General features: G+C 64.8%; 52 protein-coding genes (2 of these 52 only partly in view). 14 read left to right on the top strand and 38 right to left on the bottom strand.

Annotation, left to right across the window (positions count from 1 at the left end; genetic code table 11):
* Positions 1–1,139: the 5' portion of an NCS2 family permease gene (locus AC1C2N_RS04200; protein WP_483405755.1), read on the bottom strand. 298 nt of this gene lie to the left of the window's left edge; 1,139 of the gene's 1,437 nt are visible here — the first part of the coding sequence; the start codon lies at positions 1,137–1,139; its stop codon lies off the left edge, out of view.
* 192 nt (positions 1,140–1,331) lie between these two features.
* On the opposite strand from AC1C2N_RS04200, the gene AC1C2N_RS04195 reads away from it, so the two are divergent.
* Complete coding sequence (locus AC1C2N_RS04195; RefSeq protein ID WP_495432986.1) at positions 1,332–2,609, top strand: uracil-xanthine permease family protein; 1,278 nt, start codon at positions 1,332–1,334, stop codon at positions 2,607–2,609.
* Between the two features lie 93 nt (positions 2,610–2,702).
* On the opposite strand, the gene AC1C2N_RS04190 is transcribed toward AC1C2N_RS04195, so the two are convergent.
* The 4 genes from AC1C2N_RS04190 to AC1C2N_RS04175 form a co-directional block, all read right to left on the bottom strand.
* Complete coding sequence (locus tag AC1C2N_RS04190; RefSeq protein ID WP_495432985.1) at positions 2,703–3,035, bottom strand: peptidase; 333 nt, start codon at positions 3,033–3,035, stop codon at positions 2,703–2,705.
* Positions 3,032–4,207 (bottom strand): inorganic phosphate transporter, encoded by a 1,176-nt coding sequence (locus AC1C2N_RS04185; RefSeq protein ID WP_483405906.1) that lies wholly within the window; start codon positions 4,205–4,207, stop codon positions 3,032–3,034. Before AC1C2N_RS04185 ends, AC1C2N_RS04190 begins: the two co-directional genes overlap by 4 nt.
* A gap of 156 nt (positions 4,208–4,363) precedes the next feature.
* Complete coding sequence (locus tag AC1C2N_RS04180) at positions 4,364–6,274, bottom strand: DUF2207 domain-containing protein (protein ID WP_495432984.1); 1,911 nt, start codon at positions 6,272–6,274, stop codon at positions 4,364–4,366.
* 75 nt (positions 6,275–6,349) lie between these two features.
* Complete coding sequence (locus AC1C2N_RS04175) at positions 6,350–7,189, bottom strand: aldo/keto reductase (RefSeq protein ID WP_483405751.1); 840 nt, start codon at positions 7,187–7,189, stop codon at positions 6,350–6,352.
* Positions 7,190–7,231: 42 nt separating this feature from the next.
* Between AC1C2N_RS04175 and AC1C2N_RS04170 the strand changes: the two genes are divergently transcribed.
* Complete coding sequence (locus AC1C2N_RS04170; RefSeq protein ID WP_495432983.1) at positions 7,232–9,361, top strand: S9 family peptidase; 2,130 nt, start codon at positions 7,232–7,234, stop codon at positions 9,359–9,361.
* Between the two features lie 100 nt (positions 9,362–9,461).
* Here the strand turns inward: AC1C2N_RS04170 and AC1C2N_RS04165 are convergent, their stop codons facing one another.
* The gene (locus AC1C2N_RS04165; protein WP_483405749.1) at positions 9,462–10,490 is read right to left on the bottom strand and encodes a 6-phosphofructokinase; all 1,029 of its coding nucleotides are present in this window, start codon (positions 10,488–10,490) and stop codon (positions 9,462–9,464) included.
* A gap of 152 nt (positions 10,491–10,642) precedes the next feature.
* On the opposite strand from AC1C2N_RS04165, the gene AC1C2N_RS04160 reads away from it, so the two are divergent.
* Entirely contained in the window at positions 10,643–10,912 is a 270-nt protein-coding gene (locus AC1C2N_RS04160; RefSeq protein WP_495432982.1) for a mycoredoxin, read from the top strand.
* A gap of 98 nt (positions 10,913–11,010) precedes the next feature.
* Positions 11,011–11,322 carry a hypothetical protein gene (locus tag AC1C2N_RS04155; protein WP_483405747.1) on the top strand — a complete coding sequence of 104 codons (312 nt, stop codon included), beginning with the start codon at positions 11,011–11,013 and terminating at the stop codon, positions 11,320–11,322.
* Positions 11,323–11,356: 34 nt separating this feature from the next.
* Here AC1C2N_RS04155 and AC1C2N_RS04150 read toward each other — a convergent pair whose 3' ends face one another.
* The 4 genes from AC1C2N_RS04150 to AC1C2N_RS04135 form a co-directional block, all read right to left on the bottom strand.
* Complete coding sequence (locus tag AC1C2N_RS04150; protein WP_483405746.1) at positions 11,357–11,731, bottom strand: DUF6804 family protein; 375 nt, start codon at positions 11,729–11,731, stop codon at positions 11,357–11,359.
* Between the two features lie 2 nt (positions 11,732–11,733).
* Entirely contained in the window at positions 11,734–13,920 is a 2,187-nt protein-coding gene (locus tag AC1C2N_RS04145; RefSeq protein ID WP_495432981.1) for a DEAD/DEAH box helicase, read from the bottom strand.
* Positions 13,921–14,068: 148 nt separating this feature from the next.
* Positions 14,069–16,297 (bottom strand): heavy metal translocating P-type ATPase, encoded by a 2,229-nt coding sequence (locus tag AC1C2N_RS04140; RefSeq protein WP_495432980.1) that lies wholly within the window; start codon positions 16,295–16,297, stop codon positions 14,069–14,071.
* Positions 16,298–16,328: 31 nt separating this feature from the next.
* Positions 16,329–17,288 carry a helix-turn-helix transcriptional regulator gene (locus AC1C2N_RS04135; protein ID WP_495432979.1) on the bottom strand — a complete coding sequence of 320 codons (960 nt, stop codon included), beginning with the start codon at positions 17,286–17,288 and terminating at the stop codon, positions 16,329–16,331.
* Positions 17,289–17,350: 62 nt separating this feature from the next.
* Here AC1C2N_RS04135 and AC1C2N_RS04130 point away from each other — a divergent pair, with 62 nt between their 5' ends.
* Both AC1C2N_RS04130 and AC1C2N_RS04125 read left to right on the top strand, forming a co-directional pair.
* Entirely contained in the window at positions 17,351–18,400 is a 1,050-nt protein-coding gene (locus AC1C2N_RS04130) for an ATP-binding cassette domain-containing protein (RefSeq protein WP_495432978.1), read from the top strand.
* Positions 18,397–19,185, top strand: coding sequence for an ABC transporter permease (locus tag AC1C2N_RS04125; RefSeq protein ID WP_495432977.1), 789 nt, complete (start codon positions 18,397–18,399; stop codon positions 19,183–19,185). Before AC1C2N_RS04130 ends, AC1C2N_RS04125 begins: the two co-directional genes overlap by 4 nt.
* A gap of 61 nt (positions 19,186–19,246) precedes the next feature.
* Here the strand turns inward: AC1C2N_RS04125 and AC1C2N_RS04120 are convergent, their stop codons facing one another.
* The 5 genes from AC1C2N_RS04120 to AC1C2N_RS04100 form a co-directional block, all read right to left on the bottom strand.
* Entirely contained in the window at positions 19,247–20,107 is an 861-nt protein-coding gene (locus AC1C2N_RS04120; RefSeq protein ID WP_495432976.1) for an aldehyde dehydrogenase family protein, read from the bottom strand.
* Entirely contained in the window at positions 20,104–21,657 is a 1,554-nt protein-coding gene (locus tag AC1C2N_RS04115; RefSeq protein WP_495432975.1) for an aldehyde dehydrogenase family protein, read from the bottom strand. Before AC1C2N_RS04115 ends, AC1C2N_RS04120 begins: the two co-directional genes overlap by 4 nt.
* Before the next feature lie 9 nt (positions 21,658–21,666).
* Positions 21,667–22,677: a deoxyribose-phosphate aldolase gene (deoC, locus tag AC1C2N_RS04110; protein WP_483405738.1), complete on the bottom strand. Its 1,011-nt coding sequence runs from the start codon at positions 22,675–22,677 to the stop codon at positions 21,667–21,669.
* Positions 22,678–22,763: 86 nt separating this feature from the next.
* The gene (locus AC1C2N_RS04105; RefSeq protein ID WP_495432974.1) at positions 22,764–23,720 is read right to left on the bottom strand and encodes a sugar-binding transcriptional regulator; all 957 of its coding nucleotides are present in this window, start codon (positions 23,718–23,720) and stop codon (positions 22,764–22,766) included.
* A gap of 215 nt (positions 23,721–23,935) precedes the next feature.
* Positions 23,936–25,141, bottom strand: a complete 1,206-nt coding sequence (locus AC1C2N_RS04100) for an MFS transporter (RefSeq protein WP_495433078.1) — start codon at positions 25,139–25,141, stop codon at positions 23,936–23,938.
* A gap of 66 nt (positions 25,142–25,207) precedes the next feature.
* On the opposite strand from AC1C2N_RS04100, the gene AC1C2N_RS04095 reads away from it, so the two are divergent.
* A complete protein-coding gene (locus AC1C2N_RS04095) occupies positions 25,208–25,885 on the top strand; it encodes a maleylpyruvate isomerase family mycothiol-dependent enzyme (protein WP_495432973.1) in 678 nt (225 codons plus the stop codon).
* 32 nt (positions 25,886–25,917) lie between these two features.
* On the opposite strand, the gene AC1C2N_RS04090 is transcribed toward AC1C2N_RS04095, so the two are convergent.
* The 4 genes from AC1C2N_RS04090 to truB form a co-directional block, all read right to left on the bottom strand.
* Entirely contained in the window at positions 25,918–26,847 is a 930-nt protein-coding gene (locus AC1C2N_RS04090) for a bifunctional riboflavin kinase/FAD synthetase (protein ID WP_495433077.1), read from the bottom strand.
* Positions 26,844–27,308 (bottom strand): hypothetical protein, encoded by a 465-nt coding sequence (locus tag AC1C2N_RS04085; RefSeq protein WP_495432972.1) that lies wholly within the window; start codon positions 27,306–27,308, stop codon positions 26,844–26,846. Before AC1C2N_RS04085 ends, AC1C2N_RS04090 begins: the two co-directional genes overlap by 4 nt.
* A 67-nt stretch (positions 27,309–27,375) precedes the next feature.
* The gene (locus AC1C2N_RS04080) at positions 27,376–27,744 is read right to left on the bottom strand and encodes a hypothetical protein (RefSeq protein WP_483405734.1); all 369 of its coding nucleotides are present in this window, start codon (positions 27,742–27,744) and stop codon (positions 27,376–27,378) included.
* Positions 27,741–28,781, bottom strand: a complete 1,041-nt coding sequence (gene truB, locus AC1C2N_RS04075) for a tRNA pseudouridine(55) synthase TruB (RefSeq protein ID WP_495433076.1) — start codon at positions 28,779–28,781, stop codon at positions 27,741–27,743. Before truB ends, AC1C2N_RS04080 begins: the two co-directional genes overlap by 4 nt.
* Before the next feature lie 31 nt (positions 28,782–28,812).
* Here truB and AC1C2N_RS04070 point away from each other — a divergent pair, with 31 nt between their 5' ends.
* Positions 28,813–29,862: a ketopantoate reductase family protein gene (locus AC1C2N_RS04070; RefSeq protein ID WP_495432971.1), complete on the top strand. Its 1,050-nt coding sequence runs from the start codon at positions 28,813–28,815 to the stop codon at positions 29,860–29,862.
* A gap of 6 nt (positions 29,863–29,868) precedes the next feature.
* Here the strand turns inward: AC1C2N_RS04070 and AC1C2N_RS04065 are convergent, their stop codons facing one another.
* Entirely contained in the window at positions 29,869–30,543 is a 675-nt protein-coding gene (locus tag AC1C2N_RS04065) for a nucleoside/nucleotide kinase family protein (protein ID WP_495432970.1), read from the bottom strand.
* A 137-nt stretch (positions 30,544–30,680) separates the two neighbouring features.
* On the opposite strand from AC1C2N_RS04065, the gene AC1C2N_RS04060 reads away from it, so the two are divergent.
* Complete coding sequence (locus AC1C2N_RS04060; RefSeq protein ID WP_483405902.1) at positions 30,681–31,553, top strand: HhH-GPD family protein; 873 nt, start codon at positions 30,681–30,683, stop codon at positions 31,551–31,553.
* A gap of 44 nt (positions 31,554–31,597) precedes the next feature.
* Here AC1C2N_RS04060 and rbfA read toward each other — a convergent pair whose 3' ends face one another.
* From rbfA to AC1C2N_RS04035, 5 genes are all read right to left on the bottom strand, one after another.
* Entirely contained in the window at positions 31,598–32,035 is a 438-nt protein-coding gene (rbfA, locus tag AC1C2N_RS04055) for a 30S ribosome-binding factor RbfA (RefSeq protein ID WP_108390532.1), read from the bottom strand.
* Positions 32,036–32,133: 98 nt separating this feature from the next.
* On the bottom strand, positions 32,134–34,965 hold the full coding sequence (gene infB / locus AC1C2N_RS04050) for a translation initiation factor IF-2 (protein WP_495432968.1): 2,832 nt from the start codon (positions 34,963–34,965) through the stop codon (positions 32,134–32,136).
* Between the two features lie 83 nt (positions 34,966–35,048).
* Positions 35,049–35,309, bottom strand: coding sequence for a YlxR family protein (locus AC1C2N_RS04045; RefSeq protein ID WP_108390530.1), 261 nt, complete (start codon positions 35,307–35,309; stop codon positions 35,049–35,051).
* A 107-nt stretch (positions 35,310–35,416) separates the two neighbouring features.
* On the bottom strand, positions 35,417–36,403 hold the full coding sequence (nusA, locus tag AC1C2N_RS04040) for a transcription termination factor NusA (RefSeq protein WP_483405730.1): 987 nt from the start codon (positions 36,401–36,403) through the stop codon (positions 35,417–35,419).
* Between the two features lie 178 nt (positions 36,404–36,581).
* Entirely contained in the window at positions 36,582–37,271 is a 690-nt protein-coding gene (locus tag AC1C2N_RS04035) for a hypothetical protein (protein WP_495432967.1), read from the bottom strand.
* 186 nt (positions 37,272–37,457) lie between these two features.
* Here AC1C2N_RS04035 and AC1C2N_RS04030 point away from each other — a divergent pair, with 186 nt between their 5' ends.
* Positions 37,458–38,930, top strand: a complete 1,473-nt coding sequence (locus AC1C2N_RS04030; protein ID WP_483405901.1) for an alanine/glycine:cation symporter family protein — start codon at positions 37,458–37,460, stop codon at positions 38,928–38,930.
* A 63-nt stretch (positions 38,931–38,993) separates the two neighbouring features.
* Here the strand turns inward: AC1C2N_RS04030 and AC1C2N_RS04025 are convergent, their stop codons facing one another.
* The 5 genes from AC1C2N_RS04025 to AC1C2N_RS04005 form a co-directional block, all read right to left on the bottom strand.
* Positions 38,994–40,784, bottom strand: a complete 1,791-nt coding sequence (locus AC1C2N_RS04025; RefSeq protein ID WP_483405728.1) for a proline--tRNA ligase — start codon at positions 40,782–40,784, stop codon at positions 38,994–38,996.
* Between the two features lie 112 nt (positions 40,785–40,896).
* Complete coding sequence (gene ispG / locus AC1C2N_RS04020; protein ID WP_483405727.1) at positions 40,897–42,051, bottom strand: flavodoxin-dependent (E)-4-hydroxy-3-methylbut-2-enyl-diphosphate synthase; 1,155 nt, start codon at positions 42,049–42,051, stop codon at positions 40,897–40,899.
* Positions 42,052–42,117: 66 nt separating this feature from the next.
* Positions 42,118–42,759, bottom strand: a complete 642-nt coding sequence (locus AC1C2N_RS04015; RefSeq protein ID WP_495432966.1) for a CoA transferase subunit B — start codon at positions 42,757–42,759, stop codon at positions 42,118–42,120.
* Positions 42,760–42,761: 2 nt separating this feature from the next.
* A complete protein-coding gene (locus AC1C2N_RS04010; protein WP_495432965.1) occupies positions 42,762–43,541 on the bottom strand; it encodes a CoA transferase subunit A in 780 nt (259 codons plus the stop codon).
* 187 nt (positions 43,542–43,728) lie between these two features.
* Positions 43,729–44,154 (bottom strand): VOC family protein, encoded by a 426-nt coding sequence (locus AC1C2N_RS04005; protein WP_483405724.1) that lies wholly within the window; start codon positions 44,152–44,154, stop codon positions 43,729–43,731.
* A 108-nt stretch (positions 44,155–44,262) separates the two neighbouring features.
* On the opposite strand from AC1C2N_RS04005, the gene AC1C2N_RS04000 reads away from it, so the two are divergent.
* Entirely contained in the window at positions 44,263–45,351 is a 1,089-nt protein-coding gene (locus AC1C2N_RS04000) for a helix-turn-helix transcriptional regulator (protein WP_495432964.1), read from the top strand.
* A gap of 241 nt (positions 45,352–45,592) precedes the next feature.
* Positions 45,593–46,777, top strand: coding sequence for an acetyl-CoA C-acetyltransferase (locus tag AC1C2N_RS03995; protein WP_495432963.1), 1,185 nt, complete (start codon positions 45,593–45,595; stop codon positions 46,775–46,777).
* A 187-nt stretch (positions 46,778–46,964) separates the two neighbouring features.
* On the opposite strand, the gene AC1C2N_RS03990 is transcribed toward AC1C2N_RS03995, so the two are convergent.
* The 4 genes from AC1C2N_RS03990 to AC1C2N_RS03975 form a co-directional block, all read right to left on the bottom strand.
* A complete protein-coding gene (locus tag AC1C2N_RS03990) occupies positions 46,965–47,543 on the bottom strand; it encodes a P-loop NTPase family protein (RefSeq protein WP_495432962.1) in 579 nt (192 codons plus the stop codon).
* Positions 47,544–47,793: 250 nt separating this feature from the next.
* The gene (locus AC1C2N_RS03985; RefSeq protein ID WP_495432961.1) at positions 47,794–49,893 is read right to left on the bottom strand and encodes an HNH endonuclease signature motif containing protein; all 2,100 of its coding nucleotides are present in this window, start codon (positions 49,891–49,893) and stop codon (positions 47,794–47,796) included.
* A 97-nt stretch (positions 49,894–49,990) separates the two neighbouring features.
* Entirely contained in the window at positions 49,991–50,644 is a 654-nt protein-coding gene (locus tag AC1C2N_RS03980) for a hypothetical protein (protein WP_495432960.1), read from the bottom strand.
* Between the two features lie 64 nt (positions 50,645–50,708).
* On the bottom strand, positions 50,709–52,763 hold the full coding sequence (locus tag AC1C2N_RS03975) for a prolyl oligopeptidase family serine peptidase (RefSeq protein ID WP_495432959.1): 2,055 nt from the start codon (positions 52,761–52,763) through the stop codon (positions 50,709–50,711).
* 71 nt (positions 52,764–52,834) lie between these two features.
* Between AC1C2N_RS03975 and AC1C2N_RS03970 the strand changes: the two genes are divergently transcribed.
* Positions 52,835–53,302 (top strand): NUDIX hydrolase, encoded by a 468-nt coding sequence (locus AC1C2N_RS03970; RefSeq protein ID WP_495432958.1) that lies wholly within the window; start codon positions 52,835–52,837, stop codon positions 53,300–53,302.
* 112 nt (positions 53,303–53,414) lie between these two features.
* On the top strand, positions 53,415–53,687 hold the full coding sequence (locus AC1C2N_RS03965) for a DUF2277 domain-containing protein (RefSeq protein ID WP_483405715.1): 273 nt from the start codon (positions 53,415–53,417) through the stop codon (positions 53,685–53,687).
* Positions 53,688–53,716: 29 nt separating this feature from the next.
* On the opposite strand, the gene AC1C2N_RS03960 is transcribed toward AC1C2N_RS03965, so the two are convergent.
* The 4 genes from AC1C2N_RS03960 to AC1C2N_RS03945 form a co-directional block, all read right to left on the bottom strand.
* Positions 53,717–54,067 carry an SHOCT domain-containing protein gene (locus AC1C2N_RS03960; RefSeq protein ID WP_495432957.1) on the bottom strand — a complete coding sequence of 117 codons (351 nt, stop codon included), beginning with the start codon at positions 54,065–54,067 and terminating at the stop codon, positions 53,717–53,719.
* Between the two features lie 129 nt (positions 54,068–54,196).
* On the bottom strand, positions 54,197–54,865 hold the full coding sequence (locus AC1C2N_RS03955; RefSeq protein ID WP_483405713.1) for a response regulator: 669 nt from the start codon (positions 54,863–54,865) through the stop codon (positions 54,197–54,199).
* A complete protein-coding gene (locus AC1C2N_RS03950; RefSeq protein WP_495432956.1) occupies positions 54,862–56,058 on the bottom strand; it encodes a sensor histidine kinase in 1,197 nt (398 codons plus the stop codon). The genes AC1C2N_RS03955 and AC1C2N_RS03950 overlap by 4 nt, the downstream gene beginning before the upstream one ends.
* Positions 56,059–56,162: 104 nt before the next feature.
* Positions 56,163–57,357, bottom strand: the 3' portion of a protein-coding gene (locus tag AC1C2N_RS03945) for a M50 family metallopeptidase (RefSeq protein ID WP_495432955.1). The gene runs 134 nt beyond the window's last position; the window shows 1,195 of its 1,329 coding nt (coding positions 135–1,329); the start codon falls outside the window, past its right edge — the gene reads right to left on this strand; its stop codon occupies positions 56,163–56,165.

Raw genomic sequence — 57,357 nt, 5'->3', positions numbered from 1 at the left:
CCGGTGAGCGGCGTCAGGAACATGGCCAGGATGAACAGCACACCGGTGATGATGTTGGCGAGCCCGGTGCGGGCACCCTCGCCGATGCCTGCGCCGGACTCGACGAAGACCGTGGCCGATGACGACGACGTTGCTCCACCGGCGACAGCACCGACACCCTCAACGATGAGCGCGGACTTGATGCGCGGGAAGTTGCCGTTTTTGTCGGCGACCCCGGCTTCCTTGCTCAGCCCGGTCATTGTCCCCATGGCGTCGAAGAAGTTCGTGAACACGAGGGTGAAGACGAGCATGAGTGCCGCGAGGACGCCGATCCGCTCAAAGGCACCGAAGTTGAACGCGCCGATGAGGCCGAGGTCGGGAGCGCTGAAGATCTGGGTGGGAAGCGCGGGAACGGTGAGGCTCCAGCCGCCAGGGTTCTCTCCGCCGTTGGACGCGCCGACCGGCCAGATGAGTTCGGTGATTACCGCGAGAACCGTGCCGACGAGGATAGCGATCAGGAGCGCACCCTTCACCTTGCGGGCGACGAGCACACCGCCGAGGAGGAGCGTGATCACGAAGATGAGGGTGGGGATCGTCGCGACTGAACCGTCGACTCCGAGCCCGACCGGCGGCGAGGCCTGGCCGGTTGACGTGACGAAGCCCGCGTTAACGAGCCCGATGAACGCGATGAAGAGACCGATACCGACGGTGATGCCGATCTTCAGCTGGATGGGCACCGCCTCAAAGATCAGCCGTCGAAGTCCGGTTGCGGCGAGGAGCACGATGAACACGCCGTTGATGACAACGAGTCCCATCGCTTCGGCCCAGGTGACCTGACCGACGACACTGAACGCGAGGAACGAGTTGATGCCGAGCCCGGCAGCGAACGCGAACGGCAGTCGGGCCACGAGGCCGAACAGGATGGTCATCACTCCGGCGGTAAGTGCCGTGACCGCGGAGAGCTGGGCGAAGTCGAGGGAGTTGCCGTCGACGTCCACTCCCCCGCTCAGGATGATCGGGTTGAGGATGACGATGTAGGCCATCGCCACAAACGTGACGAGGCCGCCGCGGATCTCACCGCCGAAGGTGGACCCTCGCTTCGTAATCTCGAAGAATCTGTCGACGCGGTCTTTGACGCTTGGCGCAGTTGAGGATGCCACTCAGGGGCCTTTCCGAACAGGAGAATGGGATGAAACCGGCTGGCGCCAGACACACGAGCCAGGAACGGGTGACCCGTGCACGCGTAACGCGCAGACTGCCAGTTTATTGCCAGCCTTGTGCTCGTCCGCGCACCCCGGTTATTTGCGAGTACGGTATCGCAAGGACCACGCCCGAAAATGAGACGAGATCGAATGAATTTACCCTGGACGCTGCACGGTGACGGTAAGGATGTCGGCGCGCGCGAAGTCGTCGCGCCACAGGAGCGACTGACCTGGCCACGCACGATAGGCCTCGGCGCCCAGCATGTCGTGGCCATGTTTGGCGCCACGTTCCTGGTCCCGATCCTCACCGACTTCCCGCCGTCGACCACACTGCTGTTTTCGGGAATCGGCACACTGCTGTTCCTCATCATCACCAAAAACCGCCTGCCAAGTTACCTCGGCTCGTCGTTTGCCTTCATCGCTCCGATCACCGTTGCGACAACAGCGCAGGGCATGGGAAGCGCGCTTTTCGGCATCGTCATCGTCGGCCTTCTGCTCGCACTCGTCGGACTTCTCGTGCAGTTCACCGGCATCGGCTGGATCAACGCGCTCATGCCGCCTGTCGTCGCCGGCGCCATTGTTGCCCTGATCGGGTTCAACCTCGGCCCTGCCGCCTGGAACAACTTCCAGCAAGCCCCGCTCACCGCGACGATCACGCTTTCAGCGGTGATTCTGGCATCCGTTCTTTTCCGTGGCATCCTCGGCCGGATGTCCATTCTCATCGGCGTGATCGTCGGGTACATCGCCGCGGTAGTTGCCGGTGAGATCGACTTCTCCAGTGTTGGCGATGCGGCCTGGGTGGGTCTCCCGCAATTCAGCAGCCCAGGCAACCCGTTCACCGACTCAGCACTCTGGGCGGTACTCCCCGCGTTCTTGCCGGTCGTGCTCGTCCTTGTCGCCGAGAACGTCGGACACATTCGGGGTGTCGCACAAATGACCGACGACCCCGCGATCAATAAACTCACCGGGCGGGGCCTCTTCGCCGATGGTCTCGCAACGGTCGTTGCGGGAATGGGCGGCGGTTCGGCAACCACAACATACGGCGAGAACATCGGTGTCATGGCCGCAACGCGCGTCTATTCAACCGCCGCGTACTGGGTCGCTGGCATTTTTGCCATCCTCCTCGGGCTCTCCCCGAAGGTCGGAGCGGTGATCAACACGATTCCTGCCGGGGTCCTCGGCGGGGTGACGACGGCGCTCTACGGCCTGATCGGAATCATCGGCGTGAAGATTTGGATCGACAACCGGGTCGACTTCTCGCTGCCGAAGAACCAGTTCACCGCGGCGATCGCCCTCATCCTCGGCATTGCCAACTACACCCTCCAGTTCGGAGATGTGATCTTCAACGGGATTGCGCTCGGAACCCTCGCGGCGATCATTGTCTATCACGTGATGAACTCCCTCGGTCGGCTCCGCGGGACCGGCTAAGACGCGACGCGCTGCGCACCGACAGAGCGCCACGCACAAAGCCCCCGGCCCCGACGCATCACGCGTCGGCGGCCGGGGGCTTTTGTCGTTGTGCTAGCTGTGCAGTGCGGGCACGATGAGGTAGATACCGAACAGTACTGCCGCGCCGCAGAGCGCGAAGCAGGTGTATGCGGCGATCTGGGCGATCCGCTTCTGCGTCGGCGACAGCGGATTCTTCCTGACGGCCTTGGCGGCCTTCTTCGCGGCCGACTTGATCTCGGCCTCGGTAAACACCGTGATTGCGTCGGTGAAGGTGGCCGGCGAGACGACGGGCACCCGGCCCGCCCGCACGAGCAACTTCAGCCCGAGAGAGTACAGGCCGACAACGACGACGGTGCCGGTGAGCGCCGCCAGCAGGACGATAACGAACCCCATCCAGTCGATCACTTGGTCACCTTCTTGATGTCGGGCTCTGGAGCAATCGAGACGGCTTCACCGGACGCTGCGACCTCGCTCACGACGTTGTGGTGGCCGACCTGGTCGCGGCGAGACCACAGGAAGATGAAAGCGATGGTACCGATGCCGACGACGGCATCAACGATGACACCCCACGTGCCGAGGTGCGCGACCAGGGCGGCGAGAGCGCCGACGATAGCAGCGGCGGGAAGCGTCATCAGCCAGCCGAGGCCGATCCTGCCCGCGGTTTTCCAGCGCACTGTCGAGCCGCGGCGGCCGAGCCCCGAGCCGATGACAGAACCGGAGGCAACCTGCGTTGTCGACAGCGCGAAACCAAGGTGGCTCGACGCGAGGATGGTTGCGGCGGTGCTGGTCTCGGCGGCGAAGCCCTGCGCCGGCTTCACGTCGGTGAGGCCGGTACCGAGGGTCTTGATGATGCGCCAGCCGCCAACGTAGGTGCCGAGAGCGATAGCGAGTGCACAGACGACCACAACCCAGAACTGCACGCCGTCACCCGGTGCCTGAAGGTTGACCGAGATGAGGGCGAGGGTGATGACACCCATCGTCTTCTGAGCATCGTTGGTGCCGTGCGCGAGGGCAACGAGCGAGGACGAGAAGATCTGGCCGTACCGGAAGCCCGAACGTCCGTCCGGCTTGCCGTCGTAACGGCGGGTGACGCCGTAGGCCAGCTTGGTGGCGATGAAGGCAATGAGCATGGCGGTGAGGGGGGCGAGGAGCGCCGGCAGGAGCACCTTGGAGGTGAGCACGCCGAAGTCAATGGCCCCGACACCAGCCCCGACGAGGGCGGCACCGATGAGCCCGCCGAACAGCGCGTGGGAGGAGCTGGACGGCAGTCCAAGCAGCCAGGTCAGCATGTTCCAGACGATCGCGCCGATCAGGCCGGCGAAGATGAGCTCCGGCGAGATCAGGACTCCACCTTCACCCTCGCGGATGATTCCACCCGAGATCGTCTTGGCGACCTCGGTCGACAGAAACGCACCGATCAGGTTGAGAATCGCCGCAAGCGTGACAGCCATCTTGGGCTTGAGAGCCCCAGTGGCAATCGGGGTCGCCATAGCGTTCGCTGTGTCGTGGAATCCGTTGGTGAAGTCGAAGAAAAGGGCAAGTGCTATAACAAGCACGATAATGAGGGTGATATCCACCGGCATAGTTCTCTGAGTAGGGACTCGCCCGGGCACAGGAATCCCTAAAAGTTCAGGAGGGATTCATGTGATCGAGGTTGCCAGTTGAGGGGCCGTAAACGATGATTACACCCCTCGATCCAGCCGTCAACTTGACACCCCCGTTTGGGCAAACGCTCAGCGACCCCCGCCGCCTCCGCCGCCTCCGCCGCCGCCGGAGAATCCACCACCGCTCGAACCACCGCTCGAGCTCGCTGTCGCGCTGGCGGACCACGGCGTCGACGCCCCGGACGAGGTCGCGAATGTACTCAGTCCCGCGGTGAAACCGTATGGCGAGAAGCCTGACCGACTCGAGTACCAGTCCGGATCGGTGCCGGTGGTCTCGTAGTACCTGCCCAGTTCTTCCGCCCATTCCTTCTCGATTCCCCACAGGACAGCGAAGGGAAGCAGCTTCTCGTAGAACTTGATCACCTCGACGGTGTCACCGGGGTTCACCGTGTCCTCGACCCTCACCCGTTCGGCACCCTCCGGGCTTTGGAGCATGGCGATCCGGTCCTTTTCGGCGAGCGCCAGGTACTCCCTGAGCCCCAGAAGGTAATCCTTCACCTCGGCCCCCTCGGGCGTGAGCGCTTTTTTCGATGAGACAGCGAGCAGCGTGCCGATCGCACAAATCAGCCCGATGACGAGCCCGAATCCCAGCCACGCATTGACCGCATACGACGCCACACCGACACAGAAGAGCGCGAACAGCACAGCGAAAACGGCGAGAGCGAACAGGGCGAACCAGCCGGCGCGCGGTACTTTACGTTTCACGCGGTAGCCGGCAGCGACCGAAGCATCCGTCGCTTTCGTCGTCATGGCCTGGAGCTTCTTGCTGAGCGTGGTGTTCGTTGCGCTGAGCGGCATGATCATGTTCGGACGCCTTGTTGCGCCGAACAGGGCGTCGAGCGCCTCGAGATCGGCGCCCGATGCGCCGGCGTCCGTGAGGAACTGGATGCGGTACTCGCGTTTCTTCGCGCCGAGCTTCGACGACTCGCCATCGTCGAGAATGCGGATGTTTCTCCTCACCGCGAGGCTCAGGAACAGGGCAGGGATGGCCTTCGTTATCTTGCCGATCAGGTCGGCGGCCACCACGATGTCCACGCCGCCTGGCACCGTGTACTGCGGGACTATGGTTCCTCGCCCTGGCGCATCCCTGACGTTTCGCCGCCTGGTGAAGACGGCGGCGATAAGACCGATCAGTCCTGCGCCGGCGATCCCTGCTGGGACCACGGTGAAGACGGGCCAGGTCGATGGGATCTCCGGCGTGACGAAGGTACCTGGTTCAAAGCCGATGGCTACAGTGAACGTTTCGTGCGGAGCGAGTCCGGTGACGGGCGAGGCGAACTCGACGGTCCCGTCCGTCGCCGTCTCTTCGAGCTCACACCTGTCGGTCGATCCCTGGGGACCCGTGTAGCAGGCTGCAGCGCCCGTCAGCTCGCTCGCCAGTTCCTCCGGCACGACGACCCGCATCTGCGCCTCGGTGAAGGGCTGGTTCCAGCCCGTTCCCGGTGCATCCCAGTAGAACTCGTCAGCGTCAGTGTCTGCGAACGCCCGGACGGCATCCTTCTGGGTGTACTCGATCACGTAGGTCTGGGTGCCACGGACGTAATCGTCAGTACCGAGCGCGAGGAGGATGAACCCGTCTTCGGTTTCGGAGTCGTCGAACTCGACCGGGTTGCCGGCGGCATCCGTCACCGACTGGATCTCGGTGTGCAGGTTGACGCCAAGGTATCCCTCGGGAATCGCCCGGATGATGCCCTTGTTCTGGTCGAACTCGGGAAACTCGGCGACGAACGTCTCGACGGCGGTGAGCGTTGAGTTGCCGTTGTCGTCCCTGCCGAGCGTGTACTCACCGTCGAACGAACTGAAGGTGAAGTCGTCGACATCCGAGCGGATGCCTGTAGCCGCCTGCTGCGGCACGGCGGCGGTCGCGGGGATCCCCGCTGACATCACCAGCGCCCCCGTGACGGCGAGAAATACCGCCGCGCGGCGGGCGAACCTGGAACGGACTGACTGTCGGGACGGCGATGTCGGCTGGAGCGTCATGCCACCAGCCTAGAAGACGGGCATCCCCGCTCACGCCCAGGATCCGCGACGTCCGGAAACGTCGCGGACCCGCCCCTACATCTCTTCGTGGGTGTTCGGGTCGCCGCCGAACAGTCGCCCGTTCTCGCGCCCGAGTGCGGTAATCGCGGCGAGTTCCTCGGCGGACAGGTCGCCACCGGGGAGTGAGAAGTTCTCCAGCTGCCGCTCGCGGTTTCCTGACTTCGGCAGCGGGACTGTGCCGCGCTGCGTGTGCCAGCGCAGGATGACCTGCACCGGGGTGATCCCGTGTTCGCGAGCGATGTCGACGACGACCTCGTCCTTGTACGGCGCCGCGCCTTTTCCAAGCGGGCTCCAGGCCTCAGTGACGATGCCGCGCTCGGTGTGGAATTCGATGAGGGGCTCCTGCGGGAAGTACGGGTGCACCTCGATCTGGTTCACCGCGGGGAGCACACCCGTCTCGGCGCCAAGCCGTTCGATGAACTCCTGAGTGAAGTTCGACACACCGATACTGCGAACCCGGTGGTCCCTCTGCAGTTGCACCATCGCCTTCCAGCTCTCGGCAAACTTCCCGACCGACGGGTTCGGCCAGTGAATGAGATAGAGGTCGATGGTGTCGACGCCGAGCGCGCTGGCAGAGGCATCGAACGACCGCAGGGTCTCGTCGTAGCCGTGGTCGCGGCCCGGCAGCTTCGTTGTGAGCGTGATCTCCGATCGAGGTACAGAGGTCTCCGCGATCGCGCGGCCGACAGCATCCTCATTGCCGTAATTCACAGCGGTGTCGATCAGCCGGTAGCCGATTTCGAGAGCGGATGCCACGGCATCCGTCGCCTCCTGACCCTTCAGCGGGTAGGTGCCGAATCCGATTCCTGGAAGCTGGTTGCCGTCATTGAGCGTGAGCGAGCGGAGAGAAGTCATGTGTCGACCCTATGCCCGGGTGATGCCCGGTAGCGTGGAATCATGCCTGATATTTCCGCACCTCGCGCTGCACCTCGCGCCGCGAAGCGCCCCACCGAACGGACTCACCACGGCGATACAGTCGTCGACGACTACGAATGGCTGCGCGACAAGAGCAACCCCGAGGTGATCGCCCACCTCGAAGCCGAGAACGCCTGGACCGATGCGCAGACCGCGTCACTCGCTCCACTCAGGCAGAGGATCTTCGAGGAGATCAAGGGACGGACCCTCGAGACCGACCTCAGCGTTCCCGTGCGTGAGGGCGACTGGTGGTACTACTCGAGGAGCATCGAGGGCAAGGAGTACGCCCTGCACTGTCGGGCGCCCATCACAGACCCGCTCGACTGGACGCCGCCGACCCTCACCCCCGGCGTCGACGTCGCCGGTGAACAGGTGCTGCTCGACGGCAACGTCGAGGCCGATGGGCACGAGTTCTTCTCGCTCGGCTCGTTCGACGTCTCGCTCGACGGCCGGCTGCTGGCCTGGGCCGTCGACACCGAGGGTGACGAGCGGTACACCCTCCGGATCCGTGACCTGGTGACGGGCGTCGACCTGCCGGACGAGATTCCCAACACCTCACACGGCGCGACCTTCTCCCCCGACGGCGCCCACGTGTTCTACACGACGGTTGACGAGTCCTGGCGACCGGACACGCTCTGGCGGCACGAGGTCGGCACGGCGTCGAGCGCCGATGTCGTCGTGCTCTCCGAGCCGGACGAACGGTTCTGGGTCGGCGCCGGAGTCACCCGGAGCGCGAAGTACATCATCATCGTGGTCTCCTCGAGCGTCACCAGCGAGTGGCTCATCCTCGATGCTGCTGACCCGACCGCCGAGCCGCGGGTGGTCTGGGAACGCCGGGACGAGGTTGAGTACTCCCTCGAGCACGCCGTGATCGGCGGCGAGGACTGGTTCCTCATCCTTCACAATGACGGTGCCCCGAACTTCGAGCTGGTCGCTGTGCGCCCGGATGCCGTCGGCACCGGCCCGGCGGACGCCATCGTCGTGCGTGAACACAGCGCCGAGGTCAGGCTGGAGGATGTCGAAGCGTTCGCCGGCCACCTCGTGTTCGGTTACCGGCGGGCGGGGCTCAGCCAGCTCGGCATCGCGACCCTGGACGGGGTCGACTCCCCCGCTGCTCTCGCCGTCGACGAGGTGCCGTTCACCGAACCGCTGTACACCGTCGGGTCGTCGAGCAACCCCGAGTGGACGCAACCGACGGTCCGATTCGGGTTCGGCTCACTGGTCACACCCGCGACGGTGTTCGACCTCGACGTACGCACCGGTGAGCTCGCCCTGCTCAAGCAGCAGCCGGTGCTCGGCGGGTACGACCCGCTCGACTACGAACAGAAACGCGAGTGGGCGGTCGCCGACGACGGGACACGGGTCCCCGTTTCGCTGGTCTGGAAGAAGGGAGCGGCCCACCCCGGTCCGCTCGAGCTCTACGGGTACGGCTCCTACGAGGCGAGCATGGACCCGGCGTTCTCGGTGGCGCGGCTGAGCCTGCTGGACCGAGGCGTCACCTTTGCCATCGCGCACGTCCGTGGCGGTGGCGAGCTGGGCCGCGCGTGGTACGAGAACGGCAAGACGCTGGCCAAGAAGAACACGTTCACCGACTTCGTCGCGTGTGCACGTCATCTCGTTGCCGAGGGGTACACCACTCCGGAGCGGATGGTCGCTGAGGGCGGAAGCGCGGGAGGCCTGCTCATGGGCGCCGTCGCCAACCTTGCCCCTGAACTCTTCGCCGGCATCCTTGCCGCTGTTCCCTTTGTCGACCCGCTGACCAGCATCCTCGATCCTGATCTTCCGCTCACCGTCATCGAGTGGGACGAATGGGGAAACCCGCTTGAGGACGCCGGAGTCTACGAGTACATGAAGTCGTACTCGCCGTACGAAAACGTGCGGGAGGGAGTCGATTACCCGCAGATCCTCGCGGTGACGAGCCTCAACGACACGAGGGTGCTCTACGTTGAGCCAGCGAAGTGGGTGGCCCGCCTGCGCGAGGTGGGCGCGCCGGCACTACTCAAGATCGAGATGAGCGCGGGTCACGGCGGAGTCAGCGGCCGGTACAAGGCCTGGCACGAGCGCGCTTACGAGCTCGCCTGGCTGCTCAAGGTGCTGGGTCTGGCCGACTAAACGCCGAACGCTGCACTTCCATGCTCAAGCTGCAGATGTTTCTGCAGCGCGGGCATGGAAGTGCAGCGTTCGCGAGGATGGCTGAACCGAGACGTACGGCTTAGCCGAACAGGATTGCGGCCTCGTCGTAGCGCTCCTGAGGCACCGTCTTCAGCCCGCCGAGGGCATCCTCGAACGGAACGTTGACGATATCGGTGCCGCGCAGCGCGACCATGGTGCCCCACTCCTTCTTCATGACGGAGTCGATGGCAGCCATGCCGAGGCGGGTGGCGAGCACGCGGTCGTACGCGCTCGGTACGCCACCGCGCTGGAGGTGCCCGAGCACCGTGGCGCGGGACTCGATACCTGTACGCTCCTCGATGATGGGGGCGAGCACGTCAGCGATTCCGCCGAGGCGGGGACGGTTGAACGCGTCGAGCCCCTTCTCGGAGTGAGCGCTCTCCATGGTGTCGAGCGTGAATCCCTCTGAGACCACGATGACCGGGGCGCGGCCGCGGTCTCCGACGCTCTTCGCCCACTCGCAGATCTGATCGATCGACTGAGGCTGCTCCGGGATGAGGATCGCGTGGGCGCCTGCTGCCATGCCGGAGTGCAGCGCGATCCAGCCGACGTGGCGTCCCATGACTTCGACGACCATGCAGCGCTTGTGTGACTCACCAGTGGTGCGCAGCCGGTCGATCGCCTCGGTGGCGATCTCGACGGCGGTGTCAAAGCCGAACGAGTAGTCGGTGGCATCGAGGTCGTTGTCGATGGTCTTCGGCACTCCGACGATCTGGAGTCCGGCATCCGTCAGCCGCTTCGCCGCCGCGAGAGTGCCCTCTCCACCGATCGCGATGAGCGCGTCAATCCCGAGCCTGTCGAGTGTCGCCTGGACGTTCTCGGGGCCGCCGTGCGGGCCCTCGAACGGATTCGTGCGGCTGGTGCCGAGGATGGTGCCACCCTGCTTGCCGAGGCCGCGCACGCTGTGCCGGTCGAGCGGCATGGTCAGTCCCTCGACGACACCCTTCCACCCATCGCGAATTCCGATGAACTCCTGGTTGTGGATCTTGGTGCCTTTCAGCACGGCTCCACGGATGACGGCGTTCAGTCCGGGGCAGTCGCCGCCGCTGGTGAGTACACCAATTCTCATAGGGTTACGTTCCTCATACGGTAGATGGGGGAATGAAAAGAGCAGCGTCGTTGCTGCAATGAGGATAGCGTGAAGCACGCGCCGGGGTTTACCCGCCGGCGCCCGCGACCCGCAATAGACCGAGAACAGTAGCAAGAAAGCCCCACGAAATCATGAGCACAACGACCAGTTACATTCCCGAAGACGGCACCATCACGATGTTCTCAACGGAATGGTGCGGTTACTGTTCACGACTGAAGAGCCAGCTCGACAAGGCCGGAATCGGGTACACCGAAGTCAACATCGAAGAGGTCCCGGGAACTGCCGAGTTGGTCGCGAGCCTCAACGGCGGCAACCAGACGGTCCCGACGGTGATCTACCCGGATGGCACCTCGGCGACCAACCCGTCTCTCATCGCCGTCAAGGCTGCGCTCGGCGCCTGAGCGACGTTGTTCAGGTGTGCTCGCGCGCGGCTGAACAGCATCCGCTTCGAGAGCGCAAGGGGTAGCCTCGGCCGTCACCGTCGCCGTAGCCTCGAGCCATGACCGACGCACAGAACACCCCAAAGACCGGGCCGAACACGGAAAACACCGAGGGAACCGCGAACACCGCGACCTCGAACGACCCGCTGACCGATTTCTCGATTCCGCAGGACGCCGACATCGTCGCCGATGATGCCGCTGGTGACCCGGAGTCGCACGACTCGGGTTCCGGGTCGGTCGAGAACAACGCAACCGGCCACGACACGGCGTCAGACAATCCGAGCGGACAGTCCGACCGTGTTGCCGAGAATCCGGCCGTTGACGCGGCCACTCCTGCCGAAGCCGAGGAACTCGCACCAGACCCGGGCTAAACCCTCAATCAGCGGAACCCCGACCGCCGTTGGCCTAGCGCCTGCGGCGGTCTTCTGCGTGTGCGTCTGCCGGGGTGTCGACCTTGATCATCACACCGGCCGCGACGAACGGGATCGCCGCGATCAGCTGTGCAGCGAACCAGCCGTCACCGGAGAGCGGCAACGGGAACACCGGGTTCCACAGCACGATGATGGGCACGAGGACGATCAGCCACCAGTACTGCCTGCCCTGGATCGCGAACCAGCCGATGATCACCGCGAGGATGGTCACGGCGAAGTGCACCGCGATGAACCACGAGTCCTCGATGAACGCGACACCCGCCATCAGGACGATGGCGGCGAGGATGCCGGGGGCGAGGGCAGGCCTCGAGAATGTCGGTTCGGCAGGCCGTGCCTGTGGTTTCGCCACGATTACGCCGCCAGCGCGTCGCGCAGCAGCGCGACGAGAGCGTTGAGCTGGACGGAATCGCTCGTCGTGATCTCCTGGTCGCTGCCGTCGAGCGCCCGAGCCGCGAGGCCCTGCTTGCTGTCGATGAGCTCGGCGATCTTCGCGTCGATCGTGTGAGCAGCGATGATCCGCCACGCGGTCACCGGCTCGTCCTGGCCGATGCGGTGAACGCGGTCGATCGCCTGCGTCTGCTCCGCAGCGGTCCAGCTGAGCTCGGCAAGAACGACGTTCGACGCGGCCTGAAGGTTGAGTCCCACTCCCGCAGCGGTGAGCGAACAGACAGCAACGGCCACGTCCGGGTCGTTGTTGAAGGCATCGATCGCGGCCTGGCGGGCCGGAGTCGACTGGTCTCCACGGATCGACACCGTGCGGATGCCGCGGCCGGCGAAGACCTGCTCCGCTGTGTCCATGACGTCGATGTGCTTGGCGAAGAAGACGACCTTGCCCACCGAGTGAGCCAGCTGCGCCGTGTAATCGGCCGCGAGCACTGCTTTCGCCTGGCCGATTTTGCGCACCATGGTGAAGACGTTTTCCGCTCCCCCAGACGCCTTGGACTCGTCCAGTTCGCCCTGGGCAACGAGGCGCATGATGTCGGTGTCCGGTTCTCCGGCCAGCGACGCGCGTTCCCCGCGTGCCTCGATGATGCGACGGTACTTTGCGAGCAGCCGGGCGCCGAGTTCGCGCTCGGCGTCGCGGATGGAACGCCCGAGGTCGTCGTCGAGTTCGACGGGAAGATCGGCGATCATCTTCGACGGCAGGTCCTTGGCGACGTCGATCTTGCGACGACGGACGATGCCCATCTCGATGACAGCGCTGCGAGCCTCAGGGTAGAAGTCCCGGTCGGCCGGGGTGAGTCCGGTCTCCTCGAGCTTCGCCATGAGTTCCGGCGCCGGCTTGTCACCATCGACCCAGCCGAGGAACTGCCAAATGGCGTTGAAGTCCTCGACGTCGTTGATGAGCGGCGTACCGGTGAGCGCGAGCATCAACGGGTTGCCGCCCGGTGTCAGCTTGCGGATTCGCGACGCGAGCGAGAGCACGTGCTGTGAACGCTGCGAGTGCAGGTTCTTGATGAAGTGCGCCTCGTCGACGACCATGCCCTTGAACCCGAGGGTTCCCAGCCAGGCGAGGTGACGGTCGAGCACTTCGTAGTTGACGATGACGACATCGGCGAACGCATCGAGGTCGCGACCGTCACCGTGGATGACCGTTGCGCGGCGGTTCGGCGCCCAGCGCTCGACCTCTCGTGCCCAGTTCATCTTCACGACGTTGGGGACGACGGCGAGCAGCGGCCACGCGTCGGCGACGCTGGCGGCGAGGATCGACTGCGCGGTCTTGCCGAGCCCGGGCTCGTCGGCGAGCAGGAAGGTGCGGTGACCCTCCCGGACCGCTTCAACGAATCGGGCCTGGTGCCGCATGATCTCGCGACCCTTGGGAGAGAGCCTGTCGATCTTCGGCGCCTCGGGGAGTTCCATGCTCGCGGCTCGCCCGCCTGAGCCCTGTTCGAACGCCTTGTACAGCGGGCCCATCAGCTCCCAGTTGGAGAGCCGACCGCGAACGGGCTGCTTCACCTCCGGCTGGTCGAGGACCGGGGCGAGGAACGGATTGGCCATCAGCCTCGATTTCACGGACTGCGGGATGACCTGCTTCTCCGCGAGTTCGGCGGGAACTACGGGCTCAAGCACCGGCTTCGTTGTGGTGATGATCAGCTCATCGGGGCTCAATTCAGCGCCGGACTCGAGCAGCCAGTCGCGACGCAACTTCTGCGCAACCGGCGTGGTGGCGGCATCCGCTTCGAGCAGCGTGATGAGCGAGGTGTCGCGCGCGGCGGTCTTCGCAAGAATGGTCGCAACACCGTCGAGCCGCTTCAGCAGTTCGGCTCGCGTGCTGTCGCTGAGGGTGGTGTCGGCTTTGACCTTCGCCCGTTCCTCACGAACCAGGAACGCGATGACCTGGAACTTGGTCCGGTTGGTTGGCCCGACCTTGCCCTTCTGCGCCTTCGCTTCAACCTCGCGCACCTTGCGAGCGAGGATGGGGATGATCGGGGATTCGTCATCGTGTCGTGACGATGAACCGCGCGACGATGATGCGCGCGATGAAGATCCGCGGGTGGCCTGTCGGCCAGAACTGCGGCGTGTACCGGTGTGCGGCATGCTCCTCCTGAGCAGTCGAATGGCCAGGCGGATGCCGGTGGCCGAGACAGCGGGCGCCGATTACGTGACCAATCGACGCGAAGATGTTCATTGCGGATCGGCACACCCCACACGGCGGGCGCTCGCTCATTCTACGCCATGGAAGAGGTCAGCGTGGTGTGAATGAGCGCAGTCTGAGACTGTTGAGCACCACGAATACGCTCGAGAACGCCATGGCGGCGCCGGCGATGATCGGGTTGAGCAGCCCGAAAGCGGCGAGCGGGAGCGCAGCGACGTTGTAGGCGAACGCCCAGAACAGGTTGCCGCGGATGATAGCGAGCGTTTTTCGCGACAACTCGACGGCGTCGGCAACGCTTCCGAGGTCGGAGCGGACGAGCGTGATGTCTGACGCCGAGATCGCGGCATCCGTCCCGGAACCCATCGCGATACCGAGGTCAGCCGTCGCGAGCGCTGCCGCGTCGTTCACGCCATCGCCGACCATCGCAACACTGTGGCCCTCGCCCTGGATGCGCCGGATCTCGTCGACCTTTTGTTCGGGGAGCACGCCCGCGACGACACGATCGATACCGAGCTCACCGGCGACGACCCGGGCGGCGCGCTCGTTGTCGCCGGTCAGCAGGACGATGCTGAGTCCGAGTCGGCGCAGGCGCTCGACGGCGGCACGCGCTCCCGGCTTGACCGTGTCGGCCACCTCCAGCACGCCTCGAATTTCGCCATCCCAGCCGACCACCACCGCTGTCGATCCCGCGGATTCCGCCGCGGTGATGGCATCCGCAAGCCCACCGGGCACCGTGCAACCGTGTTCGGCGGCAAAGGCAGGCCGCCCGACGACGACCTCGGAGCCGTCAACGGTTCCCGTCACGCCGAGTCCCGCTGCGCTACGGAAGTCGGACACCGCCGGCGCCACCGCACGATGTCCATCGGTGCCCACGAGGTCCACTGCCCCGGCGACGATCGCACGGGCGATCGGATGCTCCGACGCGGCTTCGAGCGACGCCGCACGACCGAGCGCGGTTTCGTCGGTCGTCGTCACACGGGTCAGCGTCATGGTTCCCGTCGTGACCGTGCCCGTCTTGTCGAGCACGACCGTGTCGATTCGGCGCGCCCGCTCGAGCGCTTCAGGGCCTGTGATGAGAATGCCCGACTGCGCACCGCGACTGGTGCCGACGAGAAGTGCAACGGGGGTGGCGAGGCCGAGGGCGCAGGGGCACGCGATGATGAGCACGGCAACCGCCGCGGTGAATCCCGACGAGAGCGGGTTACCGGCGAGCACCCACCCCGCGAACACAGCAACGGCGAGGGCGATGACGATGGGTACGAAGACCGCCGAGATCCGGTCGGCCAGCCGCTGGGCCTGCCCCTTTCCCAGCTGGGCGGCTTCGACGAGGCGCGCCATCTGGGCGAGCCGCGTCTCGCTTCCGACCCGGGTCGCCCGGACGATGAGCCGCCCACCGCCGGCGATCGTGCCACCGGTCACCGCGTCGCCCGGCGCCACCTCGACGGGGACCGATTCTCCCGTGAGCATGCTGACATCGACGGCGGCAGAGCCGGACTCGACGATGCCGTCCGTGGCGATCGTCTCACCGGGACGGACGACAAACCGATCGCCGGTCGTGAGTTCGCCGACCGGGATCGTGGATTCCTGCGATCCGGACGGTCCGGAACGCAGCACCGTCACATCTTTCGCTCCCAGTTCGAGCAGTGACCGGAGCGCGTGCCCTGCCGCACGCCGAGAGCGCTGCTCGATGTAGCGACCGAGGAGAAGGAAGACGGTGACTCCGGCGGCTACCTCGAGATAGATGGTTCCCGACGGGTCGGCGTCCGGGGTGAACAGGCTGAACTCGTGCGTCGCTCCGGGCATTCCAGCCATGCCGAAGAACAGCGCCCAGAGCGACCAGAGGAATGCGGCCCCTGTGCCGAGCGTGATGAGGGTGTCCATGGTGAGCGTGCCATGGCGGAGGTTCAGCCAGGTCGCCCGATGGAAGGGGTATCCGCCCCAGATCACAACCGGGGCGGCGAGCGCGAGCGACACCCACTGCCAGTTCACGAACTGCCAGGCCGGAACCATCGCCAGCACCACGACGGGAAGCGTGAGGACAGCGCTCACGATAAGCCTGGTGCGAAGGGATGCCGGCTCCGCGCGGGCGGCAGGCCCGGCGAGCGGACGCTCTGGCACCAGCGTGGCCCCGTAGCCGGCGGACTCAACCGCCGTGACCAGCTGCTCGGCGGACACCGTGGCCGGAAAGTGGACGCTGGCTCGCTCCGTGGCGAGGTTGACCTCGGCGGTCACGCCGTCCAGCCGGGACAGGCGTTTTTCCACGCGAGCGACGCAACTGGCACAGGTCATCCCCGAAATTTCGAGCGTTGCGGTCTTCACTCTTCCACGGTACCCCTAGGGGGTATTACGTTCAAGTTGCCCGCAGCATCCGCGTCGCCGCTTCCCGGACAAACTCGGTAAACTCGTCATTTCCCTCGATCCGGTACTCGACGCCGCGCTCAACCCAGGCGAGCGCACTGATCAGCTCTTCGAACGACCCACCGCCGATGGGCCAGCGGGTATGGGCGTCGTCAACCGCTTCGGCTCCGTCCGACCAGGGCCCGAACCGGGCGCGCATCTGCTCCAGGGGAAGGTCCATCACGACGTCGGCGTACAGTCGAGGTTCGGCCAGCTGCGAAACCGCGACCTGAATGAACTCGGCGGCGTCTTCGGCGGGGAGCTCACGAGCGTCGAACCGTACACGGGTGTCGAAGAACCTGGTGATCCTGTCGATGCGGAAGGTGCGCCAGTCTGCCCGGGTGACATCCCAGGCCACGAGAAACCAGTGGCGGGACGACGACACTATCGAGTGCGGCTCGACGAGCCGGTCGGTCTGTGAGCCATCACGCGCTTCATAGTGAAACCGGATGCGGTCCTGATCGCGGCACACCAGGGCGAGCTGGCCGAGGAGTTCGGCCGAAACCTGCGGGGCGTCGCGGCGGAGAGGCTGCACATGAGCCGACAGCGCGTTCACCCGCCTGCGGAGCTCGGCCGGGAGCAGGTGCTCGAGTTTGGCGAGCGCGGCCAGCGCCGTGACTTCGCCTCCGGCAATGCCCTGGGTTGCATACGCCCGCAGCCCGATCGCCATGGCGACGGCTTCCTCGTCGGTGAGCGACAGGGGCGGGAGTTCCGGGCCGGCCTCAAGCTGATAGCCGCCGATTGACCCCCGCGTCGCTGTCACCCGATAGCCGAGAGAACGCAGCCTGTCGATATCGCGGCGGAGGGTGCGCGCCGTCACCCCGAGGCGCTGGATGAGATCGGAGCTTAGCCAGTGCCGGTGGGTCTGCAGGAGGGCGAGAAGCTCAAGAGCCCGAGACGTGGTTGCTGACATAGTCTCATTGTCGACGTTTATCAGGACAGAAAGTGGCCGCATTTGTTTTTAGTCTCGGTGTCATGACACGAGACATCATGATTAGCGCACGGGGGCTCAGCAAAGAGTTCACCGTGAAGAAGAACATCACCGCCGCGGTGACCGAGCTCACGATCGACGTCGAACGCGGTGAACTCGTCGCATTCCTCGGGCCGAACGGCGCGGGCAAGTCGACGAGCCTGAGGATGCTGACGACCCTGCTGCCGCCGACGAGGGGCACAGCAACCGTTGCCGGGTTCGACATCTCCACGCGGAGTTCCCGGGTGCGGTCGCGCATCGGATACATCGGCCAGGGCAACAGTGCCGGCCACAACCACCGGGTGCGGGACGAACTGCTCAACCAGGGAGCCTTCTATGGCATGCCGAGAGCGGCAACGGCGGAGCGGGCCGACGACCTCATCGAATCACTCGGACTCGGCGGCCTGGAGAAGAGACCGGTGCTCGGCTTGTCCGGTGGCCAGAAACGCCGACTCGACATCGCTCTCGGACTCGTGCACTCCCCCGAGTTACTGTTCCTCGACGAACCCTCGACGGGACTGGATCCGCAGAGTCGCGCCAATCTCTGGCAGCACATCCTGACCCTGCGACGCCAGCACGGCACCACGATCTTTGTGACCACCCACTATCTCGAGGAGGCGGACCAGTTCGCCGAACGGGTCATGGTGATGGACTCGGGACGGATGATCGCCGACGACACGGCTCCGGCACTCAAATCGCGGTTGGCCGGGGACGTTCTGAGCATCGGGCTCGGCTCTGCCGCCGATGCCGCGCGAACAGCCGATCTCGTCTCAGCGTCGCTCCCGACCGCCCGGCTTGACCGGGCAGCGCATGACGAGCGAGTGCTCGAGATCTCCCTCGAGCGCGGTGACGAGGTGCTTCCGCGTCTTCTGCGTGACCTCGACGCCGCGGGCATTTCCGTGCACACGGCGGCCCTCCGCCAGCCAACGCTCGATGACGTCTTCCTCGCCCTCACCGGCCGAAGCCTCCGCGATGACAGCGCATCCAGCCCCGACTCCGCCGACTCGCCCAACTCCACGACTCCCCCACCCGAGAACGCAGAGGTTCGATCATGACCGCTCTCACAGCAACACGCACCGCCCGCGAGACACACCTTCCGCGCGACACCTGGAACGTGCTCTGGAGGGAACTCCAACCGCTCCTGCACGATCCGTTCTCACTCATCTTCAGCCTGGTGCAGCCCGTCATCTTCCTCGGGCTGTTCGGGCCGCTGCTCATCGGGTCATCGGGAGACCCCGCTCCCGAGGTCCTCGCCTGGTTTGTGCCGGGCATCCTCGTCATGGTCGCCCTCTTCGGCGCGAGCGCGACTGGATCGAACCTGCTGTACGAGATGCAGACGGGCTCGCACGAACGCACGCTCGTCGCCCCCATCGCCCGCTCGTCACTCCTCATCGGGCGGGCGCTCAAAGAAATGGTGCCCATCACGGTGCAGGTCGCGGTCATCGCGCTCGTGACCATTCCGTTCGGGTTCCGGCCCGGCATCCCGGGAATGCTCCTGACGCTCGTTCTGCTCGCCATCTTCGGCATTGGTCTCGGAGCGCTCAGCTACGCGCTCGCCCTCGCGAGCCGGAAGTCCGACTGGATGTTCTGGGTCATACAGCAGGCGCTGATCTTCCCGCTGATGATCCTGTCCGGGATGCTGCTTCCCCTTGAACAGGGACCCGAGTGGATGCGAGTGGCCGCGTCGGTCAATCCGATCAGCCACATCGTCGGTGCCAGTCGGGCGTTACTCGCCGGTGACCTCGGAGCGCCTGTCGTGTTCGGTGGGTTCGCTGCGGCTCTTTCGCTCGCGGCTCTCGGGCTCTGGGTCGGCATCACCGCGATGAGAAAGAGCTACTGACAGCACGCAGCAGGGCCGCCCCCTCATCCGGGAGCGGCCCTGCTGGTGCTGGTCACTGAGACTAGATCAGGCTCTTGGTGTGCCAGACGGTCTTCGTCTCGGTCAGCGCCGTGATCCGGTCGAGGCTCGGCGCCGCGGCATCCGAACCGTTCTCGGGTCGAAGCACCCGCATGAGCGTCTCAGCGGCGGCGATCTCGAGGTCGATCCAGTCGAGGTCTCCCGCGCCGGTGAGGTCGAGCGCGTTGACGTCGGCGTGCGACGCGAGCCACGGGGTGATCTCGGCGGGCGAGCCCGTGAGGATGTTGACGACACCACCGGGGACGTCGCTGGTCGCGAGGACCTCGGAGAGGCTGATCGCCGAGAGCGGCAGCGCTTCTGACGCGATCACGACGACCGTGTTGCCTGCGACAAGCGCCGGGGCCACCACGCTGACCAAACCGAGCAGCGATGTGTCCTGCGGAGCAACAATCGCCACGACTCCGGTGGGCTCAGGAACCGAGAGGTTGAAGTACGGGCCAGAGACCGGGTTGGCGTTTCCGGCGACCTGGACGTACTTGTCAGCCCACCCGGCGTACCAGACCCAGCGGTCGATGGCTTCGTCGACCTGAGCGGTCGCGGCCTCGGTCGAGACGCCCTCGGATTGCTCGATCTCGTCGATGAACTGCACGCGGCGCCCCTCGAGCAGTTCCGCGATGCGGTAGAGCACCTGGCCGCGGTTATACGGTGTCGCGCCTGACCAGCCGGACAGCGCGCTGCGTGCGGCAACGACGGCGTCGCGGGCATCCTTGCGGGATGCTTTCGCGGCGTTGGCGAGGAAGACGCCGTCTTTCGAGGTCACCTCGTAGGTGCGGCCGGACTCCGAGCGGGGAAACTTCCCGCCGATGTAGAGCTTGTAGGTCTTGGGAACGGCGAGGCGGCTCATTTGGTGCCCTTCTGTGTCGTTGCATCCGTTGCATCCGTTGCAAGCGTTGCATCGGATGCTGCGGCAGTCGTGGTGAGGTCGGCGGCGGGAGCCGACGTGACCTGGCGGGCCGAACCGGCGGGCTTGAGGTAGGCACCGAGCCCGTGTCGTCCGCCCTCTCGCCCGTAACCGGATTCCTTGTACCCGCCGAACGGGCTCGCCGGGTCGAACTTGTTGAAGGTGTTCGCCCAGATCACCCCGGCACGGAGCTTGTCCGCGACAGCGAGGATGCGGCTGCCCTTATCGCTCCAGATCCCGGCGGAAAGACCGTACGGCGTGTTGTTCGCCTTGGCGATCGCTTCGGCGGGGGTTCGGAACGTCATTACGCTCAGCACCGGTCCGAAGATCTCCTCGCGGGCGATCCTGTGGCTCGTCGAGACGTTGGTGAAGATGGTCGGCGCGAACCAGAAACCCTCAGACGGAAGGACACAGTCGGGGCTCCACCGTTCGGCACCCTCAGCCACCCCCACATCGGTCAATGTGCGGATCCGATCGAGCTGCGCCGCCGAGTTGACGGCACCGATGTCGGTGTTCTTGTCGAGCGGGTCGCCGAGACGCAGGGTCGACAGCCTCTCCTTGAGCCGGTCGACGACCTCGTCGTGAATGTTCTCCTGCACGAGGAGCCGTGAACCCGCGCAGCAGACGTGGCCCTGGTTGAAGAAGATGCCGTTGACGATGCCCTCGATGGCCTGGTCGATCGGCGCATCGTCGAAGACGATGTTGGCGGCCTTTCCACCGAGTTCGAGAGTGACGCGCTTGTCGGTTCCGGCGATTGCGCGGGCGATGCCGCGGCCGACGTTCGTCGATCCGGTGAACGCGATCTTGTTCACGTCGGGGTGGTTGACCAGGGCTGACCCGGTCGAACCGGCGCCGGTAATGATGTTGACGACACCGGCTGGCAGGTCTGCCTGCTGCAGGATCTCGGCGAACAGCAACGCGGTGAGCGAGGTGGTCTCGGCTGGCTTCAGCACGACGGTATTGCCCGCGGCGAGCGCAGGGGCGATCTTCCAGGCGAGCATGAGCAGCGGGAAGTTCCACGGAATGATCTGGCCGGCGACCCCGAGCGATGCGGGGTTGGGTCCGACACCGGCGTGATCGAGCTTGTCCGCCCAGCCCGCGTAGTAGAAGAACCACGCTGCAACGAGTGGCACGTCGACGTCGCGGCTCTCCTTGATCGGCTTGCCGTTGTCGAGGCTTTCAGCAACGGCGAGTTCACGAGCCCGCTCCTGGACGAGCCGCGCAATGCGGAACAGGTACTTGCCCCTGTCGGCGCCCGACATCCGTGACCAGACGTTGTCGTACGCGGCACGAGCGGCCGCGACCGCTCGATCGACATCAGAGTCGTCGGCAGAAGCGAGAGTGGTGATCGTCTTTTCGGTCGCCGGTGAGATCGTGGTGAACGGGGTGCCGCTTCCGCTCACGAACTCGCCGTTGATGAAGAGGCCGTATTCACTCTTCAGGTTGAGGATCGCCGTCGACTCGGGGGCCGGTGCGTAGTCCAGAAAACTCATTGAAAATCCTTAATCGATTGTGACGTAGTCGGCGCCGGAGTAGTGCCCCGTGGACATCTTCTGCCGCTGGAGCAGAACGTCATTGAGCAGGCTCGACGCGCCGAAGCGGAAGAGGTGCGGTTGCAGCCATTCCTCACCGACGGTTTCGGCAACGGTGACGAGGTACTTGATGGCGTCCTTCGACGTGCGGATGCCGCCAGCCGGCTTGACGCCGATTTTCTCGCCGGTGAGGCGGTGCCAGTCGCGCACCACTTCGAGCATGAGGAGGGTGACCGGAAGCGTCGCCGCCGGAGCCACCTTGCCCGTGGACGTCTTGATGAAATCGCCGCCGGCGAGGATGGCGAGCCACGATGCCCGGCGAACGTTGTCGTAGGTGTTGAGCTCTCCGGTCTCGAGAATCACCTTGAGGTGCGCGTAGCTGCCGTCTGAGCGCCGGCAGGCTTCCTTGACGGCTACGATCTCGTCGAACACCTGGCCGTAACGACCGGAGAGGAACGCACCCCTGTCGATGACCATGTCGATTTCATCGGCGCCTGCGTCGACGGCATCCGCTGTATCGCTGAGCTTGATGGCGAGCGACGCGCGGCCGGACGGGAATGCGGTTGCGACAGCGGCGACATTGATTCCGGAGTCGGTACCGCGAGCGTGGTGCGAGCCAAGCGCCTCAACGGCATACGGCACCATGTCTCCGTAGACACACACAGCGGCAACCCGGGGCGTCGACGGATCTGAGGCGTCCGGGGTGATCGCCTTCGCGACGAGAGAACGCACCTTCCCGGGAGTATCGGCACCCTCGAGTGTTGTGAGGTCGATGAGCCCGATGGTTGTGTCGAGGGCCCACTTCTTGGAGCTGGTCTTGATCGAGCGTGTGCCGAGTCCCGCAGCGCGCTGCTCGAGGCCGACAGCGTCGACCCCGGGAATTCCCTCGAGGTAGCGACGGAGATTCGCATCGGTCATCGGCCCGTCGAAGAGCTCGAGGGCTGTTGCTCGCGGAACAACAGCCTGTCTGGTTTCGGTCATGCGTGGATCCTCCTGCATAAAGTGTGTTCAGGTCGAGAAGTCTTGGGGCACTGTGCCGGGGGCGCAGCGCCTGGTGCGTAAGAGCGTCAGCTGCCGGCGTCGAGCAGGGCGAGCGCTGTCGCCTCGTCGGTGACGAGCACGGTACACAGGCCGCTCGTGACGACGGCGCGCGCGACGGCGATCTTGCCAGCGCCGGCGATCACCGCGATGCTCGTCGCCGCACTGCGCAGCGTGGCAAGGCTCAGGCCGACAGTTCGCTCGTCGAGCGACGGGTCGACGATCATGCCGGCCGCGTCGATGTAGCGCCCGACGACATCGCCGACAGCACCTCGGCGCACGAGTTCGTCCACGTCGTTCGGTGTCAGGTACCCGCTGTCGACGAGCGCGGAGTCGTGGCCGGCCACGCCGGCGCTGTAGAGGTACGCGGCTGCGTCAGCCGCCATCGCGAGCACTCCCCCGACCGTGCGATCGGCCTCGATGGATCGTTTGGTCTCGAGCCGCTCCAGGATGGCCGGGCTCGGGAGCAGTGTGGCCTGACCGGAGGCCTTGCGGGCGATCTCGAACGCCGTGGCTGCCGCTGTGCCCGCTCGCTGGTTCACGCTCACCCCGCCGTTGATCTGCACGACGTTCACGCCGGTGGCCCAGCCGTCACTGAGGTGTTCGGCAACGTCATGGAGGGTTCGACCCCAGCTCACGCCGAGGACCCTGGGTACGGGGCGGAGGCTCGCGAGATAGTCGGCTGCGGCTTGAGCGGCGCGTGCGCGGAGATCGTCGGCGCTGTTCGTCCCCGCCGCGGGGACGACTATGGCGTCGTCGAGTCCAAAGCGTTCGCGAAGGCTGCGCTCGAGCGTCAGCTTGCGCGCCCGGGGGTGGACGATCTCGATGCGGATGAAGCCCTTTTCCTTGGCGGAGGCGAGCAGCCGCCCGACCTTCCATCTGGTGAGCTTGAGAATCGCGCCGACTTCGTCCTGAGTCTTGTTCTCGTCGTAGTACAGCTCGGCCGCGCGGATGGAGAGCAGCTCGTCGTTGTCGATGGTTTCCACCGCTTCCCCTGACGTTCGTTGCTCTGCCGGCACGGACCCTCCCGCCACGGACCCTGCCAGCCCGCCAACCCCAGACTAAATCCCGACAGTGCTCAAAACAACACAGGTAGGGGTTTCTGCTCATATGAGCACGATGCGGGGATTACCCCGGCGGATGTTGGGTGCTGGGAACGACGCCAGTGCAGGTCCCGCTGGTGCAGATCACGCCGGTGCGGTCACGCGCCGTCCTCGATGCTGCGGTCCCTGGCCACGATCGCCCCGGCGAAGACGCCGATGAACGCGACAGCGATCAGGATCACAAGCGGAACGGTCCAGCCGTCGGTCACATCGTGCGTAATGCCGACGACAAGCGGGCCAAGCGCCCCGAGGACATAGCCGACGCCCTGCACGAAACTCGACAGGGCTATTGCCCCGTCATGGGTCCTTGTCCGCAGGTTGATGAGCACCAGTGCGAGCGGGAACAGGAGCGGCCCAAGACCGATAAGCACCACCCAGAAGAGAGGCGCGACGGTGGGAACGATCAGGAGTCCCGCATAACCGGCCACGAGGCATCCGATCGCCACATAGACCAGGAGTGCGACGTTTCTCATACGTACGGCGAGGATCGGAATCAGCAGCCCGGCCGGAAAACCCATGAAGGCGAAGACCGACAGCCACACTCCGGCTGTTGCATCGCTCACACCGACGATGTCGTGGAGAAGACTCGGCAACCACGCGAACATCGCATACGCATTGAGTGACGAGAGGCCAAAGATGACGGCCAGCGACCAGGCCAGCGGAGAACGCCAGAGCCGGCCAACCACCTCGGTCCGTGCGGGTTCGATGCGCGGTGACGGCGGGGTACGCCTGGCATGGAGGTTGAGCACGAGCCACGGAACGAGGGCTACGACGGTCACCCCTGCCCACATGGCGAGGGAGATCCGCCACCCTGCGCTGTCGGCGACGGGAACGGCGATCAGCGGTGGGATGAGTGTCGAAACGGACAACATTGTGACGTACACCGTCGTCATCAGTGCGATCCGGTCGGGGAAATACTTCTTCACGATCGGTGGCAGAAGTACGTTGCCGAGGCCGAGTCCGGCGAAGGTCACCGCGCTGCCGATCACGAACGTCAGGACGTCACCGGCGATACCTCGGATCAGATGCCCCACGAGAATCGCGGCGAGCGCGAGGATGAGTACGAGCTCGAGCCGACTGCGGCGGACGAGGGCCGGGGTGATGATCCCGAAGAGCGCGAAGCACACCGGCGGCATCGCACCGAGCAGGCCGACGACGAGAGGGTCGAGAGGAAGGTCCTCCGAGATGCGGCCGATGATGGGCGACAGCGCCCCGACCGCGGTCCTGAGGTTTGCGGCGACGAGGATAAGGCCGATGAACGCGAGCGTCCTGCCGGCGAGCAGCGGACGGTTCGCGTTCGACATCACGGTCCAAGTGTATGGGCGGTGCGCTTCTCGACCGACGACGCCCGCCGCGCGTAACCTGTACTCATGTCTGCCTCCCGATCACGCCAGGAACCGTCAACGCCCTCCAGGGGAATCGAGATTGCGGAAGCTCTTGCCGTTGTGGGCGACGGCCTCGATACCCTCACCGCGGTGCAGTGGGCGAGCCCGAGTCTCTGCGAGGGCTGGAGCGTCAAGGACACCATCGCGCATCTGGTCTGGCGGATCGGCACGCCATCGATGCGACTGGCGGGCGACATTGTCCGGGCGTCCGTCGCCGGGCACCACGCAAACCCGATGGAGTCGTTCGACGACATCGCACGCGGGATCGCCGACTCGGGCGGCACAGACGAGTTGCGCCGGGAGTTGCGTGCGATCGCCGCCGAGAAAGCACAGGGACACGGACGCACGAACGCCGGCGAACTTCTCGAGGTCGTCGTGCACGGCTACGACGCCCTGCACCCCCTGGAGATTCGGCTCCCATTCGCACCGGCGACGACCCACCGGGTGGCGACGGCCAGCGCGCTGAAGGCACCGCGGCGAGTGCGCGCCGTGATCAGGCACCGAACTCTCGTCGCAGAGGACGCCGGGTGGAAGATCGGGCACGGATCGGAGATCATCGCGGATGCCGCGAGCGTCATTCTGTTCCTCAACGGCCGCAAGGCCATGCAGCCGCCGGGACGGGAACGCCTTCTGGCACCCGCTCCGACGCCAGGGCTTGCCTGAGCGCACCAGAGCCCACCGGGCTCACCCGGCCGTCAGGAAAGCAGTAGCCTGACCCGCTCGACGTCGTCTGCCATCTGCACGATGAGCGGATCGATGCCGGTGAAGGCGACCTGGCCGCGGATGCGGTCGACGAACTGCACCTCGACGACCTGGTCGTACAGGTCGATGTCCTCGTCGAGCACGTACGCTTCGACCTGCTTCTGCGGCACACCGTCGAACGTCGGGTTGTTGCCAACCGAAATCGCGGCGGGGAACCGTCGTGAGCCCACGCGCAGCCAGCCGGCGTAAACACCGTCCGCGGGGATCAGGCCGTCCGAGTCCGGCGAAAGGTTGGCCGTCGGGTACCCGAGTTCACGTCCGCGCTTGGCCCCGTGCACGACGACTCCGCGAACGGCGGGGTCGTGTCCGAGCAGGCGGGAGGCCTCAGCCACCCGCCCCTCCGCGAGCAGCTCACGGATCCAGGTGGACGACACCCGCCTGCCATCGTCGGGAGCAACGTCGGGGATGGTCTCCACGTCGAACCCGTGTCTGGCACCCAGTTCGCGAAGCATGGCGACATCGCCCGCGCCCCTGTGGCCGAACCTGAAGTCGTTGCCAACGAGCACGAGCTTCGCCTTGAGGCCATCGGTAAGCACCGTCGTGACGAACTCTTCGGGGCTGAGCCACGAGAATTCCCGGTCGAACGGCAGCAGCAGCGCCGCATCGATTCCGGTTTCAGCGAGGAGGTCGAGCTTCTGTTCGTTGCTTACCAGGACGGGCGGTGCCTTTTCGGGGGCGAGCAGGGCAAGCGGATGCCGGTCGAACGTGACGACGACCGAGTTGAGTCCGCGTTCACCTGCGGCCTGTTTCAGCCGCTCGATCACCGCGCGGTGACCCCCGTGTACCCCGTCGAATTTGCCGATGGTGACAGCGGTCGGGCCAAAACCTGCCGGGATGTCGCTGACCCGCCGGAACGTGATCACGCTGCCGCAACCGTCGAACGGCGGGCGGGCCTGTGGCTCGCGAGCCACCACATTCCGAGCGGAGGAAGCACCAGTGGAATGAAGAGGTACCCAGCGCCGAAGTACGACCACACTGTCGCTTCGGGGAACAACTGGGGTTCGAGCACACTGAGCGTCCCGATCGTCAGGACACCGAGCAGCTCGAATCCGATGGTCAGCCAGGCGATCCGATACCACCCTGACCCGCTGCGAATGAGCGCAATTGTCGCAACGATGTAGACCACGGCGGCGAGTGCCGACAGCGAGTACGCGAGCGGCGCGTCACCGAACCGCTCGGCGATCTGCACGAATGAACGGCCCGTCGCCCCGAGAGCGAGGATCCCGTAGACGACAACGAGAACGCGGCCGATGCCTGAGATACTCCGTCGGGGCGCGAGGGCCGCCCCGGTCCCGTTTGAGACTTGTTCGTTGTGTGATGTCATGACACCGCTAATTCTATTCGCGTTGGGCAGGCAGTCCTCAGCGAGGCTCAGAACGCCTCTGTGGGGCTCAGAACGGGAGCGTCGTCCAGATCTGCTGCATCCGGTAGACCATCACCGCGATCGCTAGTGCGACGACGCCGAGGATCACAGTGCTCCACTTGCTGCGGTCCACCAAAGCCCAGAAGCCCGCTGCGGCCGGCAACAGAATCGCCGAAACGAGATAGGTGTAGAACTCGAGGACGCTTCCGACCGGTTCGTTGCCCGTGAACGGTGCGACGATGGCCACGACGAGCTGGGCGATGAGGAGGAGTTCCACGAGCGCGAGCGAGCCCAGGGTGAGGTCACTCGGTTTTTTGCCGGCGAATCCGAGAATCACACAGAGCAGGCCAGCCCCAACCGCTACAGCCACCTGCAGCCAGGTAAACCACTCGATCATGCCCGGGTTTCCCCGTCGCCTGTTGCCTGAGCCGCCGGCGCAGCCGTCGTTTCAGCCGTCGCGTCGGATGTTGCCTGAGCGTCCTTCGGAGGTGCCACTGCATCGGCCGGGAAGTTGACGGCGCTCTTCGCGACATCCCCCGCGATCTTCACGAGTCCGACCAGCCGTCCGTCAGGGGCGACAGCGGCGGCGAGTGAATCATCACCGAGGGGCCCGGACAATGCGAGCTCAGCGGCGGGGACCTTCTTGCCGTGCCCCAGGTCGATGGCCTGCTGCTCGGTGAGCGCGATGCGGGGAAAGAGAACGGATGCCGCCTCCGCCGGGCCGATGAGGCTCGCTGCGACGTCGAGTTGGTCGAGGCGGGGAGCGTTGTCGACACTGAACGGCCCGATGCGTGTGCGCCGGAGGCTCGTGAGGTGACCGCCGACGCCGAGGGCTGTACCGAGGTCCCTGGCCAGGGCGCGGATGTAGGTTCCCGAGGAGCATTCGACGCGGACCTCGAGGTCCACGATGCCCTCGCCGTCGGTTCGGTTAAGAACGTCGAAGCGTGAGACGGTGACCGGGCGGGACTTGAGCTCGACGGTTTCACCGGCACGGACGAGTGCGTATGCCCGTTTACCGTCGACCTTGATGGCGCTGACGCTCGACGGAACCTGGGAGATACTTCCGGTGAGGTCGGCGACCGCTGACGCGATCGCAGCGTCGGTGACGCGGGAAACGGCATCCGGATCCGCCCGCTCGACCGGTTCGCCCTCGGCGTCATCCGTCGTCGTGGAGATCCCGAGCCTGATCGTCGCGAGGTATTCCTTGTCCTGCCCGACGAGGTAGGTGAGAAGGCGGGTGGATGAGTTGATGCCGAGGATCAGGAGACCGGTCGCCATCGGGTCGAGGGTGCCCGCGTGTCCGACCCGACGGGTGCCCGCGAGTCTCCGGGTGCGCGCGACGACGTCGTGGCTCGTGATCGATTGCGGCTTGTCAACGAGGAGGATGCCGGAGTGCACAGATGGTCCTTTCGTGCCTTGCGGGCGACAGACCATCTTCCCACACGCGGCACCGTAGGCTGAAGGCATGCGTGTTGCCGTGATCGGAGCTGGAGCCCTCGGCTCCACCTTCGCGGCACTTCTCGACCGGGCCGGCTACGAGGTCACGCTGGTCGCCCGCGGAGCGCAGCTCGAGGCGGTCAGCGCGAGCGGAATTCATCTGAGCGGCGGGTTCGGCGAGTGGGACACAACGAAGCTCGTCGCCGTCCCGCAACTCACGACCCCCGAAATGCCCGGTGGGGACTTTGACCTCGCGTTCATCGCCGTCAAAGCGCAGGACACAGCATCCGCTCTCGCCGAACACGGCCAGGCGATCAACGGGACACCGGTGATCGTTGTGCAGAACGGTCTCGACGGTGTCGACACAGTCGCGAAAACACTCGTCGACTCGTCATGCATCGGTGCGCTGTCGATCGTCGCGGCGTCGTACCTGGAGCCGGGCGCCGTGCGGGTGACCACCCCGGCGACGACTTACGTCGGCAGGGGCACCGGCCAGCCCGACGCCGAGGTCCGGCGGATCGAGGCCGAGCTCGGTGAGGCGTTGCGGTTCACGGCCATCGGTAATTTCGTGGGAGCGCAGTGGACGAAGCTCCTCGTCAACCAGCTCAACGCCCTGCCGGCGATCACTGGCTTGAGCGTGCAGGAGGTCGTTGCCGATCGTTCCCTTCGCATGATCATGACGAGGAGCATGCGGGAGACGGTGCGCGTCGGCGCTGCCACCGGCATCCGTTTCGGGTCGATTCAGGGTCTGGGTGACCTCAGGCTTCGCTTTTTCGCTCGGCTGCCCGTCGCGCTCGGACAGGCGTTGCCCGCCCGTTTCGCGGCCAGGATGGGACCGGTCCCCAACCCCGGCTCGACGCTGCAGTCGATCAGGCGGGGCCAGCCCACGGAGATCGACTTCCTCAACGGGGCAGTCGTGCGGCAGGCACGCGCGCTCGGGCGTCGCGCCCCGGTCAACGAATCACTGACGGCCCTCGTGCACGAGGTCGAGAAGACCGGGGTCTTCTTCACCCCGCGGCAGGTGGCGGATGCTGTGGCCAGCGTTGTGTCCGGTGCCGAGGCCCGCACGCACGTGTGAGCGGACTCAGCAGCTGTCCAGGAAGACCCGGGCAGGACTGGCTTCAACAGAATTGTTGACCACCGCGGTCGCGCTGGTGCGCGGGTTCGCTTCTCGCTGGTAGAGCTGCTGGCCACCGACGTACCTTGCGTTGGACGCGGCCTGAGGATCCGGATCTGCGCCGAGCGACTCTGCCAGCCGCCGGTACGCCTCCGAGAACGGCACGTCGAGCCAGATCGAATAGTGCCAGAGTCCGCGAAGCTCAGGCCGGTGGAGGAAAACACCGTCGACGATGAGCACGGCGTCTTTTGGTCCTGTCACCCATCGAAGCTCTTCACCCGTGTTGCGTTTCTCATCGAAACCCGCGAGCTGGAATCCGGTGCTTCCCGCCAACCGGAACGGCTCGATGAGCACACGGCGAAGCAGCGAGTAGTCGAACGAGTCATGGTAGTAACCTTCAGCGGAGTTCCGTCCCCGCGCGTATCGCTCCTCCCTCGGCCGGTGGAAGTCGTCGATCGAGGCACGGAAGGCGGCCCTGTCCGCTTCACGGAACACATCGGCGAGGTCATCGGCGAACGCCGCAGTGCCGGAGCCCTGGATGCCGTCCACCGCCACAATCGTGCGGCCTGCGGGGTAATTGTGGGTGATCTCTTCTCGCAGGTCACGCAACAGCTCGACCCTGGGTGTCGAAACAAGACTCATCAGTCGAGAATACCTCTGGCCGACCGCATACGCTTGACGGACGTATGTCTGACACTCCCCTCGCCCCGCGTCCCGCGCCGCTGCCGTCCGCCCCGCAGCCGTCGGCCCCGGTGCTGTCCCCGCCGCTGTCAGCCCAGTTGTCTGACTCGGTGCTGTCTGACCGGATCATCGACTGGTTCACCACGAGCGGCCGCGCCCTGCCGTGGCGCGAGCCGGGGTTCCCGGCGTGGGGAATCCTGGTGTCTGAGTTCATGCTGCAGCAGACCCCCGTCGCCCGTGTGATCCCCCGCCTTGCCGAGTGGCTCGAGCGCTGGCCGTCGCCGGGGGCGCTCGCGAGCGTTCCGCCCGGTGAAGCCGTTCGGGCGTGGGCGAACCTCGGCTACCCGCGCCGAGCTCTCTGGCTGCACGCTGCTGCCGTCACGATCGCCGAGCGGCACGATGGGATCGTGCCGCAGGGTGTCGACGATCTCCTCGCCCTGCCAGGGGTCGGTGATTACACCGCGCGAGCCGTGTCGGTGTTCGCGTATGGCCACAGGCATCCGGTCGTCGACACCAATACCAGACGCGTGATCGCGCGCGCGATCGACGGTAACCAGGAGCCCGCTCCCCCGTCGAATGCCCGCGACCTCGCCGCGATGGAGCGGCTGCTGCCGGAAAGCGTCGAGGATGCGAGGGTGTTCAACGCCGGTGCGATGGAGCTCGGTGCGATCGTGTGCACGGCAAGGGCGCCGAAGTGCGATGAGTGCCCCATCGCTGATGCCTGCGCCTGGCGTCTCGCGGGCTATCCGGCGTACGAGGGCAAACGGAAGGCTGTGCAGAAGAAGTATGAAGGCAGTGACAGGCACGTCCGTGGCCTGATCATGGCCGAGTTGCGTGCGGCGCACGTTCCCGTCACACCGGCCGAGATCGAAAGCCTGTGGCCGGATGCCGTTCAGCGCGAACGCGCACTCGCTGGACTCGTCGCCGACGGGCTGGCCGTGAACGCACAAACGGGCTATGTGCTGCCCTGAGGCGGCACACAGCCCGTTTTGCTCGAAGCTCTAGTGTGTTCGGTTTATTCGTCGTCGTCAGCAACCCGTGGTTTGACGTACGGGTCGGGGTCGCCGGCGTATGTCGCCGTGGACTTGAGTGCCTCGATCGATGAGTCGCGTTCGCGGGCCTTGGCGAGGAGCTCGTCCAGGTGCTTGGCGTTCTCCGGGAGGGCGTCGTGGATGAACTCGAGGCTCGGGGTCAGCCGTGCCGTGATGTTCTTGCCGACTTCGCTTCGAAGCATGCCCTTGGCCGCCTCGAGTGCGGCCGCTGAGTCTGCCCGTTCCTCGTCAGAGCCGTAGACCGTGTAGAACACGCTCGCGTGCTGGAGGTCTCCCGTGACGCGGACGTCGGTGATCGTGACGAATCCGAGCCGGGGGTCACGCATTCCACGCTCGATGCGCTTGGCGATGACTTCCTGGATACGGTCGGCCAGTTTACGTGCTCGTGGGTTCTCGCCCATGATCTTCTCCTTCAGCCTTGCCTGCAGTCCCTGTGTCCCTGTACAGGGACGGAATCGACTGCGGCAGCCCCAAAGAGGCTGCCGCAGTCGAGAGGAGCCTAGACGCGCGGCTTCTCTTTCATCTCTGTCGTCTCGATCTCGTCACCGATCTGGATGTCGTTGAACTTGCCGAGGCCGATTCCAGCCTCGAAGTCCGTCCGAACCTCGGTGACGTCGTCCTTGAACCGACGCAGCGATTCGATGGCGAGGTTGTCACCGAGCACAACACCGTCGCGGATAACGCGAGCTTTCGCGTTCCTCGTGATGGTTCCCGAGCGAACGATGACACCGGCGATGTTGCCGAACTTGGAGGAACGGAACACCTCGCGGATCTCGGCGACACCGGACTGGACTTCTTCGTACTCGGGCTTGAGCATGCCGGTGAGGCTTGCTTCCACATCGTCGATGGCGTTGTAGATAACCGAGTAGAACCGGATGTCGACGCCTTCGCGGGCGGCACGTTCCCGAGCCTTCGGGTCGGGGCGCACGTTGAAGCCGATGATGATCGCGTTGTCGATGGTCGCCAGGTTGACGTCCGACTCGGTGATCGCACCGACACCGCGGTGGATGATGCGCAGCTGGACACTGTCGTCAATCTCGATCTTGAGCAGCGACTCTTCCAGTGCCTCGACGGCACCGGAGACGTCACCCTTGATGATGAGGTTGAGCGATTCGACCTTGCCCTCTTCGAGAGCGCGGGTGAAGTCCTCAAGGCTGATGCGCTTGCGGGACTTGGCCAGCTGGGCGTTGCGCTCAGCAGCTTCACGCTTCTCAGCGATCTGACGTGCTGTGCGGTCATCGTCAGTGACGAGGAACGTGTCGCCGGCGCGGGGCACCGAAGACAGACCCTGAACCTGGACCGGACGTGACGGGGTAGCGAACTCGACGGCGTCGCCGTTTTCGTCTGCCATCGCACGGACACGGCCGTAAGCGGTACCGGCGACGATCGGGTCTCCGACCTTGAGCGTTCCCGACTGGATGAGCACTGTCGCAACAGCACCGCGTCCCTTGTCGAGCTTCGCTTCGATCGCGACACCACGGGCGTCCTTGTTCGGGTTGGCGCGCATGTCGAGGCCGGCGTCTGCGGTCAACAGCACAGCGTCAAGGAGTTCCTTGATGTTGATGTTGTTGCGCGCTGACACGTCGACGAACATGACGTCTCCACCGTATTCCTCGGCGACGAGTCCGTATTCGGTGAGCTGCTGGCGCACCTTCTGCGGGTTGGCGTCTTCCTTATCGATCTTGTTCACTGCGACCACGATCGGCACGTTTGCTGCCTGTGCGTGGTTGAGTGCCTCAATCGTCTGGGGCATGATGCCGTCGTCGGCCGCGACCACGAGGATCGCGATGTCGGTGACCTGCGCACCACGGGCACGCATGGCGGTGAACGCCTCGTGGCCCGGTGTGTCGATGAAGGTGATGGGGCGTTCGACGCCCTCGTGCTCAGCGACGACCTGGTACGCACCGATGTGCTGCGTGATGCCGCCGGCTTCTCCCGCAACGACGTTGGCGTTACGGATGGCGTCGAGCAGTCGGGTCTTACCGTGGTCGACGTGACCCATGACCGTGACGACGGGCGGGCGGATCTCAAGATCTTCGTCCGTCTCGTCTGCAAGCTCCTGGTCGAGGTCGATCGAGAAGCCTTCGAGAAGCTCGCGGTCCTCTTCCTCGGGGGAAACGATGAGGATCCGGTAGCCGAGCTCTTCACCGAGGATGCCGAAGGTCGCCTCGTCGAGGGACTCGGTAGCCGTCGCCATTTCACCGAGGTGGAACAGCACGGTGACGAGGTTTCCGGGGCTCGCGTCGATCTTGTCGGCGAAGTCCGAGATGGACGCTCCACGGCGAAGACGGACGATGGTCGTTCCATCACCGCGGGGAACACTCACGCCACCAAGCGACGGAGCTTCCCTGAGTTCGAATTCCTGCCTCTTGGCGCGCTTCGACTTGCGTGACTTGCTCTTGCCGCCACCACGACCGAACGCACCGGCGGTTCCACCACCGGGGCCACGGCCACGACCGCCGCCACCTGCGGGGCGGTTGGGGCCGAAGTTCGAGCCTGGAGCACCTGGAGCGCCACCCGGACGCTGGAATCCACCGGCAGCGGGAGCGCCTGGGCGCTGGAATCCGCCACCTGCGGGGCGACCTGCGCCACCGGGACGCTGGAATCCGCCGCCGCCGGGACGCTGACCTGCAGCGCCGGGACGCGGAGCGCCCGGACGCGGCGAACCGGGTCGGGGTGCCTGCGGGCGAGGAATGTTGCTCGGGGTCGGAGCGGGGCGCTGGCCCATGCCCTGCGCGCTTGCGAACGGGTTGTTACCCGGACGCGGTGTTGCCGGGCGCTGGCCCATGCCCTGTGCGCTCGCGAACGGGTTGTTACCCGGGCGAGGTGCGCCTGGGCGAGGACCACCCGGTGCTGCTGGCTTGTCTGCAGAGCCGGTCGCGGCGTCAGCCGACGCTTCCGCGGCTGCCGGAGCAGCGGGCGATGGCGTTGCTGATGGTGTTGCGGATGCTGCCGGTGCTGCTTCTGCGGCCGGTGCTGCCTCTGCGGCTGGCGCCGGTGCTGCAGGCGCTGCAGGTGTTGCAGGGGCTTCCGTCTTCGCGGCGGGCTCCGCAGCCGGTGCCGGAGCGGCGGCTGCAGGCTTCTTAGCCGGAGCGGGCGTCGGGCGTGAGCCCGGCTTCGCCGAGGTGGCCGGGGCCTTTGCCGCGTCAGGAGCGGAGGGCTTGGCGCCGTCCGCTTCAAGGGCAGCACGAAGCTTCCGTGCAACCGGGGGTTCAATAGTTGATGAGGGCGACTTGACGAATTCGCCCAGTTCCTTCAGTTTCGCAAGGGCTACCTTGCTGTCGACACCGAGTTCAGATGCGATCTCGTGTACGCGTGGTTTTCCAGCCACTATTCTCCTGTCTGGGTCCACCCAGACAGGGCGGACCTTTATTTACGGACGGGTCTCATTTCGAGCCGCTCATTAGTTGTCCATTAGCCGTTCAGCCTGTTCTCTCGTACTGAAATTTCAAGTGCTGCCGTGTCGAGGGACCTCGGCTCACGAAGGGCACGCCCGAAGGCCCGCCGCTTCACTGCGAGTTGGTAACACTGGATTTGCGGATGCAGCCACGCGCCTCGGCCTGGCAGCGACGCGGTGGTGTCCACCACGAGCTGTGAGTCCCTGGCCACGACCCTCACGAGGGAGGATCTCTCGGCACGTACGCGGCATCCGACGCACGTTCTAACGGGTTCCATCCTAGCACTCCCTCAATTCGAAGACGCCCGGCAGCGCGTGGTCGAGCCTCGAGGATAGAATTCGGCCTCTCGACCCGACCAGGCGGCTGATCCGGTCAGCAGCGTATTCAGTCCTCGAGGATCGAGTCCGGCTGGATGTCGATCTTCGCGCCCGTCAGCTTCGCGGCGAGGCGGGCGTTCTGCCCTTCCTTGCCGATAGCGAGGGACAGCTGGTAGTCGGGCACGAGCGCCCTGACAGCCTTGGTGGACTCGTCGATCATGAAAGTGCTCGTGACCTTCGCCGGCGAGAGCGCGTTGGCGACAAACGTAGCCAGGTTCGGCGAGTAGTCGACGATATCGATCTTCTCGGTGCCGAGTTCCTCCGTCACCGCGCGAACCCGTCGTCCGAGCTCGCCGATGCACGCACCCTTGGCATTGACGCTCGGGTCGTTGGCGCGCACGGCGATCTTTGTGCGGTGACCTGCTTCTCGGGCAAGCGACACGATCTCGACGACGCCGGATGCGATCTCAGGGACCTCGAGCGCGAAAAGCTTGCGAACGAGAGACGGGTGGGTGCGAGACACGGTGATCTGCGGGCCCTTCATTCCACGGGCAACGCTCGTGACGTAGACCCGGATGCGGGCACCATGCTTGTATTCCTCGCCGGGGACCTGCTCTTCGGGCGGCATAATCGCTTCGATGGTTCCGAGGTCGATATGCACCATGCGCGGGTTGGGACCCTGCTGCACGACACCCGCGACGATGTCACCTTCGCGGCCTTTGAACTCGCCGAGGATCGCGTCGTCAGCGAGGTCCCTCAGACGCTGGTTGATGACCTGCTTCGCTGCGAAAGCAGCGATGCGGCCGAAGTCCTCAGGGGTCGACTCGGCCTCGCCGATGATATTGCCCTCTTCGTCCTTTTCAGGAATGAGGACAGCGACGTGACCGGTCTTCCGGTCCAGCTCGACGCGGACGTCGGGTTCTGCTTCACCCGGTTCGGTCTGGCTCTTGATGTAGGCGGTACGAATAGCCTGTTCGATGATGCCGATGAGTTCGCCGAGGGGGATTTCCTTCTCCCGCTCCATCATCTTCAGTACGTTGAGATCGATGTCCACCGGGGTACTCCTCTATTCAGCTGCCACCGCCACTTCTGCACTGGCGGATCGATCTTCTAACTTACCCGACGCGCGCGCTTTCCAACACCACGGGGCTGCCTGCCCTGCCGTCGCGATAACCGTGACAGCCGTGGCAGCGGTGACAGCGGTGACAGCGGTGACAGCGAAGCGATTGTTGCTAGCAGGCACCCCACAGAGAGACGGGAGCAACGATTTGGACGATCTCATCATCAACAGCGTGAACTCGGGCCCCAAGCCAGTACTCGCGTTCCACCGTGCTATCGGGCTCTTCGCTCAGTCCGTCCATGAGCCACTCCAAACGCTCGCCCTCCTCATCCAACATGGCCGTAAGCGGATCAGGGATCTTCGACAACAGCTCGACGAAGGATCCGCCGACCTGTCCGCCGTGTTCGGACTGGACGACGATGCCGGAATTTCCGGCATCCGGCTCAGAAACCGCCCAGAAGGATGTCGCGCTCGAGAGCTCTCCTTCCACGTTGATGGACATGGCGCTCCACCGGTATTCCACCCGCTCGGCGTCACAGTTCTGGTCGCCCGGGAAGTGTTCCACGGCCGGTTCGGCGCCAAAGATCCGGGTAACGGCCGAAATGGCGGCGTCAGGATCGGAATCGTAGGGCAGGACGCTGATCTCCTCCCCTTCCGCCGACTGCGTTGAGAGGCCGTCAACACCGATGACGACGATACTGACGAGGGGAGCGTCCGGGGTGGGGGACGACGTCGGCGTCACCGACGGTGATGCGGTCGCGCTGGGCTGCCGTGGCGGGGAAGTCGGTGGGGTTACGCATCCGGCCGCGCCCAGAAGGACCACAAGCGCCAGCGCCGAAAGCGTGCGTGCCCGAACCATCATGGCTCCTCGTCTCATCAGCGAGAACGAGACTCTCGCCACTGGTCAGAACCTACTGGACGGCTGGGCGCTCAGCGCTGGCGGTCCGATAACAGATACGTTACGAAAGTCGGCGAAGTGGCGCTGCCTGGTGGCCTCCCAGACCGCTCCGTGAACGAAGGCGCGCCGGCTGGCGGTTAGGTTTGAATGATGGACGCACTCAATAATCTCGTGCTCGCAGCGGGAGACGGACTCTGGACCTGGGTGCTACTACCCGTTGTTGGACTTCTCGGCCTGTACTTCACAGTGAGAACCGGCGTCGTCCAGTTCCGCATGATTCCGGAGATGTTCCGGACGCTCACCGACAAGACGCCGCTCGATTCGAGCGGCAAAGCGCAGTCGGTTTCGGCGTTCCAGGCCTTCACCATTTCGGCAGCATCCCGCGTCGGCGTCGGCAATATCGCCGGGGTCGGAACCGCGATCGCCATCGGCGGCCCCGGTGCGGTGTTCTGGATGTGGACCATGGCGTTCATCGGTGGCGCATCGAGCTTCGTCGAGTCAACACTCGGCCAGCTGTATAAGACCAAGGACAAAGACGGGTTCAGAGGCGGCCCCGCTTATTACATGGAACGCGGTCTCGGGGCCAGGTGGATGGGCATCCTCTTCGCTGTGATCCTCATCCTCTGCTTCCCGCTCGCGTTCAGCTCTCTGCAGGCGAACACCATTAGCGCGACAGTCATGAGCACGGTCGGAGTTGAGCTCACCTGGCTGCCGTGGGTTGTCGGCCTCGCCCTCGCCGTGCTCACCGGCCTCGTCGTCTTCGGCGGCGTGCGACGAATCGCTTCGGTCACGCAGGCCATCGTGCCTCTCATGGCGCTCCTGTACCTCGTCGTCGGCGTCATCATCGTCGGGTTGAACGTGACCGAGGTACCCCGGGTCTTCGGGGAGATCTTTGCCGGGGCCTTCGGCTTCCAGCAGGTCGCCGGTGGGGCGATCGGCACGATCATCCTCCAGGGCGTCAAGCGCGGGATGTTCTCGAACGAGGCAGGGCTCGGTTCTGCGCCGAACGCCGGTGCGTCAGCGGCGGTCACCCATCCGGTGAAGCAGGGCCTGGTGCAGACGCTCGGCGTCTACTTCGACACGTTCCTCATCTGCTCGATCACGGCGTTCATCGTCCTGGTCTCGACACCGGACCTCGCGAATGCTGAGCGCGGAATCGGCCTCACCTTCGACGCCGTCACGAGTCAGCTCGGGGCGTGGTCCGGCATCCTGCTCAGCGTGATCGTCTTCCTGCTCGCGTTCAGCTCGATCCTCGGAAACTACTACTACGGCGAATCGAACATCGAGTTCATCACGACGAAGCCCGTGTGGCTGACGGTCTACCGCGTTGCCGCCGTGGTCGCGGTACTCGCGGGCTCGGTGCTCACGGCTGACATCGTCTGGAACACCGCTGACGGCTTGATGGGCGTGATGGCACTCGTCAACCTCACGGCGATCGGATTGCTCGGTGGTGTGGCATTCAAGCTCCTCAAGGACTACTCAGACCAGAGGCGCGATGGCTTCGATCCGGTGTTCACCAAAGAGCGCCTGCCCGAGCTTAAGAACGTCGAGTGCTGGGAGGACCAGTTGAGCGTCACCGGCCCGATGCCGATCATCAAGCACGGCGCTCACCACGGCCGCTAACTCCCTGGCGCCATATAAAAACCCCGGTCGGAATCATCCGACCGGGGTTTTTGCATGCGAGCGTCAGACGCTCTGTGTGGCCTTGCTGCCGGCCTGGAGCGTTGCTGCTGCTTCACTGATCGGAACCGGAGTGCGCTCGTTCGTGCGGCGGTCCCACAGCTCGACGACACCGTCGGCGACACCGCGACCGGCGATGACGATCTTCGGGATGCCGATCAGTTCGGCGTCACCGAATTTGACGCCGGGTGAGACCTTCGGGCGGTCATCGAAGAGTACATCGAACCCTGCAGCTTCGAGGTCGGCAACGACGCTCTCCGCCGCCTCGAAGACCGCTGCATCTCGGCCCGTAGCAACGACGTAGACATCGAAAGGAGCGACGGTCTCGGGCCAGATCAGGCCGTTCTCATCGTTGTTGAGCTCGGCGATGATCGCGAGGATTCGCGTGACACCGATGCCGTATGACCCCATCGTGACGGTGACGAGCTTGCCGTTTTCGTCCAGGACCTTCAGCCCGAGGGCTTCCGCATACTTACGGCCAAGCTGGAACACGTGGCCGATCTCCATGCCGCGTGCGAGCTCGACGGGTCCTGATCCGTCCGGTGCGGGGTCGCCGGCACGCACTTCAGCGACATCGGCGATTCCGTCAGCGGTGAAGTCGCGACCGGCGACGAGGCCGAAGACGTGCTTGCCGTCGACGTTCGCTCCGGTGATCCAGCTGGTGCCGTCCACGACGCGGGGGTCGAGCAGGTAACGGATGCCCGTCGCCGACTTCTCGCCGAGCACCGGGCCGTTCTCGCTCCACGGGCCGATGTAGCCCTTGACGAGTCCCGGGTGCTTGGCGAAGTCGGCCTCGGTCGCAGCCTCGATCTCAGCCGGAGCGAAGGCAACCTCGGCGCGCTTGAGGTCAACGTCGCGATCGCCGGGCAGGCCGACGATGACGAGCTCTCGGGTACCGTCGAGGTGGTTGAGCGCCAGGACGACATTCTTCAGCGTGTCCGCCGCCGTCCAGGCTGCACCGTCCTCGCGGGGGTGCTCGGCATTGGCGACATCGACGAGGGTCTGGATAGTCGGTGTGTTCGGGGTGTCGTGAACCTCTGCAGGCGCCTGTCCCTCGATCGCGATGGCTGGGGGTGCGAGCGTGGTCCACGCCTCGACATTGGCCGCGTAGCCGCCAGCTGAGCGCACGAACGTGTCTTCGCCCACGGGCGTTGGGTGCAGGAATTCTTCGCTGCGTGATCCGCCCATTGCACCGGCATCCGCCTGGACGATGACGTATTCGAGGCCGAGGCGGGTGAAGATGCGCTCGTAGGCGTCGCGCTGTGCCATGTAGCTCGCGTCGAGGCCGGCATCGGTGTAGTCGAAGGAGTACGCGTCCTTCATCGTGAACTCTCGGCCGCGCAGCAGGCCGGCGCGGGGACGTGCCTCGTCGCGGTACTTGTCCTGGATCTGGTAGATCGACAGGGGCAGGTCCTTATACGAGGAGTACAGGTCCTTGACGAGGAGAGTGAACACTTCCTCGTGGGTGGGAGCGAGCAGCAGGTCGCTCCCCTTGCGGTCCTTGAGCCGGAAGAGTCCGTCGCCGTACTCGTCCCAGCGGCCGGTGACCTCGTACGGTTCGCGCGGGAGAAGTGCCGGGAAGTGCACCTCGTGCGCACCAGCACGGGTCATCTCATCACGGATGATCTGTTCGATCTTGCCCTTGACCTTGAGGCCGAGGGGCAGCCACGCGAAAATACCCGGAGCCTGGCGCCGGATGTAGCCGGCCCGGACGAGCAGGCGGTGACTGATCACCTCGGCGTCTGAAGGGTCTTCGCGGAGGGTCTTGAGGAAATAGTTAGTTAGCCGAGTTACCACCCGTCTATGCTAGCCCCGCGTGACCCTTCGGCCCTGCGCCTGCGCGAGTTGCGGTGCCAGTTACAGTGCCTGTGGCCGCGCTGGTGCGGGCCGCGGGAGTGCGCCCGAACCGCTAGCTGACGCTGACCACCGGAGAACCGATGCTGGTGTCGCTCGCGGGCATTTCGGCTGCGATGCGGTTGGCCTCTTCGATGAGCGTTGCAACGATCTCGGACTCGGGAACGGTCTTGATGACCTCCCCCTTGACGAAGATCTGGCCCTTGCCGTTGCCGGATGCGACACCGAGGTCGGCTTCACGGGCTTCGCCTGGGCCGTTGACGACACAGCCCATGACGGCGACCCGGAGTGGAACCGTCATTCCCTCGAGACCATCGGTCACGTCGTTGGCGAGTTTGTAGACGTCGACCTGTGCGCGGCCGCAGCTCGGGCATGAAACGATCTCAAGCTTGCGCTCGCGCAGGTTGAGCGACTGCAGGATCTGCAGGCCGACCTTGATCTCCTCGGCGGGAGGCGCACTGAGCGAGACCCGAATGGTGTCGCCGATGCCTTCTGAGAGCAGGATGCCGAACGCCGTTGCGCTCTTGATCGTGCCCTGGAATGACGGACCGGCCTCGGTGACGCCGAGGTGAAGTGGCCAGTCGCCCCGTTCGGCGAGCAGTCGGTACGCCTTGACCATGACAACCGGGTCGTTGTGCTTGACCGAGATCTTGAAGTCGTGGAAGTCATGCTCTTCGAAGAGGCTGGCTTCCCAGACGGCGCTCTCGACGAGAGCCTCCGGAGTGGCCTTGCCGTACTTCTGCAGCAGGCGGGGGTCGAGCGATCCGGCGTTCACGCCGATGCGGAGTGAGACGTCTGCGGCCTTGGCGCGACGGGCGATCTCACCGATCTGGTCGTCGAACTTGCGGATGTTGCCGGGGTTCACGCGGACGGCGGCGCACCCGGCGTCGATCGCTGCATAAACGTAGTTGGGCTGGAAGTGGATGTCGGCGATGACCGGGATCTGGCTCTTCTTCGCGATGATCGGAAGGGCTTCTGCATCGTCACGGCTCGGCACGGCGACACGGACGATGTCACAGCCGGATGCCGTCAGTTCGGCGATCTGCTGGAGCGTCGCGTTGATGTTCGTGGTTGGCGTCGTCGTCATGGACTGAACGCTGACCTGGGCATCACCGCCGACGAGGACCTTGCCTACCTTGATCTGACGGGACTTGCGTCGCGGAGCGAGGATCTCGGGGACCTTGGGCATTCCCAAATTAACTGCTGGCACCGTGCCATCCTACGCCGCGCCCCTGAACACAAGCCGATGAATGATGGTCCGAAAGTTGGATTCCGTTCAGCTCTGCAGTGCGATCCTGAGGGGCGGCTCTGTTGCCGCGATCACCTCGTCGACGCTGACGCCTGGTGCCGTCTCGACGAGAACGAGGCCGCTGGCGGTGACATCGATGACGGCGAGATCCGTGATGATCCTGTCGACGACGCCCCGGCCGGTGAGGGGCAGTGAGCACTCGTGGACGATCTTGGCGCTGCCGTCGCGGGCGACGTGTTCCATCAGAATGATGACCCGTTCGGCACCGTGAACCAGATCCATCGCTCCCCCTGGTCCCTTCACGACTTTGCCCGGGATCATCCAGTTCGCGAGGTCCCCTCGAGCGGAAACCTGCATCGCACCGAGGATTGCCGCGTCGATCTTGCCGCCGCGAATCATGGCGAAGCTCAGGGCCGAGTCAAAGAACGATGTGCCTGGGAGTGTCGTGACGGTCTCCTTGCCCGCGTTGATCAGGTCGGGATCGACAGCGTCTTCCGTCGGGTACGGACCAACACCGAGGATTCCATTTTCCGATTGGAGCGTGACGGTGATCGAGTCCGGGACGTAGTTCGGGACGAGCGTTGGCAGTCCGATTCCCAGGTTGACGTACGCACCGTCTTCAAGTTCGAGCGCGGCCCTGGCGGCCATTTCATTGCGGCTGAGAGCCATGGTCACGCACCTTCCGTCTGGCGAACGGTGCGTCGTTCGATCCGTTTTTCGATGTCGGTGCCGACCTCAAGGACCCGGTGCACGAACACACCGGGCAAGTGGACGGCATCCGGATCGATGCCTCCCGGCTCGACCAGCTCTTCGACCTGCGCGATGCAGATCTTTCCGGCCATTGCGGCCAGAGGTGAGAAGTTGCGAGCGGACTTGTCAAAGACAAGATTGCCGTGGCGGTCTCCCCGTTTGGCGTGGACAAGGGCGAAATCGGTGGTGATGGCTTCCTCGAGAACGAAGGTCTTCTCTGTACCGCGGACCGAGAACATCTGGACCGGTTTCGGTTCGGAGGCGATGGCCACTCCCCCGGTGCCGTCATATCGGCGCGGCAGGCCGCCCTCGGCGACCTGCGTTCCGACTCCGGTCTGCGTGTAGAAGGCGGCGATGCCGGCACCGCCGGCGCGGAGCTTTTCGGCAAGGGTTCCCTGAGGCGTCAGTTCGACCTCGAGCTCGCCGGAGAGGAATTGTCGTTCAAACTCCTTGTTCTCGCCGACGTATGACGAGGTCATCTTGCGGATGCGGCCGTTGGCGAGCAGGATGCCGAGTCCCCAGTCGTCGACGCCGCAGTTGTTGCTCACTATGGACAGTTCGTCGCTGCCGAGTTCGAGAAGAGCCTCGATGAGAATCATCGGGTTTCCGCAGAGTCCGAAGCCACCGACCGCTATCGACGATCCGCTGCCGATGTCGGAAATCGCCTCAGTTGCGCTCGACACTGTTTTGTCCATCGTCATCGTTGCACCTCCGTCGCTGCGAATGCCGCGCGCTCGCGGCACCCCGTGTCGGCAGCCCGCGAGAGACCGTCGGTGGCCAACGATTTCCACCCTAGCGCGTCCGTGCACGAGAACCAGCGCGGACGACCCGCGCACGAAACCGGTGCGGGACGGGCGTGGAGACCAGGGCCTCCACGCCCGTGTGAAGTCAGGCCGGTTCGTAGGCGACCGCGACGTCGAGAACCCACACGACTCCGAACCTGTCCTCGAGCATTCCGTAGGCGGGCGAGAAGAAGGACGGGGCCAGGTCCTCCACAACAGTGGATCCCTCAACGAGTTTCGACCAGAGTCCGGCGATCTCGTCGGCGGAGTCCCCGCGGACCGACACGAACATGGACTTGTCGCCCCGCTCGTATGACTGGCTTGCCGGCACGTCGTACGCCATGATCCGGAATCCGTTCTCGCTGACGACCTGGCCGAACTTGACCTGCTGTGCTTCGCTCGGCAGTTCGGTGCTGTGAGCGTCTTCATTGGTGATGATCAGAAGCTGACCGCCGAAGACCGACGAGTAGAACTCCAGGGCAGAGCGCGCGTCGCCGCGGAAGTTGAGGTGCGGGGTGGTGATGACAGACATTGTTGTGCTCCTTTGACGAGATGTTTCCGGGTTCGTGTGCCCGATAACTTCGAGTCTCTCGGCAGTAGAGGTCAGCCTTCGTCCTCTACTGGAATTAGCATCGGAAACATGACTTCACCAACGTCGCGGCTTCTGTTGCTGCTGTCTCTGCTGCAGGCCCGGCGGGACTGGCCCGGTCAGCTTCTCGCCGAGCGACTGGAGATCAGTCACCGCACGGTGAGACGTGACGTGGATCGCCTCCGTGAGATGGGGTACCGCATCAGGTCGACGAAGGGACCGGATGGCGGGTACCGCCTTGATGCCGGAACGGACCTGCCTCCCCTCCTGTTCGACGACGATCAGGTGATCGCGCTTGCCGTTGCGCTGCAGGCTGCGACCGTTGCCGGGGCCGGGGTCGAGGAAGCCGCGGTGAGGGCACTCACGACCGTGCGACAGGTGATGCCGTCGCGATTGCGTCACCGTCTTGATGCCGTGAGGTTCACCGCGATTCCCCGGGCGGCTGAAACGGTCTCCTCCGATGTGCTCATCGCGTTGTCAACGGCGATCCGGGCGCGGGAGGTGTTGCGGTTCGATTACGCCGGGTCACACGACCGTACCGGGAGCGCAGCCCCAGCTGAGGGTGGCCCTGAACTGGCTGACACTCAGCTGGCTGACACTGAGCAGGCTGGCACCATCACCACCGGCACCACCGGCGCCACCGGCAACACCACCACCGTCGAGCCCCGGGCACCACATCGCGTTGAGCCACACCACCTCGTGACGTCCAACGCTCGCTGGTACCTCGTGGCGTGGGACCTGGAGCACGAGGACTGGCGCATTTTCCGTGCGGATCGGATCGGTCCGCGAACGCCGACCGGTCCGCGGTTTGCTCCTCGCCGGATTCCGGGTGATGACGTCCACGAGTTTGTCTCAGCCCGGTTCAAGGGATCTGATCGGACGAACGCCTGGCCGTGCACAGGCACTGTCATCCTTTCGCTGCCTGCGAGCTCGGTCCGACCGTTTGCCGGCGATGGGACCGTCGAGGAGCTCGGGCCGGACCGCTGTCGTTTGGAGTCCGGATCGTGGTCGTGGGTCGCCCTCGCTGCCGCCCTCGGCCGATTCGATACCGATATCGAGGATGTGCACCCACCCGAGCTTGCCGACGCGTTCCGGCAGCTCGCGACCAGATACGCTGCGGCAGGGTCTGCCGCCGACTGAGCAACACTGCTGCCCCTATGCTGCTGAACCCCAGGCGCTGATCATGGTGCTGATCCCACGCTTGTGACCCCACTCTGCTGACCCCGCGCTGTTGACACCACTCTGCTGCCCCCACTGCTGACCCCGCTGGTCACCGCGAAAACGTGCCAAGCTGGAGAGAGCAAATCCGCCACGCACCAGGTGCCAGGTGCCAGGCACCAAGCACCAGGTGCCGAAGTCAACGACAGGGGAGTCAGTTTTCATGAGCCAGAACGATGTTGTCATCCTTGCGGGAGCCCGCACTCCGCAGGGACGACTGCTGGGCCAGCTGGCCGGCTTCAGTGCTGTCCAACTCGGAGCGATCGCGCTCAAGGCTGCACTCGAGCGGTCGGGGGTTGATGTTGCAGACATCGACGCGGTGATCTTCGGCCAGGTCCTTCAGGCCGGTGCAGGTCAGAATCCCGCCAGACAAACCTCGCGTGCAGCGGGAATCGGCTGGGAAGTGCCTGCCGTGACCGTGAATAAGGTGTGCCTGTCTGGAATTCAGGCGGTGATCGACGCGGCTCGAATGATTCGGCTTGGCGAAGCATCCGTCGTCGTCGCTGGCGGTCAGGAATCGATGACCAATGCGCCCCACGTGCTGCCCGCCTCGCGGAAGGGCTACAAATACGGCGATGTAACCTTGCTCGACACCGCAGCGTTCGACGGTCTGACCGATGCTTTCGACGGCGACTCGATGGGCATCTCGACCGAACGGCACAACGGGCCACTCGGTATCGATCGGGACGAGCAGGACCGGGTTGCGGTCGGCTCACATACGCGGGCGGCGCGGGCGCAGGCGAGTGACGTGTTTGCCGACGAGATCACTCCAGTGGAGGTACCGTCGCGGCGCGGTGAGCCGACGATCCTCACCCAGGACGAGGGTGTCAGGGGTGAATCGACGCTCGAATCTCTGGGAGCGTTGCGTCCGGCGTTCGACAAGGACGGCACGATTACCGCCGGCAATTCATCGCCACTCAGTGATGGTGCTTGTGCGCTCGTGCTCGCGAGTCGTTCGTATGCAGAGGAGCACGGGCTGAGCTGGCTGGCCGTGGTCGGGTCCTCAGGGTCGGTTGCCGGGCCGGATAACTCACTGCATTCACAACCGTCACGGGCCATAACGGATGCCCTCGGCAAGGCGAGCTGGACGGCATCCGATCTTGATGTGATCGAGATCAATGAAGCGTTTGCGGCCGTCAGCGTTCAATCGATGCGTGACCTCGGTATTGATGACGAGAAGGTCAACATCCACGGCGGAGCTATCGCCCTCGGGCACCCGATCGGCGCTTCCGGTGCGCGGCTTGTGTTGCATGCGGCGCTCGAGCTGTCGCGGCGAGGTTCGGGCAAAGCGGTGGCTGCGTTGTGTGGTGGTGGCGGTCAGGGCGACGCGCTTCTCCTGTCGCTGTGAGCACCGAGACGCCCGGGCGGCTCAAGATTCTCGGACTCTCATTGGTGATACTTGCCGTCGTCGGTTCAGTTGCCAGTCGGACGGCGATGCATTCCCTTGCGGATGGTGGCGTGTACGTCACCGTGAATGTCCTACTGTTGACGGTCGGTGCCGTTGCCCTGTATTTCGGCTTTAGGCGGGCGGGTCGTTAGGCATCGCTCGCACTGAGTGACATCGCCAGTGGGCCATCGAGCCAGGCGTCGACCTCTCGCTGTGTTCGGAGATGAACCACTGTCAGGTTCGGGTTCTCTGCCTCGAGCGGAGGGATCGCCACTCGATACTTGTTGCGTGTTCGAATGCCCCATCGAATGATGTATTCGGGGTTGGTGAAGAACGTGAGGAAAGGTGGCTCGATGTTGCCGTTCCATAGTTCTTGCCGGGTTCGGCGGCGATGCACAGTGCGCCGCACAAGCCGTGGAAGTGTGACCCGCACGAACGGCAGATCGAGCCAGACGAGCACGTCGGCGTTCGCTGCGAGGAGAGGGCGGGCGGAGTGGTACAGCCACTCGGTCACCCAGGTCTCGGTTGCGACAAAGGCTCGGACGTCGTCGAGAAAGTTCGGTTGCGGCGCCCATTCCGGTCCGTGGAAGAGCGCGTCGATCTCCACGTGGGTGCTGCCGATGACCTCCGCGATCTGCTTCGCCAAGGTGGTTTTGCCTACTCCCGATACTCCGGCAACGAGCACCTTCCGGGGCAGACGAGGAAGCGGGTCACGGTGAGTGAACACCTGTCGATTCTAGGTTTCGATGAGCGTCGCGGGACAGAATCCCAGTGTGAATGAGTGTCGTCAATAAGACATCCGGGATCGGGATGACCGTCGTGAAGCGATATCCAGGTCCGGAATACCGCCCCGAAGGAGAACCGCGGTCTGGATGACCGTCGCGAAGCGATATCCAGGTCCGGAATACCGCCCCGAAGGAGAACCCCGGCCTGGATGACCGTTCCGAAATAGAACCCGGGCTGGATGACGTCGTGAATCAGAACGGTGGGCCGTCGTCGTCACGCGGTTCGCCTTCTCGTTGAGCGTCGCTTTCATTGGCCTCACCCTCTTTCCCTCTTTCCGTTCTCTCCTTCTCACGTTTTTCTCTCTGGGCGTCGAGGAGTCGGGTATAGACGTTGTTCTGCCGGGCGTCTTCCTCCTCTGCCTGGGTTGTGTGAGCTTCGGTTGCGTCGTCCGACTCAGTCCCCGCAGTGGGTTTTGGTGGTGCCGCTTTCGCCGGTGGGATCGGATGCGGGATCGGGTTGCGGACCGGGTTCTCGGGGTGGGTGAGGTATTCGCGTCCGTGGGGTGAGGTCCATTTCAGGATCCCGTCACCGAGTTGCTCGACGTTCCACCCGGTTTCGTGTTTCAGTTTGTGGTGTTTGGGGCAGAGGCTGGCGAGGTTGTCGAAGTCGGTGTTTCCGCCGGTTTCGTATGGGTCGGTGTGGTCGATGTCGCTGGACACCGCTTTGCGGGTGCAGCCGGGGAACCGGCAGTATCCGTCGCGGTAGCGGAGGAACCGTCGCATCGCTTTCGATGGGGTGTATTTGGTGTGGCCGAGGGACAGGGCGACTCCGGTTTCCGGGTGGGTCAGGATCCGGCTGAACTCCGGTGCCTGGGACGCGAGTTCCCGTGCGGTGTCCGGATCGATGGGACCGTATCCGTCGAGGTTGCCCGGTTCGACACTTTTGCCGAGGAGGGTGAGTACCGGCACGGTGACCATCACCGTCGGCACGATCTTCCGAAACGCGGTCGCCGGGTCACGTCCGGGTCCCGGGGCGATGACAGCACCCTCTTCTTCTCCGGATGGAGGCGCAGTGGCAGGTGCGGGTTCCACCTCGGTGTAGGGGTTGCGCGTGCCGAGGCCGGTGCCGAAGAGCCGGGTGCCGGTGGGGTCGGGCAGGGTGAACTCACCGGTGAATGCCTCCATCATCGCCGCGAACACCACATCGGCATCCAACTGGGACAGGGTGCGTGGCTCAACCGGTGACTGCAGTTTCATCGACTGCGCACGGATCGTGTCGAAGATCGTCTCGGCGGCCGGTGCGGTGGTGAACAGGCTCAGCCAGGCCATCCCGTCCGGTGCCGGGATCAGTTCTACCCGCCGATCGGTTACCGACTTCCGACACCGGGCGACGGCGGATTCCGGACACAACCGTTCCCGCAGCATCCGGGTCTTCTGCCGAAACCGGGCCACCGGCATCGTCTTCGCAAACGGCACCGCCTTCTCCTCAAGTTCCGCAACAGCGTCATCGGTCAGGGTGTCGGTCTGATCGACCAGCACCTGGGCGTGGCGGTAACTGATCTCCCCTTCCCGCAACGCTGCCAGGGTGACCGGTAGCCGGTGTAACAAGGCCCGACTCTCGTCGACCAGTGCTGTGGCGGTGCGTTCGGCGACCCGTAGCGTGCAGGCCAGTTCCGCGATGAACGACCGCAATGCCAGATCCTGACGCTCGACCGCACTCCGCGACCGGGCCGTGACCAGCACGCCCTCCTCCGTGGCAACGGCAAGCGTCCTTGCGCGGTCGATGAACTCGGCCTTCCACGCCGCCTGACGGGCCTCCAGCTTCTCCACCTGCGCCACCGCATCCACCAGAGCGGTGCAGGTATCCGCGATTTTCGCGTACATCGTCGGCTCAGGCTCAGGCTCAGGCTCCGCAGCATCAGCATCAGCATCAGCATCAGCATCAGCATCAGCATCAGCATCAGCATCGTCAGCATCGTCAGCATCGTCAGCATCAGCATCGTTCGCACCAGCTGCGACGTCAGGATTGGCAGCCCCGCCCTCAGACGGTTTGAACAGCCCGTCAGGCCGCGGCACCGGTGACTCGGCTGATGTTGAGGCGGCGTCCGCACTCGACTCGGCAGCGACAGTGGCCTGGCCGCTGGAGTCGGCCTCCTCGCCCACGTTGGCCCCGGCCTCGCGCGCCGCCACTCCATCAGATGTACCCGGATCGCGAGGCTCAGTTGCGGCTGCGCCATCCGAGCTCAGCAACTCGGCTGCACCGGACGCCCCCACGACGGCATCCGTGTGGCTACCGGGTGGATCGTGATTCTCGTCGTCCGGAGGATCGACGGCTCTGTCGTTGTTTTCCATACCACAAGTCAACACCAGACCACTGACATTACTTCGATAAACATCTACGTTGTGCATAAGTTAAATCGTAGTTTTGTTCGAGTCCGACAAGAGGATGCTAGCTGACCATTACCGTTACCGGATCAGTCTCCGTCGGCCCTCCACACTGCTCGGAGCCCCCTACCCTCTTCCAGTCGAGGTCGACACTGCTGCTCTCCCCGGCGACCGAACCGTCCAGGCGATACGCCGTAACCGTAACCTTGTCGGGACGCCCGGCCATCACGGTGATGACCCACACATTTTCGCTTTCAGAACGCGCCAGATACGGCGGAATTTCGACCGGCGTCGCACTGGTCGTTGCGTCTGGCGTCAACCCTGGCGTCAACCCTGGCGCTGGCTCCGGAACCACATCACGGGGTTCAACCTCGACCGGCCTCGACTCAAGCGCGTCGTCCCTTGACTCGAGCACATCCTCCTCCGGCTGGATCTCGACCGGAGTTGGTCCACCGCTCAGCTGGTCGGGTTCCATGAGGGTAAGGGGCTCGTCCTCCCCAACGAGAACCTCAGCCTCCACCGCAGAACAGACGCCCGCCTCATCACAGAGACGCACCTCATCAACAGACCCGGCTTCCCCGACCAGCAGCACGCGCACCTGGCTGACGTATCCGACCGGGTGGCACACTCCGCCCCAACCGCCGATCCAGCCGCAGCCCGTGACCGCGACGCAGAGCGCTGACGCCAGAACGACCAACCCGATTCGATGTGTGCGCACAGACCGACCGTCCCACATCGGACCCCGCCGCCACATCACACAGGTTCAAGGAGTTGTCGATCCGTTACCCTTCCAGTCCAAGCCGCTCCGCCAGAAACCGGTAGGACAGCGCAGACATGTGTGCCGATTGAGCGTTCGTCGCCGCTCCCCCGTGCCCGCCCTCGATGTTCTCGAAATACGTGACGTCCTTGCCCGCATCGAGCATCCGCGCCGCGAGCTTTCGAGCGTGACCGGGATGCACCCGATCATCGCGCGTCGACGTCGTCACCAACACCGGCGGATACTCCCGACTGGGATCGAACAGGTGATACGGCGAGAAGGTACGGATGAACTTCCACTCGTCAGGGTCGTCCGGGTCGCCGTACTCCGCCATCCAGGATGCGCCGGCCAGCAGGTGCGAATACCGCTTCATGTCGAGCAACGGCACCTGGATCACCAGTGCGCCGAAAAGTTCCGGATACTGCGTCAGCATGTTGCCGACCAGAAGACCACCATTCGACCCACCCTGCGCACCGAGATGGGCAGCGGATGTCACACCACGCGAAATGAGATCGCGAGCGACAGCGGCAAAGTCCTCGAATGCCCTGTGCCGGTTCTCCTTGAGCGCCGCCTGGTGCCAGCGCGGACCGTACTCTCCACCACCGCGGATGTTCGCGACAACGTAAACACCGCCCTTCTCGAGCCAGGCCAGCCCGAGCGCCCCGGAATACCCGGGGGTGAGCGACACCTCAAATCCCCCGTAGCCGTACAGCAGAGTCGGAGCCGTTCCATCGAACGCGAGATCCTCACGCCGCACGACAAAGTACGGAACCCGGGTCCCGTCATCCGACCGGGCAAAGTGCTGATCGATCCGCAACCCGCTCGCGTCAAAGAACGTGGGCTGGGCCTTGAGCTCGACCGGATCGGTATCCGCCTGCCCGACCTTGACGATCGACAACGTGGTCGGGGTGAGGTAATCGGTCGTCACCAGCCAGACCAGATCGCTTTCCTCACTGTCGACGGCAGCGACCTGGACGGAACCGAACTCGGGTGCGCCGGAAAACTCGCTCCGCTTCCACGTGTCATCCGCCCTCGTCAGCACATGGATTCGACTCTTCACATCGTCGAGAACCGAGATGACCAGGTGGTTGAGCGTCCAGGTCGCACTCGCGAGCGACGTCGATGGCGTCGGCTCGAAAACAAGCTCAACCGATCGGTCCCCGCCCACAAACGCATCGAAATCGGCGGAGAGCAACGAGCCGGCCGCGAACGTGCTGCCGTTGAGCTCCCAATCATCCCGCAACTCGATGATCAGCCACTGCCGCGAAAAGCCGATTTCAGCGGATGCCGGAACGTCGATTTTCGTCATCGTCCCGTTCACGTCGACGTAGATTTCCGACGTGTAGAACGTGGTTCCGCGATAGACGAAGTCACGGATGTAGCCGGGCGTGTGGCTCCGGAAGGCACCAACAGACACATCGGTGAACTCCCCCTCGAAAATGACCTCAGCGGACTCGATAGGTGTCCCACGACGCCACCTCCTCGCAATCCGGGGATACCCGGAGGTGGTGACCGAGTCCGGGCCCAGGTCCGAGCAGAGGTAGACGGTGTCGTCGTCGATCCAGCCGAGGCTGCCCTTCGCCTCCGGCCGGAAGAAACCGCCGTCGTCCGGCTCGACAAACGAGAACGTGTCGAGGTCGAACTCGCGCGTCACATCGGCATCCGAACCCCCGTGCGACAGGTCGATGAGAACCTTGCGGTAGCCGGGTCGAAGCACCGAAGCACCATGCCACACCCAGTCTTCGTTCTCGGCCGCGTTGAGCGCATCCAGGTCAAGGACCGTCTGCCACGCAGGAGCTGACGTGCGGTACTCCTCGAGCGTCGTTCGCCGCCACAGCCCCCGCTCATGCTCAGCGTCCCGCCAGTAGTTGTAGTACCAGTCCCCGATCTTCTGCACCATCGGAATCTTCGCGTCCGAGTCCAGTACGGAGAGCACCGCAGCCTCTACCTGCGCGAACTCAGGTGTGGCCGCGAGCGTGGATTCGGCCACGGCATTCCTGGCGCGCACCCAGTCCAGCGCTTCGGCACCATCGATATCCTCAAGCCAGCGATACGGGTCGGAGTCTTCGGCGAAGGTCATGCCCCTCAGCCTAGGTGGCCCACGCGTCGCCCCATGAGAGTGTTGCTCGCGACGTCGAATAGAGTTTTGGCATGCCGACTCCCGATTTCGTCCTTGCTCTTCGCGAAAAGATCGGCACAGCCCCGCTGTGGCTGTCCGGGGTGACAGCTGTGGTCTTCAGAGAGAACGAGATTCTCCTCGTCCGCCGTAGCGACAACGGAGCGTGGACGCCGGTGACCGGCATCATCGACCCGGGCGAGCAACCGGCGACAGCTGCAATTCGCGAGGTCAAGGAAGAAGCGGATGTCACGGCATCCGTCGAGCGCCTCGTCCAGGTCGGGGTGACAGAGCCGGTTGTCTACCCGAACGGCGACAGGAGCCAGTACCTCGATCTCGTCTTCCGCCTGCGATTCGAGTCGGGCACACCGTTTCCCGCCGACGGCGAGAACAGCGACGCCGCATGGTTCCCCATCGATGCCCTTCCCCCGATGTCCGCCGACATGACCGAGCGGATTCGTGCCGCCGTCGACAACCGACCAGAGGCTGAGTTCTCGCTCTGATCGCTGTACAGCGCTGACCCTGTACAGCTCTGACTCTGTAAAGCTCTGACAGCGGTGCCGTTCAGCTCACGGGGGCTACCGGAGTGGCGAGGCCCGAACTACCCTCGGTGGCATGTGCAGGAACATTCATCAGCTCCATAACTTTGAGCCAGAAGCGACAGATGACGAGGTCCACGCCGCGGCCCTCCAGTACGTACGGAAAGTCAGCGGATCGACCCGGCCGTCACAGGCCAATGCCGAGGTCTTCGATCGGGCGGTCCGCGACATCGCTCACGCGACGCGCCACCTTCTCGAGGACCTCGTGACGAGCGCACCGCCGAAAGACAGAGAGGTCGAGGCGGCCAAGGCCAGGGAACGCTCGGCGAAGCGATACGCCACCGCCTGAGCTCCCCTGGTCTTCGCCGCGCCTGGCCCTTACATCTGGTTCTGCCGCGGATCGGGGTTGTTCGTTCGAATCACCTCGAGCCGTGCCCGGTACTCGGTTTCGTCGATATCGCCGTTCGCAAACCTCTGCGCGAGGGTGGCCTCAGCGCTTCGGCCTGCCTGGTGCGCCATCGCCCACGGCGGTCCTGACCGCCGGAAGCGGCGCCCGAGGAAGGCAAACAGGAGCGCGAGAACGACGATCCAGAACAGCGGGATCAGGAGGAAAAGCCAACCCGGCCCTCCACCCCAGCCGCCCGGGTGCAGGTCGAGAATTGTGCCGGGGAGAGTTGTGCGTGCCAGTGCCGTTTGTGCCAGTGCCGTTTGTGCCAGTGCGGTGAGCATCAGTGTGTCCTTTATCCGTGACGGTCCCGTCGGAACCTTCTGGTCTCACTCTCCCGAATCCCGCCCCACGGCAAATCTGCCTGGACGACGAATCGGCGGTACTCCGCACGGAGCACAGAGCCGCCGGAGCTACACCGAGAAGCCGGGGGTCACCAGCCCGCTCTCGTACGCGAGCACCACCAGCTGCACCCGATCACGCGCCCCGAGCTTGGTGAGAATTCGCGACACGTGAGTCTTCGCCGTCAGTGGGCTGAGAAACAGTCGCGCCCCGATCTCATCGTTGCTCAGGCCTGCCGCAACGAGCACCATCACTTCCCGCTCCCTGGCCGTGAGTTCGGTGAGCCCCTCCACCGGCCGACTCGCCACGAGCCCGCTCGAAATACGTTCGAGCAGCCGCCGGGTCACACTCGGTGACAGCAGCGCATCACCTGCAGCGGCGACGCGCACCGAACGGATCAGTTCAACAGGCTCCGTGTCCTTCACGAGAAACCCGCTGGCCCCCGCCGCAATCGCCTGCGCCACATACTCGTCGAGCTCGAAGGTGGTCACGACGACAATGTGGGTCCCGCCGAGTTCGGGCATCGCGGTGATCTGCTCCGTTGCCCAGAGCCCGTCACCTCCGGGCATTCGGATATCCATGAGCACGACATCGGGACGTTCCGAACGAACGAGTTCAACAGCATCCGCCCCCGTCGCAGCCTCACCGACGACATCGATGTCGGCCTCGGCCTCGAGGAGCGCGCGAAAGCCCGCCCGGATCAGCTGCTGATCGTCGGCGAGCACCACCCTGATCGTCATTTCTGCTCCCTCGGTACTGTCACGGTGACCGCGAACCCGCCCTGTGGCGTGTTCCCCACGTCGAGAGTGCCACCGAGCAGGGCCGCACGCTCCGTCATCCCGAGCAGCCCGCTGCCGTTCGACGCGTCGCGTGCACTCTGCTGCATTCCGACACCATCGTCAGCCACCCGCAATCGGATGCTGTCGCCCACGTCTTCGAGAACGACGCTCGCCTTCGACGCACGCGCGTGCCGAAGTACGTTGGTGAGGCTCTCCTGCGCGACCCGGTAGAGAGCGAGTTGCACGGTGGCAGATGGCAGCTCGGTCAGCGAATTTTCGAACGACACCTCGATGCCCTGCGCCCGGAACGAATCGATGAGCTGCGGCAACGCTGACAGGCCGGGTTCGGGTGTCAGGCTCACGGGGTCGAGGGAATCCGAGCGAAGGAACGCGAGGACGCCGCGGACCTCGTCCAGCGCCGTCTTGCTCGACGACTTGATGTTCGAGAGCGACTCGCGGGTCTTGTCGGGCTGGGTGTCCATGAGATGCAGTCCAACGCCCGCCTGCACGTAGATCTGCGAAAGCGAGTGGGCGAGAACATCGTGCAGTTCACGGGCGATTCGCATTCGTTCCGCCTGCTCCACCTCAGCCCGGTGTTGCATCGACTGCTGCCTGACCTGGCTCATGTGCTCCCGCCGTGTTCGCGCGCCCTCGGCGAGCGCCACGAGCAACGCGAGTCCGGCCGTTGCAAACGCGATCCGGACCGGATTCCAGTCCATGCCGAGCAGGGAGCCGCCGATCACCGCTGTGAGCCAACCGATGACCACGGACGTGTAGACCCACACCCTCGCACCGCGGAAAATCCCGGACACAATGGCGAACGCGAGCGCGACCGTCGGTGGTCCGACGAAGGGAGCGAGAAGCAGGTCGGCAACGGCAACCGCCGTGACAGCGGCGACTACGGGTCCGGGGAACCGCCTGGCCCCGATCAGAAGGAGCGGACTCGCGGTCGCGATGGCGAACGCCAGCCACGCGTGACCCGCGCTGTACGGGCCGGTCCGCCAGAGAATGAACAGGGTTGGCGGCACCTGCACGAGAAACGAGACGATGACCGGGAACCACAGCCGAACGGCGGGAGGCAGCCCACGAAACCCCGGGCCGGCCGGCCCAGCGTAACTCTGTGCGCCGCCCTGTCCCGTGCGCGCTGTGTCCATCCTCCGAGGGTATCGCCAGACACCGGGCCTGGCGTCGGCCGGACGAAGCGTCGGCGACTACTCCCGGAGGAGTACGAAGAGAGCTGGGAGTACGTGAAGTACCGCTATCCGAACAGGTTCACCGGCTTGACGATGTCGGCGAAGATGAGCAGCGCGCTCATCCCGCCGAGGAAGATCACGACAATAAAGGTGAGCGGCATCAGCTTGGCCGCATCGACGGGGCCCGGATCCTTGCGCGAAAAGAGCTTCGCGAAGAACCGTCGGATCGACTCCCACAGCGCCGCAGCCACGTGACCACCGTCGAGCGGCAGCAGCGGAACGAGGTTGAACACGAAAAGCGCGACGTTGAGCGATCCGAGCAGTCCGACCATCGTCTGCACCTTTGCCGACACGGGAACCTCCTCGAGGCTCACGATCTCGCCCGCGACGCGACCGACGCCGACGACGCTCATCGGACCGTTGGGGTCGCGTTCCCCCGGGCCGAACGCGGCATTGGCAATGCCGACGAGCCGCTCCGGCAGGTTGAGGATCATGTTCGCAACCTGTGCAACATTGTCACCGACAGCGGGAAGCACGGCCGTAACGGGCTGCGGCACGAGTTCGGACTGCGAACCGATACCGACGAAACCGACCTCTTCCGTGACGGGCTCGCCAGCGGCATCCGTTCGGGCCTCACCGGAGTCGTCGAGAACGACACGCTCGGTGAGAAGCGGCGTCATCGTCACCGTCCGGGTCGCGCCGTCGCGTTCAAGGACGACCTCGAGGTCCGTGCCCGGTGAGGTGCGGATGATCTCCGTCGCTTCGTCCCAGGTGTCGACCTTCTCACCGGCAACCGAGATGATGGTGTCGCCAGGCTCCAGCCCCGCAGCTGCACCAGGCGCGAGTGGGTCGTCAGGGTCGCAGCTGGACTTCTCGCTCGACGCGGGCAGCACACACTCGCTGACCGTCGCAATGGTTGTTGACGACTGGGGTACGCCGAATCCGACGAGCACTATGGCGAACATCACGATCGCCAGGAGAAGGTTCATGGTCGGCCCGCCGAGCATGATGATGATCCGCTTGAACACCGGCAGCCGGTAGAAGGTCCGGTCGTCCTCGCCATCGCCGACGGATTCCGCACTCGCGCTCCTGGCATCCTGCACGAGTGTCCTGAAGAACCCCCGGCTCGCCGAGTTCTCCTTGTCGTCCTTCGCCGGCGGATACATGCCGATCATCGAGATGTAACCGCCGAGCGGAATCGCCTTGACGCCGTACTCGGTGTCGCCCTTCTTCCGCGACCAGATCGTCTTGCCGAAGCCG

The sequence above is a fragment of the Mycetocola sp. Y791 genome, from assembly GCF_059445325.1.
Note: the sequence above shows the minus strand (reverse complement) of the source record. Positions and strands in the feature narration are given on the sequence as shown.

Excerpts from the sequence above, each read along its gene's own strand:
- AC1C2N_RS04030 (WP_483405901.1), top strand. The coding sequence starts at position 37,458 with ATGGACGCACTCAATAATCTCGTGCTCGCAGCGGGAGACGGACTCTGG.
- AC1C2N_RS03965 (WP_483405715.1), top strand. The coding sequence starts at position 53,415 with ATGTGCAGGAACATTCATCAGCTCCATAACTTTGAGCCAGAAGCGACA.
- AC1C2N_RS04045 (WP_108390530.1), bottom strand. The coding sequence starts at position 35,309 with ATGGAACCCGTTAGAACGTGCGTCGGATGCCGCGTACGTGCCGAGAGA.
- AC1C2N_RS04130 (WP_495432978.1), top strand. The coding sequence starts at position 17,351 with ATGACACGAGACATCATGATTAGCGCACGGGGGCTCAGCAAAGAGTTC.
- AC1C2N_RS04085 (WP_495432972.1), bottom strand. The coding sequence starts at position 27,308 with ATGACATCACACAACGAACAAGTCTCAAACGGGACCGGGGCGGCCCTC.
- AC1C2N_RS04005 (WP_483405724.1), bottom strand. The coding sequence starts at position 44,154 with ATGTCTGTCATCACCACCCCGCACCTCAACTTCCGCGGCGACGCGCGC.
- AC1C2N_RS04135 (WP_495432979.1), bottom strand. The coding sequence starts at position 17,288 with ATGTCAGCAACCACGTCTCGGGCTCTTGAGCTTCTCGCCCTCCTGCAG.
- AC1C2N_RS03950 (WP_495432956.1), bottom strand. The coding sequence starts at position 56,058 with ATGGACACAGCGCGCACGGGACAGGGCGGCGCACAGAGTTACGCTGGG.
- AC1C2N_RS04070 (WP_495432971.1), top strand. The coding sequence starts at position 28,813 with ATGCGTGTTGCCGTGATCGGAGCTGGAGCCCTCGGCTCCACCTTCGCG.
- AC1C2N_RS04015 (WP_495432966.1), bottom strand. The coding sequence starts at position 42,759 with ATGGCTCTCAGCCGCAATGAAATGGCCGCCAGGGCCGCGCTCGAACTT.
- AC1C2N_RS04145 (WP_495432981.1), bottom strand. The coding sequence starts at position 13,920 with ATGCCGCACACCGGTACACGCCGCAGTTCTGGCCGACAGGCCACCCGC.
- AC1C2N_RS04010 (WP_495432965.1), bottom strand. The coding sequence starts at position 43,541 with ATGACGATGGACAAAACAGTGTCGAGCGCAACTGAGGCGATTTCCGAC.
- AC1C2N_RS04180 (WP_495432984.1), bottom strand. The coding sequence starts at position 6,274 with ATGACGCTCCAGCCGACATCGCCGTCCCGACAGTCAGTCCGTTCCAGG.
- AC1C2N_RS04065 (WP_495432970.1), bottom strand. The coding sequence starts at position 30,543 with ATGAGTCTTGTTTCGACACCCAGGGTCGAGCTGTTGCGTGACCTGCGA.
- AC1C2N_RS04035 (WP_495432967.1), bottom strand. The coding sequence starts at position 37,271 with ATGATGGTTCGGGCACGCACGCTTTCGGCGCTGGCGCTTGTGGTCCTT.
- AC1C2N_RS04080 (WP_483405734.1), bottom strand. The coding sequence starts at position 27,744 with ATGATCGAGTGGTTTACCTGGCTGCAGGTGGCTGTAGCGGTTGGGGCT.
- deoC (WP_483405738.1), bottom strand. The coding sequence starts at position 22,677 with ATGACCGAAACCAGACAGGCTGTTGTTCCGCGAGCAACAGCCCTCGAG.
- AC1C2N_RS04175 (WP_483405751.1), bottom strand. The coding sequence starts at position 7,189 with ATGACTTCTCTCCGCTCGCTCACGCTCAATGACGGCAACCAGCTTCCA.
- AC1C2N_RS04115 (WP_495432975.1), bottom strand. The coding sequence starts at position 21,657 with ATGAGTTTTCTGGACTACGCACCGGCCCCCGAGTCGACGGCGATCCTC.
- AC1C2N_RS03960 (WP_495432957.1), bottom strand. The coding sequence starts at position 54,067 with ATGCTCACCGCACTGGCACAAACGGCACTGGCACAAACGGCACTGGCA.
- AC1C2N_RS04120 (WP_495432976.1), bottom strand. The coding sequence starts at position 20,107 with ATGAGCCGCCTCGCCGTTCCCAAGACCTACAAGCTCTACATCGGCGGG.
- AC1C2N_RS04095 (WP_495432973.1), top strand. The coding sequence starts at position 25,208 with ATGTCTGCCTCCCGATCACGCCAGGAACCGTCAACGCCCTCCAGGGGA.
- AC1C2N_RS04165 (WP_483405749.1), bottom strand. The coding sequence starts at position 10,490 with ATGAGAATTGGTGTACTCACCAGCGGCGGCGACTGCCCCGGACTGAAC.
- AC1C2N_RS04155 (WP_483405747.1), top strand. The coding sequence starts at position 11,011 with ATGACCGACGCACAGAACACCCCAAAGACCGGGCCGAACACGGAAAAC.
- AC1C2N_RS04195 (WP_495432986.1), top strand. The coding sequence starts at position 1,332 with ATGAATTTACCCTGGACGCTGCACGGTGACGGTAAGGATGTCGGCGCG.
- AC1C2N_RS03970 (WP_495432958.1), top strand. The coding sequence starts at position 52,835 with ATGCCGACTCCCGATTTCGTCCTTGCTCTTCGCGAAAAGATCGGCACA.
- AC1C2N_RS03975 (WP_495432959.1), bottom strand. The coding sequence starts at position 52,763 with ATGACCTTCGCCGAAGACTCCGACCCGTATCGCTGGCTTGAGGATATC.
- AC1C2N_RS04160 (WP_495432982.1), top strand. The coding sequence starts at position 10,643 with ATGAGCACAACGACCAGTTACATTCCCGAAGACGGCACCATCACGATG.
- AC1C2N_RS04170 (WP_495432983.1), top strand. The coding sequence starts at position 7,232 with ATGCCTGATATTTCCGCACCTCGCGCTGCACCTCGCGCCGCGAAGCGC.
- AC1C2N_RS03995 (WP_495432963.1), top strand. The coding sequence starts at position 45,593 with ATGAGCCAGAACGATGTTGTCATCCTTGCGGGAGCCCGCACTCCGCAG.
- truB (WP_495433076.1), bottom strand. The coding sequence starts at position 28,781 with ATGGTCTGTCGCCCGCAAGGCACGAAAGGACCATCTGTGCACTCCGGC.
- AC1C2N_RS03955 (WP_483405713.1), bottom strand. The coding sequence starts at position 54,865 with ATGACGATCAGGGTGGTGCTCGCCGACGATCAGCAGCTGATCCGGGCG.
- AC1C2N_RS04125 (WP_495432977.1), top strand. The coding sequence starts at position 18,397 with ATGACCGCTCTCACAGCAACACGCACCGCCCGCGAGACACACCTTCCG.
- AC1C2N_RS04000 (WP_495432964.1), top strand. The coding sequence starts at position 44,263 with ATGACTTCACCAACGTCGCGGCTTCTGTTGCTGCTGTCTCTGCTGCAG.
- rbfA (WP_108390532.1), bottom strand. The coding sequence starts at position 32,035 with ATGGGCGAGAACCCACGAGCACGTAAACTGGCCGACCGTATCCAGGAA.
- AC1C2N_RS04100 (WP_495433078.1), bottom strand. The coding sequence starts at position 25,141 with ATGTCGAACGCGAACCGTCCGCTGCTCGCCGGCAGGACGCTCGCGTTC.
- AC1C2N_RS03985 (WP_495432961.1), bottom strand. The coding sequence starts at position 49,893 with ATGGAAAACAACGACAGAGCCGTCGATCCTCCGGACGACGAGAATCAC.